Genomic DNA, 57,671 nt, shown 5'->3' with positions numbered 1-57,671 from the left:
GCTTCGGGCGGCCGGACGCCCGCGGCGCGGTTCCGGTTCACCCGGCCGGTGCAATGGTCATTTGCCTTTCCGTCGACGGTGCGGGGGGTTTTCCGCGATACGGCGCCGGAAAGGAGGGGCGTCGTGATGATCATGAAATGGAGAGCGAGCGGGCGGCGGCCGGCCGCCGCCGCCCTGGCGGCCGGCGTCCCGCTGGCCGCGCTGGTGGCGTCCGTCCCCGCCGTCGTCGGACCCCAGCCCGCGGCGGCGTCGACCTCGGCGCAGGACGCGGCGCCGCGCAAGGCGGACTTCGGCCTGCGGCGCGGCGCGAACCTCGACCGTCCGCTGCGCGCGCTCGGGCAGAGACTGACCAAGAGCGGCGTCCAGGCGCTGATCAACGGCTCGGGGCAGCGCCGCCTCACAGGCGGCTGCGCCGCGGCGGCCAAGGTGCCCGCCGGGGCGCGCGCCTACTGCTTCGACAAGCAGGACTCGGCGACCCGCAAGTGGTACCCGCAGGGCGTCACGACCGTCTCGGACGCGGCGGTCGACGGCCGGTGGGGGGCCGGCCGTCCGATCCTGGTGTCCTGGCACAACGACGGCGCCGTCCGGCTCACGTTCGTGAACCCGGACCGGCGCACCTACCGGCACGTCCTGCTCGTCTACCCGGCGATGCGGGACGGGAGGGTCTCCTACGGCGACATCGACCTGCACGCTGGCGGCATCGCCTGGTTCGGCGACAAGCTGTACGTCGCCGACACCCGCGCGGGCCTGCGCGAGTTCGACATGCGGCAGATCTACGACCTCGGCCGCAGCCGGAACGGGTCCACGGACCACGCGGAATGGGTCGGCCTGCGCGGCGGCAAGTACTACGGGCACGGGTACCGGTACGTCATGCCGCAGACGGGCAACTGGCAGTACGCCCACGGCTGGGCCGGCGCCAGGTGCGCGGGCCACGGCGCGCCGCGCGTCTCGTGGATGTCGGTCGACCGCACCACCGGCGGCCCGTCGCTCGTCGCGGGCGAGTACTGCAAGGAGCGGGAGCCGCGCGGGCGCGTCGCGACGTGGCCGCTGCGGAACGGCACCGGCCTGGTCGCCGGGTCCGGCGGCGTCGCCTACCCGAACTGGGTCGCGAGCCTTCCCGGCGACCGCGTGCAGGGCGGCGTCCGCGCCCACGGCCACTGGTGGTTCACGCAGAGCCACGGCTCCGAGCGCGGCACGATGCTCCAGGCCGACCAGCGCGGGCACGGCTGGAGGCACTTGTCCAAGCGGACCATCTCCTATGGTCCCGAGGACCTGAGTTGCTACCGCGCCGAGCACCGCGTCTGGACGCTCGCCGAGTATCCGGACAAGCGCGCTCTCTGGGGCCTGCACGCCCCGCAGTGCCGCTGGTAGCCGACGTATGCGGGACGGGACGGCGCGGACGCCCGCGCCGTCCCGTCCCGTCCGGCTCACGCGTTGACGGCGATCTTCCGCTCCTCCTGCCGGACCGTCCGCCGGCGCGCCCGGCCCAGCGCCACCGTCGCGAGCGCCACGACGCCAAGCCCGGCGCCGATCCACGCGGTCGACGCGTAGCCGGCCCCCGCGTCCAGCGCCAGCCCGCCCAGCCACGGCCCCGCGGTGATGCCGACGTTGAACGCCGAGGTGTTCGTCGCCGCGACGAGCGTCGGCGACCCGTCCGTCAGGGCGAACACCCGAGAGTTCAGCGCCGGGTTGGTCGCGAACCCGAACGCGCCGAGCAGGAACACCAGGGCGACCGCCGGCGCCGCCGAGCCGAGCGTCAGCGCCAGCGCGGCCGACACCGCGACGAGCCCCGCGATCCCCGCGTACAGCAGCGGGACGGTCCGCGCGTCCGCCAGCCGCCCGCCCAGCGTGATCCCGATCAGCGAGCCCGCCCCGTAGAGCGCCAGCACGCCCGGCACCCACCGCTCCGGGATGCCCGTCGCGTCCTCCAGCATCGCCCCGAGGTAGCTGAACACGACCAGCAGCGCGCCCGTGGCCAGCGCCGTCGTCGCGTAGGCCAGCCACAGCCGCGGCCGCGCCATCGCCCGCAGCTCGTCCCGGACGCGCGGCGCCGTCCCGGTCCGGGCGCCGCCCTTCACCGTCGCCGCGACCGCGGCCATCGCCGCCGCCGACATCGCCGCGACCGCCCAGAACGCCGACCGCCAGCCGAGGTGCTGCCCGAGCACCGTCCCGGCGGGCAGCCCGACGATCGTGGCGAGCGTGAGCCCGCCTGCGACGATCCCCATCGCGCGTCCCCGCGCGTCCGCCGGCACCAGCCCGATCGCCGTCGCCGCCGCGACCGCCCAGAACCCCGCGTACACGAACGCGCCCGCGACGCGCGTCGCGAACAGCACCCCGTACCCGGGCGTCAGCGCGCCCGCCGCGTGCATGACCGCGAAGACCGCGAGGAACGCCAGCAGCGCCCGCCGGTGCGGCCACCGCAGCGTGAGGACGGCCAGCACGGGCGCCCCCACCAGCATCCCGGCCGCGAACGCCGAGATCAGCAGCCCCGCGTCGGGCACGGACACGCCGAGGTCCGCCGCCATCTGCGGCAGCAGCCCCGCCAGCATCATCTCCGAGGTGCCCTGGGCGAAGATCGCCAAGCCCAGGACATAGACCGCCAGTGGCATCGCACGCCCCTCTTTTGGATTGATCAGTTCAAAACTCGGCCGAGAAAAAAGGCGGCACCGCCGCCGCCTCCGTCAGATCGCCGCCATGGCCGTGTCGGCGATCGCCCGCAGCGTCCGCCCGTCCGCGCCGCCGCGCGCCGCGACCCGCATCCCGGCGATCGCCGCCACCACGAAGTGCGCCAGAGCGCCCGCGTCCTTGCCCGCGTCGATCTCCCCGGACCGCTGCCCGGCCTCGATCGCGCCCCGCAGCGCCGCGAGCCGCTTCTCCTGGTCCCTGCGCAGGTGCCCGGCGACGTCCTCGTCCCGCGGCGCCATCTCGATCATGGTGTTCACCACGAGGCAGCCGACCGGATCCTCCGCCGGCGCCTCCACGGCCCAGCCCAGCACCGTCCGCAGCCGTTCCCGGACGGGCCGCCCCGCGTCCTCCAGCACCTCCACGGCGTTCGCCGTCCGGACGTCCATGTACCGCGTCAGCGCCCGCGTGAACAGGTCGTGCTTGCTGCTGAAGGTGTTGTAGATGCTGCTGCGCCCGAGCCCGGTCGCCTCGCACAGCTCCTGCGTCGACGTCGCCTCGTACCCGCGCTCCCAGAACGCCCGCATGGCGGCCTCCACCGCCCGCTCCTCCTCGAACTGCCTCGGTCTCGCCATGCGCCGACCCTAACACGTTATGGACAGCTCGATCCAATATCCTTTACGGCGCCTCCGCGACCTGCACGATCACATGGTCGGCGCCCTGGCCCAGCACCCCGCGCCCCGGGACCGTCCGCCCGGCGGAGTCGGTCACTCCCATCCGCAGGGTCGCGAATCCCGGCTGACCCAGCATGAGCAGCGGGTCCGGCTCCTCTCCGGTGCGCACGTCCGTACGGGCGAGCACGAGATGCAGCCGCGGCCTCCGCCGGTCGAGATGGGGGTGGAGCGCGACGAACATCTCCGCGGACAGCAGGTCCTGGTCGTCGACGACCAGGTACGCCTCCTGCCCCCGCTCCTCCTCGTCCAGCAGTCGCGCGACGCCCAGCACCAGGTTCCTGCCCTGCGAGGACGTGGTGGCATACGTCTCCGGCAAGGGCCGTCCGGCGCTCCGCTGGGACAGCACGGTCTCGCGCAGCCCGCCGGCCGGGTCGATCACGAAGCACGGTGTCCGCCGCTCTCGCCCGAGCGCCTCCAGGATGAGGCGCAGAACGTTCGTCTTCCCCGTACCGGCGCTTCCGTAGACGGCCAGGTGCGGCCGAACGTCAAAGTCCAGCGCGACCGTTTCCCGTCCGTCGCCCTGCACGCCGATCGGAATGCGCCCTCCGGACACCATCCCCAGTTCGTCCCGCCCGAGACGCTCCGGCAGCCCACCGCCTGCGGAAGGCGGGGCCGCCGGTCGGGCCCACTCGGCCGCCTGCTCGGCGAAGGCGGCGATGGCGCGTTCGGGCGGGAGGGGGGCCGGGGTGAACCGGCGCGGTGCGTCGCCGGTCGCCACGAAGTAGGCGTCGCCGTCGGGGAAGGGAAGGCTCGCCCGGCCGAGGACGGTCCGGAGTTCGGCGGGCGGCAGGCGGTTCGCGGCTATCCGCCAGTCGAGCAGCGGCAGGAACCGGTTCCAGATCGTGGTGTTCTCGACGGTGGACGACGCCAGGATCAGCTTCACGCCGAGCGTTCTGCCGCGCTGCGCGAGCTGGAGGAGCGTTTCCCCTAGCTCGCGCTTGCCGGACGGGAACGTCAACGACAGGTCCGCCATCACCACCAGGTGCGGCAGCTCTTCGGGTGACGCATGGCCCCTGCGCGTGTCGAGCTCGGCCGACAGGAAGTCGATGAACTCCTGCAGCTCGCGCGGCCTGCCCAGCAGCTCCTCTTCGGAGTGAAGGACGTGCGGGAGGGGGAGCGCGTCGCCCAGCGGATGCTCGCCCAGCCCGGCGAAGGCGAACGTCATCTGGGAGGGCGGGTATTTGGCGGCGAGCGCGAGTGCGATCACTCGCAGGACATGCCGCCGGGCGTGGACGTCGCCTACGACCAAGCCCGAGCCGCCTGCCGCGAGATCGAGAGAAGGGGCAGCGAACTCGTTCCCCTCGGGGTCATGCCCGATGCGCGGCGGCCTGGAGACCGAGACGGGCAGTCTCCATGCGTTGGTGAACGCCGCCCCCAGGCCGGCCCCGTTCAAGGCGAGGACGTCGTCCGCTGCGGAGGGCGGAGGCGGCGAGGACGGTCCGGCGCCGGAAGGCGGCTCCGCGGGTGCGGCGGGTGCGGGGGGTGCGGGGGGTGCGGGGGGTGCGGGGGGTGCGGCGGGTTCGTCGGGCCAGGGGAGGCGCGGGGGGCGGGGACCGCGTCGGCGCATGCGCTCGACGATCGGGTCGCTGTCGGAGAGCGGGATGTGCGCGGGCCGGAAGGTCACCGGCGTGATCCCGTCGTGCGTCAGGGACGCCGTGCCGCCGCCTTCCGGGCCGGGGACGGTGATCCGCCATCGCGGCGGGAAGGGGAGATCGGTTTCGTCCGGCGAGCAGAACACGAACCGGATTCCTTGGGACGGCCCCTCCTCGCACAGGCGGAACAGGGGGTCCTGCAGCTCGGGGCGTGCGCCGAGGAGGGGCCCGGCGTTGTCGATGACCACGACGAGGACGGGGAGCGCGGCGGGGGCCTCGTCTCCCCGCGTTCGCGACCGCAGGGCCTCGCGGCGGGACCGCTCGGTTTCCAGGGCGGTGAGCAGGCGGGGGAAGAGCGGGGAGTCGATCGACATGCTGTGGACGGCGGTGACGACGTGCGGGAGGCTCCCCAGCCCGACGAAGGACGCGCCGCCGGAGAAGTCGGCGAACGCGAGGGCGGCCGTGGCGGGGGAGTGGCCGAGGGCGAGGCTGAACAGCAGCGTCCGGAGGACGCGGTCGCGTTCGGCGCGGGGGCCGACGATCGTCCCGTGCGGCGTGCCCCGGCCGTCGCGCAGGAGGTCGACCCAGACCGTCCTGCCGGTGCCGTCGACGCCTACGGCGGTGGGGTGCCGGGGGCGGTCCCAGTCGTCGCCGATCAGGTCGTCCACCGGTGTTCCGAGGACGTCCAGGAGGTGCGGAGCGGGCGAGGCCGGCGCCGGCGGGGCCGCCGGCGCGGGGGTGGTGACCAGCGCGAAGTGGGGGGTGTCGGCGGTGAGGGCGAGCGGGCCGTCGGCGGTGGCGAGGAGGGCGCGGAAGGTCTCGGCGGTGCCGCCGGCGCGCCGCTCGATCTCGGCGGAGACGGCTTCGAGGACGCGGCGGGTGTGCTGGGCCTCGGGGCGCGGGAGGGTGTCGAGGAGGGCCTCGCGGGCGCCGGGGACGAACTCGTAGCGGACGTCGTCCAGCGGCCGGAGCAGCCCGCTGAGCAGGACCTCGGCGAGGCGGCCGGGGTCGGAGCCGCCGAGGACGCCGTGCTGGATGAGCCGCATCACCGGCAGGGACGGCACGGAGACGGCGACGTGGGCGGCGAGCTCGGCGGCGTCGGCGGAGGCGGTGCGCAGGAAGCGGCGGACGCGTTCGGCGACGGGGACGTCGCGGTCGGAGGGGGCGGGGCCGGACGGCCCGGACGGCAGGGCCGCGATCGCGGCGGGCTGCGGGCCAGCGCCGGAGACGAGCCGGGCCCAGGCGCCGAACCAGCGGGGCGCGACCTCCAGGACGGGGACGGGCACGCCGGGCGGCGGGGCGCCGTCGAGGGGCGTGAAGCGCAGGCCGGTGTTGGGGCCGCCGGGGCGGGGCAGGACGGCGACGCCGGGGGTGGTGGGGGCGGCGGTGCGGCGCCAGAGGCTCTCGGCGAGGGGCTGGAGGATCGCGGTGGGGCCGGCCTGGGCCCAGCGGCGGACGGCGGGGGCGGCGCGCCCGTTCCACCAGTGCGGTCCGGAGCAGTCGCTGAGGAGGAGGACGGCGTGCCGTCCGGACGCGTCCTGGAGGGTGCCGGGGGCGCGCGGGGACGACCCGGGGGCGGAGGAGACGCGGCCGGTGGCGGTGAGATAGGCGACGCCGACGTTCTGGAACGCGCCCTGCCTCAGCAGCGCCTCGGTGAGCTCGCGGGCGAGGGGGCGCCACAGCCGCATGGTGGGGCCGGTGTCGACGACGAGGGTGAGCGTCAGCCAGCGTTCGGACTCGGGGACGAGGACCGGCGTCCACAGGCGGGTGTCGGCGATGCGCTCGGCGGTGGCGTCCTCGTCGAGTTCGCGGCGGTGCCGGGACGGGACGCGCCGCTTGACGGGGCGGAGCGCGCGCTGCACGCCGAGGGGGTCGGACAGCATCGGCGCGGTCGGGACGAGGACTTCGGCGGCCGTCCCGGCGGGCGGCGCGGTGCCGGTGGCGGGACGGTGGTGCAGCGCGGTGCGGGGTTCTTCCGGTGCGGGTCCGGGCGGCTCCGCGAGGCCGTCGGGCCCGGCCGGCGGCGGATCGGGCACCGCGGGCGGGACCGGATCCGGGGCGGGCGCGGCGGGCTCGTCCGGCGCGGGCGCGATGTGGGCGGCGAGCCACAGCAGCTCGCTCAGCTCGCGCGCGTCGGGCGCGCCGTGCGGGGAGACGGCGCCGAGGACCTCGCGGAGCCGGTCAATCATCGTCGAGGGGACCGCCGAGCCGCCGCATGATCCGGTCGGCGAGGGCGGCGCGGTCGGCGGCGCCGGCGTGCCGGCACAGGTAGACGGCGTTGAGGAGCTGGTCGGTGGCGAGGGTGCCGGACGCGGAGCGCTCGAAGAACCGGCGGACGAGGTCGTCGCTGCGGTCGGCGAGGTCGCCGAGGTGCTCGCGGACGATGGCGGACAGCTCGGCCTCGTCGGCGGGCTGACGGAGCTCGACGGTGACGCAGCGGCGCAGGAACGCGGGCGGGAACTCGCGCTCGCCGTTGCTGGTCATCACCACGAGCGGGAACGCGTTGCAGCGGACCGTCCCGGCGGTGACGGCGACCCGGGAGCCGGGGCCGTCGGCGGTCATGACGTCGGCGGACGGGTCCGCGCGCCGGGTCAGCTCGGGGATCTCGTACTCGCCCTTCTCGAAGATGGTGAGCAGGTCGTTGGGCAGGTCGATGTCACTCTTGTCGATCTCGTCGACGAGCAGGACGCGCGGCCGGGCGTAGGGGAGCAGCGCGGTGCCGAGCGGGCCGAGCCGGATGTAGCGGCCGATGTCCTCGTCGGTGGCGGGGGCGTCGCCGTCGCGGGCGGCGTACAGGCGGGTGAGGGGGTCGTACTGGTAGAGACCGTCGCGGAGGGTCGTCCGGCTGGTGATGGGCCAGTGCAGGACGGGTCCGAGGCCGAGTTCGTGCGCGACCGCGTACGCGAGCGTCGACTTGCCGGTGCCGGGCGGGCCGGTGACGAGCAGCGGGCGCCGCAGGTACAGGGCGGCGTTGACCTGCTGGACGGCGTCGTCCGAGGGCCGGTAGGTCGTGGCCTGGTGGGCGTTGCCGGAGCCGCCGGACGGCGCGGGCAGCAGCGGGCCGCCGTCGAAGGCCCGCCAGGGCGGGGGCGGCGGCAGCCTGTCGATGCCGTCGTGCCGGCTTCGGCTACCGGTGTAGAGCAGCCAGTCGGGCATCTATTCCTCCATGGCGAGCCGGGGGTCGGCGGGCAGCCGGGACGGGTCGTCCCACAGCAGGGTGAGGTCGCGCCCGCAGTGCGGGGCGTCCTTCGGGGCGCCGAGGGCCTTGCGGCGCAGGTCGAGCGCGATGTGGGGGAGCTCTTCGGGGCGGGCGTCGCGGACGGCGGCGGCGAGCGCCTCGCCGAGGCGGTGGCCCTGGCAGTCGTCATGCGCGGGACCGCCGCAGGTGGTCCGCGTCCACAGCATCACGGGGACGCCGTTGCCGAGCGCGGCGGCGAGCCGGGCCTTGGACGGGGACGTCGTGTAGACGAGGGCGCAGTGGTCGGGGTTGGCCTCGAGCCAGTCCTGGAAGGCGGCGGCGCCGCGGTGGTCGTCGCACCCGATGACCCGCGGGTCGGTGCGGCCGCGCTCCTTCAGGACCCGCCAGCGCTGGTGGGCCTGGTCGCGCCGGATCGAGCCGGGCCGCAGCCGTTTCACGTCCCGGACGACCAGCGGGTACCGCCGCATGGGCGTCCTGTCCTCGACGTCGATGTACCACCGTTCGAACGGCTTGCCGAGCCAGCCCTCCGGGACCGCGAACTCGATCATCCAGCGTCCGCCGACGAGGGCGCGGCTCGCGAGGGCCACCGCGTCCTGGACGGTGCCGCGGACCTCGCTCTCCGGGACGCGGACGGTGGCCTGCGCGGTCTGGTCGGCGTCGTTGAACCACGTGTGGACGGTGAGGTCGTACTCCTTGGGGAAGGTGGCGTGCTCGAGCCGGACGATGACCGAGGCGGGCGCGGGCGCCTCCCGCGCGGGCTCGACGCCGGGGAGGTGCCACCGGGCCCAGGCGGCGAACCGCCGCCGGTGCGGTTCGGGGAGCCGCCCGCCGAGGGCGCCGAGGTAGCCGGCGAGCCGCTGCTCCGGGAAGCCCTCGGCGACGTAGCGGACGGACGCCCACGCGGAGCCGAACCGTTCGCGGGGGCGGCGGCCGACGGCGCGTTCGAGGTCGGCGGCGAGCGCCTCGGTGAACGGCACGTCCTTCAGCAGCGCCCGCAGGTCGCTCCGGGCCGTCCCGGTGAGCCAGCGCAGCGGCAGCAGGTCGTCGAGCGGCTCCCAGTGGGCGCGGAGGCGGGAGAGGGGGAGCATCCAGCCGATCCCGGCGCGGCCGCCGCGCAGCTCGGCGTCGGTGACCATGCCGATGACCTCGCCGGTCGCGATGTCGTACACGGCGGACCCGCTGTACCCCTTCTCCAGCGGGACGCCGTGGACGGTCCGGATCTCCCACCACTCGTTGCGGGTCAGCAGGTGCGGGCCGGTCGTGACGGTGGCGTGCCGCTCGTTGTCGTCCTTGCGCGCGGGGAATCCGTACACGCCGAACTCGCGGCCGCCCGCGGCGAGCCCGCCGGCGTCGTCGGGGTCGGCCAGCGCCGCCGGCTCGAACGGGACGGGCTCCTCCAGCTCCAGCACCGCGACGTCGCCGACGTCGCCGGGGCCCCGCCAGCCGCCGGACGCGACGACCCGGGCGGGCAGGTCCTCGGCGAGGCCGGGGAACCCGACGCGCGGGTCGTCCAGGCCGGTGACGGTGTGCGCGCAGGTCAGCAGCCGGGTCGGGGTGACCAGGAACGCCGCGCCGAGCTTGCCCGCGCCGGGCGTCCCGACCCAGGCGCGCCACTGCCAGTCGCCCACCTACTCCTCCCCGGCGGCGGCCTTCGGCTCGCCCCAGGTCATCTTGACCTTCAGGTGGCCCTCCACGGTCGTCTTCGCGATGACGGCGCCGGCGGCGGCGTTCAGCTTGACCCCGAACTCCAGCTCGACCGCGTCGGGCTTGAGGTCGCCGCCGCGCAGCGCGGCGAGCGCCGCCTCCGCCGCGTCCCGGACCTGCTGGAACGAGTCCTCGAGCTTGGCGGTGGCGGTGCCGATCAGGTCGCCGCCGCGGGAGACGGCGTCCATGCCGGGGTCGTCGTCGTCGCTCTCGACGACGATGCTGCCGTGCTCGGTCTGCCAGCGCACCAGTTCGCTCACGTTCCCCGTCCCCTCGCCGTCGGGCGTCGCGCCGCCCCGCCAATGTAACAAGATCATCAAGTGCGGGGCGGGGGTCGGTGATACTTTTCCGGCGATGGCCACGGGAGGTCAACGTGATCACGGTCGGGCAGGTGCGGGCGCTGGCGGTGACGCTGCCCCGCACGTCGGAGCACCTCATCAGGGACCGGGTGAAGTTCCGCGTCGGCTCGATCGTCTACGTGGCGTTCTCGCGGGACGAGACGGTGATGGGGTTCGCGTTCCCGAAGGAGGAGCGGGCGGCGCTGGTCGCGTCCGAGCCGGGCAAGTTCCGGCTGCCCGGCGAGTCTGACCTGCGGTTCAACTGGGTCGAGGCGTGGACGGCGGCGCTGGACGAGCCCGAGATGCGCGAGCTGGTCATGGAGGCGTGGCGGATGGTCGTCCCGAAGAAGGTCGCCGCCGCCCGCCTCGGTTCATGACGTGACCGAAGCGCCGAGCGGCGTGTCGAGCGGCGTGTCGAGCGGGGCCGCGAGCGCGGTGCGGAGCGCCGCGAGCCAGTGCCGGGTGGTGCGCCGCGCCAGGGCGGTGCCCGGTGCGGACGCCTCGAACAGGTGCCACGCGCCCGGCACGTCCTTCACCTCGACCGGGACGCCCGCCTCCATCAGCCGCCGCGCGTAGTCCAGGCCCTCGTCGCGCAGCGGGTCGAGCCCGCAGGTCAGGACGTAGGCGGGCGGCAGGCCGGACAGGTCGCCGGCCCGCGCCGGTGCGGCGTAGGGGGAGACGGCTCCGGGCGGGAGGTAGGCGTCCCACATCGCGCGCAGCTTGGCGCGGTTGGTGAGGCGCGGGTCGGTGATCCGGTGGGCGGACGGGGTGTCGAGCCGGTCGTCCAGGCAGGGGATCAGCAGGGTCTGGAACGCGAGGGCGGGGCCACCCCGGTCGCGGGCCGCGAGGGACAGCGCGGCGGACAGGCAGCCGCCCGCCGACGCGCCCGCCACGGCGATCCGCGCCGGGTCGGCGCCCAGGCGGGCGGCGTTCGCGGCCAGCCAGCACAGGACGGCGTAGCAGTCCTCGAACCCGGCGGGGAACGGGTGCTCCGGCACCAGCCGGTAGTGGACGTTCACGACGAGCGAGCCCGTCTCGGTGCAGGCGTCGCGGGCCATCGGGCTGGGGCCGTCCAGCTCGCCGTAGCTGAACCCGCCGCCGTGGATGTAGAGGACGGCGGGCAGCGGACCGGGCGCGGCGCCGGCGGGCCGCAGGATCTGCACGGGGACCGCGTTGCCGTCCGGTCCCGGGACGGTCGTCTCCTCGATGAGGACGGTGCCGTCGGCGGGCCGCGCCAGCGGGGCCATCAGCGCCTTGAACCCGGCGCGCGTCGCCGCGATGTCGGCGAGCGGGTCGTCCGGCCTCGACGCCATCCCGGCGAGGATCCCGGCGAGTTCGGGGTGGACGTCCATGCGGTCTCCCATGGTCTCAGTGATACCGTCTCAACGGTATGGACGATATGGTCTCAGTGAGACGGTGTCAAGGCGCCGGCGATCGAGGGGAGGGCGCATGGAGGAACCCGGCGTGCAGGCGTGCGCGGTGCTCGGGCTGATCGCCCGGCACGGCCCGATGACGCCCTACGAGCTGAAGGCGCGCGTCGAGGAGAGCGTCGAGCCGTTCTGGCCCATCCCGCACGCGCAGCTCTACCGCATCCCCGCCCGCCTCGCCGAGGACGGGCTGCTCCGCGAGGAGACCGAGGAGGGCGGGCGCCGCCGCCGCGTCTTCCACCTCACCGACGCCGGCCGCGCCGCGCTGCGCCGCTGGCTCGCCGACCCCGGCGGCCCCCGGATCGAGACCCGCGACCCCGCGCAGCTGAAACTGTTCTTCGCCGACCTCGGCGACCCCGCGGACGTCGTCGCGCTGGCCCGCGAGCAGGCCGCGCTGCACCGCCGCTGGCTCGCGGACTACCGCGAGCGCCGCGCCGCCCTCGACCCGTCCGACGAGGTCAGGCTGACCTCACGGGCCCGCATCCTCAAGCTCGGCATCATGCACGAGCGGGCCTACGTCGAGTTCTGGGAGCACCTCGCCGAGCACCCCGACGACCTCGACCTCTAGTGCGGCGGCGGCTGCGGGTGGATCGCGCTCCCCGCGTCGCAGCCGCCCTCGCCCGGCATCCGCTGCGCCCGGCTCGGCGTCCACGTGCTGGTCCGGCCCGGCGCGACGCGGGCGAGCGTGCAGGCCGGCGCGTCGTCCAGGTAGGGGTGGGGGCGGGCGGTCAGCGCCACGCCGACCACGTTCCCCTCCTTGCGGACGTCGACGCCGATCTTCGGGTCCAGGCGCAGGGACGCGACGGCCGCGCGGACCTCCGCCTCGTCCACCGTGCCGCCGGACGGGACGCGCGGCAGCGCCCTCGCCAGCCGTTCGTCCGGGATGCGCGGGGTCTTCGGCCAGGGCTCGAACGTCATCGGCGCGCCCGGCGGGCAGGCCACCTCGCGCGTCCCGTAGCGGTGCCATTCGGTCGTCGTGGAGAACGACAGCTCGAAGCAGCGCGTCACCGTCACCGGCTCGCTCTCTCCCCAGGCCGAGCCGGTGCCCGAGGTGCGCAAGACCAGCCGCATGCCCTTGCCCGCGGTCGACGTGCCGGTCACCTTCATGACCTCGACGCCGTCGAGGCCGGCGGCCCGGTGCGCCACGTCCCGGGCCGGCCAGACCCGCGAGCTGTAGAGCCTGTCGCCCGCCTTGTCGGCGGCGTCGCGCGCGCCGTCCACCGCCTTGTCCTCGGCACTGGCGCCGGACGCGGGGAACGGCGCCCCGCCGCAGCCCGCCAAGGCGAGGGCGGCGGCGGACAGGACGATCACGAGTCGGCGCATGCGCTCATGCTCGCGGCCCGGCGGACGCGGCGGCATCCGCTCAGGTACTCATTTCACGTCGAGGGTGACCGCGATCGGGCGGTGGTCGGAGTAGGCCACCGGCTCGTCGGCCTGGTCGCGCCCGGTCAGCCCCGGCGTGACGAGCACCTGGTCGATCTGCTGGACGGGACGCGGCGCGGCGGGGAACGTCGCGAACGGCCGCGCCGCGGCGAGCGCGTCGGTCAGCCCCGCCCCGAGCAGGACCCGCCACGGCGCGCTGCCGGGCTCCAGGTTCATGTCGCCCGCCATCACGACCTGCCGGCCGCCGCGCGCCGCCTCCCGGGCCAGCCGGGCGAGCTGCTCGGCCTGCCCGAGGTCCGTCCAGCCGTCCGGCGGCTGCGTGTGCGTCGCGATCACCGTGAGGTCGCGGCCCTTCCACCGCACCCCCACGCGCAGCGCCTCCGCGCCGGTCGGGCCGCCCTTCACCAGCGGCGTGCTCCGGACGGACGTGACCGGCAGGTCGGTGAGCACCGCGTCGCCCCACACCTCGTCGCCGGCGGGCGCCCAGACCGCGCGGAGCCCGAGCCGCGCGGCGATCAGGCGGAGCGAGTCGCGGCCGCCGTTCAGCATCCACGCCCGGTCCACCTCGCTGAGCACCACGATGTGCGGGCGCAGCCCGCGAAGCGCATCCGCCTGGTCGGTGACGGTCATCGTGCCGTCCAGGCCGTAGCCCATCCGCAGGTTGTACGCGGCGAGCCGCAGCCCGCCGTCGTCCACCGGCCGCCACTTCGGCCCCGTGTCCCGCCACTGCGGGACCGCCGCGACCGCGACAACGGCGATCACCGCCATGCCCGCCGCCCACACGCCGACCCCGCGCGGTTCCGCCGCGCGGGGCGCCCGGACGGCCAGCGCCGCCGTCCCGAGCGCGGTCACGACCGGCACCCAGCGGTTCGGCGTGCCCAGGTCGTAGGCGGAGTAGTAGGCGAACATCAGCACGACGAACAGCAGCCAGCCGCCCGCCATCGCCGCCCCGCGCCGGCCGGGACGGTCCGGGCCGGGGATGCGCGCCGCCCAGCCGAGGCAGCCCGCAAGCGCGAGCTGCCCGAGGACCTGCGCGCCGACCGTCCAGCCCGGCGAGACGCCGTGCACGCCGTCGACCGTCGCCCGTCCCGCCGCGAACCCCAGCGCCGACAGCACGAGCCCGGCCGCCGGGACGAGCGGGTGCCGCGTCCAGAACCGCGGGCGCGCCGCCACCGCCACCGACAGCACCGCCACCGCGGCGATCAGCGCCGCCGCGACCCCGCCGGACCAGCCCGCGCTCGCCTGCGCGTGCCCCGGGTTGCCCGCGTAGACGCCCCAGAGCAGCACGGACAGCCCGGCGCCCAGCCACACCCGGGGCGCCGCCGGCTCCCCGTCCGCCTCCCGGTGCCGCGCCAGCGCGACGGCGAACAGCGCGAGGTAGACCAGCAGCGGGATCCACGGCACGACGCCCGCCCGCCACACGAGGTCGATGCCCTCGATCGCCGCCTGCAGCGCCGTCGCCACCGCCAGGCCCGCCACGAAACCCGTCATCGCGGGCGCCGTGTCCCGCGCGGTCATCGCGGTGGCGACCAGCCAGACCAGCCCGGCGAGCAGCCCGATGCTCGCGGTGTAGAGCTGCGGGTCGCCGCCGTCGGTGGCCTGCAGCGCGATCCGCGCGACGATCAGCGCCGCGCCGCCGCCGAGCGCCAGCCGCCGCGCCGGGACCAGCCGCGCCAGCGGCACCGTGAGGAACGCGGCGACGAACCACGACAGCGCGTACGCGCCCATCACCTCGGCCGGCGTCTCGCCCGCGCTGCCGACCAGCGTGATCAGCGACGGCAGGAAGACCCGCAGCACGTCGGCCAGGACCAGGACGCCGAACAGCACGTCGAACCGGATGCGCGCCACGGGGCCTCCCTCAGCAAGAATGTGAAGGAGTCTCACGTATAGCCCGGTGCGGGCGCAATACCCGCGACGATCTTCGTGCGGCCGTCAGGCCTTGGCCGGCTGGACCTCCGCCTCCTCCGGCTCCGCCCGCGTCGCCCCCGGCCCGTCCGCGGCCTTCCGCCGCCCCCACGCCAGCGCCGCCGCGAAGCACGCGAACGGCACCGCGGGCAGCATGTACCGGTAGTCGAAGTCCACCGTGACCGGCGGGATCGCCAGCAGCGTCACCGACGTCACCCACAGCAGCGCGATCTCCCGCCGCCGCCCGCGCCGCCGCAGCAGCAGCCCCGCGAGCCCCGCCAGCAGCACCGCGCCGAGCATCGTCCCGCGCACGAACACCTGCTTCTGGTACGCGCGCAGCCAGCCCGCGAACGGATCGACGATATGCGTCCGCCCCGACCCGTGCCCGTACTCCCGGACCACCGAGACCCGGTCACCGCCGCCGATCAACGGCAGCGGCTTCTCCCCCTGCGCCCAGGGCCGCGTCGGGAAGTGATACCGCGCCTCCGTCCCGACGGTCGGATAACGGTGCCGCTTCCACGAGAACGTTCGCACGAAGAAGTCGTAGGAAACGGCCTTCGCATAATCGAGCGGCTGCGTCCGGATCGCCCACAGCGCGAATTCCTGCGCCTGCTCGTTGGTCCTCTCGTCGAACGGCTTCCCGTTCGTCCAGCCCGTCGGCGAGTTCTCCACCCAGATCTGGTGCGACGCCGCGGGGCGCTCGTCCGGCGACCCGTACGGGCACAGATGCGCCAGGTCCGCCGGCGGCCTGTGCCTGTCGCAGTCCGCGAACGTCGACGTCCGCCCCCACAGGAAGATCCCGTCCACCCCGGTCATCCCGAACCGGCCGTAGTCGGAGTGGAACCACACCGCGTACCCGCCCAGCGGCAGCACGAACGCCGCCGCCAGCGCCGCGAACGACGTCCACCGCGCCCGCCTCAGCAGCAGGTACAGGAGCGCGATCACGAACAGCGGAACCCCCACCGTCCGGGTGACCGCCGCCACTCCCAGCAGCGCCCCCACCAGCCCGGCCCGCCGCCGCCCGGCCCCACCCGGCCGCGCCAGCAGCAGCATCGCCCCGAGGATCAGCACGGTGAACACCGTGTCCGACAGGACCAGATGCTCCAGCTCCGCCTGGTAGGCGTCCAGCAGCAGCGGCGCCACCGCCAGCGCCGCGACCCACCGCCGGACCCCGAAGTTCCGGACCAGCGCCGCGTACCCGACGACCGCGATCCCCACGATCGCCGCATGCTGGACCGCCGTCACCAGCGCCAGGCTGTGGAACGGCTTCAGCCCCCACAGGAACAGCCCGTAACCGGACGGCCGCAGCGGATGCGGGAACGGGCCGTCCGCGATCCGCAGGAAGTCGAAACTGTCGTTGAACCACAGCGCCGGCGGGAACCCCAGCACCACGAACACGCGCAGCACGATCCCCGCCAGCAGCAGCACCGAGAACGACCGGTTGCCCGCCACCGCGGCGCGCACCGGCCCGAACCTGAGGCGGCCGAGAACAGGGGAGAGCAACACCGGGACCCTAACTGTGGACGTCCGCGCCACGATAGCGCCTGTCCCGCGAGCCACCACAACGATCACCGACCCGCGTCCCCGCCCCGAAGCCCGCCCCCTGAAGCCGGGCCCGCCCGATCACCCGTCCAGCACTTGGATCAGGGGTGCGGACCCTTCGTTGACCGTCCCCATCGCCTCCTGCGACACCCCGGCCCTCGTACCGGTGATCCGCATCGGGCCGATCGGCGTGACCAGGTACTTCCCAGGCGCGAGGACGTCCTTCCTCGGCACCTTGAGCGTGAAGGTCTGGGTCCAGCTGCTCATGAAAGCGCACTCGGAGGGGACGTACGGCTCAGATCTATTAGTGATCTTGCTCTTTGCGGATAGAGGGACGGCGCCTGTTCCGGTTGGAAGCTCGTGCCGCTCCGCTGGCGGAATCCTGTAGAAGAAGAGGTCCTTGCCATATGCAGGCCCCCCTTCGTTATGCCATCCGAAACTGTAATTGCCTTCGACGTCAGTGCGTTTGGTCTTCTCGCCGAAGCACTGGCGGCGTCCTCCGGGCAGGTATTTGCCGCCGGACGGCGTGCGTGCGTGGAAGTGCTCGACCAGCCGGAGAGTCGTCCCCGGCTTCACTCTCGCCGGTGTGACCTCGAGCTTCAGGTCCATATAAGGGGTTTCCGACGCGGGCATGTCGGGCTGGCCGACCAGGACGCCCGGGTGAGTCCAGTAGGCATGGATGCCGCCGTGGCTCTCCCCTCCGACGCCTGGCCCCGCAGGCCACAACACCCAGGCCGCGATGGCTCCGCCCACGCCGACGCCCGCGATCGCCGTCGCGCCCTTCGTTCCGCCGAGCTTGGCGAGTACGCCCTTGGACGTCGAAGCGCCGGCCGACGCCGCCGCATTCGCCGACGCCGCCGCATGCATGACGCCCGCTGCGGCATGGCCGGCGGCACCCGAGGCCACCGCGCCGATCCCTGTCGACGACGCGCCATGGGCGAGCACCGCGCCGCCTAGCACGGCCAGGGGCACGGCCGCCGCGACGCTCGCCGCAAGGGCGCCGAGCGCGATCGCGCCTCTCCGCTCCCAGTCCGGGCCGTACTCGCGCACGGCGAGCGCTTCGAGTTCGCTCACGAACTCCAGTGCGTTCCAGGTTCGCTCCGAAGGGCTCTTGGCCAGCCCATGTTGGACGAGCGGATGCAGCGGCTCGGGCAGTTGCTCCAGGGGTAGTGGCGCATGCGCGTGCTGTGTCCGGAGCTCTTCCAGGGTGGTGCCCGGGAAAGGCTTCCGTCCGGTGACGCATTCCACGAACACGCAGGTCGCCGCATAGAGGTCCGTCGCCGGAGTTGCGGGCTCCCCTTCCCACTGCTCGGGTGCCATGTACGCGGGTGTTCCGGCGTGGCCCCCTTGGCCGGTCAGGACGGCGATGCCGAAGTCGATCAGCTTGCTCTGGCCGTCGTCCTGGACGAGGACGTTCGCCGGCTTGTAATCGCGATGGACGACGCCCACCGCATGTGCCGCCGCCAAACCGAGCAGTGAGCCCTTCAACATCGTCAGTGCGGCTTCCGGGACGAGCGGCTCGCCGTGTTCATCCAGCACTCGCCGGAGCGACCGTCCGGGAATCGCTTCGAGGACGATCGCGGCTCCCTGTGGATACTCCACGTAGTAGAACAAGCGGGCCACATGAGGATCGACGACCCGCCGGAGGAGTTCCGCCTCGCTCCGGAAAGTGTCCCGAGCGGTGGTGCTCGCCAGAAGATCCCCGGCCAGGTACTTGATCGCGACCGCCGGCCCGCCCGTCTCGTGCCGTGCGAGAACGACCGCCCCTTGCGCCCCTGAGCCGAGTTCCTCGATCTCGACGTAGCCGGGAACCTTCCAGCCTTGCGGTTGGTGCGTCACCGGCCGGTGGTGGTCTGGATCTCGTCGACGACGAGCGGCGTGGGCACCGAGGTCTGCTGCTGCGGAGCGAGGACGCCGCCGGCACCCTGGCAATCGTCACCTGTGCACGTCCAATGGACGGTCCATGTGACGGTCGCGGTGATCTTGTACGAGCCGCCGGGCTGTGCCGCCGACGACCGCTGATAGGTGTAGCTGCAGGCCTTGTCCTCTTTGCCGTCGCCGGCGCCGCAGGTCAGTTGCTTCTCGCCGAGATTCCAGACGACGGACTCGGGCGTCGCTTCGGCTTGGACGGTCTGTGCTCCGACCGTGATCGGTGCCGTGTGCACCGGATCGAATCCGGTCACCCACAGTGAGGTGCGGACGCGGACGTACGTCTTGTCGGCCGGGGCGGTGTGCACCGTCGGGGCGCGGAAGACCGCGGTGTCCATGGCGTGCTGCACGAGCAGGAAGGTGTTGGGCGGCGCCGGTGCGAGCGGAGCCGCGCCGCCGGGTACCGGGGCGACGCCGATGCCCTGGTTGGGGTTCAGGTCGATGGGGGGCGGAGCCGCGTCGGAGCCGCCTCCTCCGCCTCCCGAGCCGCCCGATCCGCCTCCTCCGCCGGACCCGCCGCCGATCACACCGGTCAGGTTGCAGTCGATATGTCCCGCAGGCCCCGTGCAGCCCGCGGCCATGGCGGCCGAGGACACGAAGACGGAGGGGACCAGAGCCGTCGACGCTGCGATCGCGCAGTGAACGGCTCTGCGTCTGATCGGGTTTCGAGGAGACATCACGTGTCCTTCGCTGAACGAGGCGTCAGCATGCGCCGTCGCGGGCCGTGGCGGCGACCTTCCAGGTGCCTGAGTCGTACTGGAGCGTCGTCCGATAGACGTAGGCGCCGCCGCTCCCGCCGCCCGTGCGTTTGCCGGTCGTCGCGGAGTACCGGTAGCCGCCGAGGGTGCGCACGCAATCGACGACGTAGATCTTGGTGCCGTCGGTCGACCGTGCGTATACGCGCGGATTCAGGGTCTTTGTGAACCGCCAGATCTCGCCCTTGGCCTTGGTGGACTCGATGTCCTTGGTGAGCTGGGCGAGGAGGGGGTCCATGGCGACGGCGGGGAGGCCGCTGGGGTCGTTGGTGGCGTAGGCCTGCTTGTAGGCGGCCTGGTAGGCGCGGTAGCGCTCGATGACCGTCTTGTAGAGCTGCGCGGTCGGCACGGCGGACGGGGCGGGCGCGGTGGTGGCGGGGGCGGTGCCGCCGGTGTCGAAGGTGCCTTCGGGGCTGAGGGCGCCGGACGACGGGTGGGACGCGCCGCAGCCGGTGAGGAGCGCGAGCGGGACGGCGGCGGCGAGCGGAATCGCGGCGCGCTGGAGCCGCGGCGGGGAGGAACGGACCAACCGGGCGCGCATCGCCATCCCTGAGCGGCAGCCGACAACGGGGCGGAATACGCGCGAAAGCTTACAGAGATGGGTGTGGCGAGAAAAGGGATTCGTTGCGGGGCGTTGACCTCGATCTTGGTTGAGGTTGCATGCTGGAGGGACGAATCGTGAACGGAGGGGCGCTGTGCGTGCGGTGTGGCTGAGGGAGTTCGGTGGTCCGGAGGTGCTGGTGCCGGGGGAAGCGCCGGATCCGGTGCCCGGCGACAGGCAGGTGCTTGTCGCGGTTGAGTACGCGAATGTCACCTTCGTGGAGACGCAGATGCGGGCCGGGAACGGGCCGCAGCCGTTCGCGCCGCAGCTCCCGATGGTCCCGGGCAACGGTGTCGGCGGGACGGTGGCGGCGGTGGGTCCGGGGGCCGATCCGGGGCTGGTCGGGCGGCGGGTCGTGAGCAGCCTGAAGGGCAGCGGCGGGTACGCGGAGCTGGCGGTGGCGGACGCGGAGGGCCTGTTCGAGGTGCCGGACGGGCTGCCGCTGGACGAGGCGGTCGCGCTGCTGGCCGATGGGCGGACGGCGACGCTGATGATGCGGGCGGCGCGTCCGGCGAAGGGGGAGCGGGTGCTGGTGGAGGCGGCGGCGGGCGGGGTCGGGACGCTGCTCGTCCAGCTCGCGAAGGCGGAGGGCGCGGTGGTGGTCGCGGCGGCCGGGGGGCCGCACAAGACGGAGACGGCGCTGCGGCTCGGCGCGGACGAGGCGGTCGACTACCGGGAGCCGGGCTGGAGCGAGGGTGTGGGCCCGGTGGACGTGGTGTTCGACGGGGTCGGCGGGGACATGGGGCGGGAGGCGTTCACGCTGCTCCGCGCGGGCGGCCGGATGGTCAGCTTCGGGCTGGCGAGCGGCGAGTGGGCCGGCGTCCCGGAGGAGGCGGCGCAGGCGCGGCAGGTCGCGCTCGTCCAGCCGAAGCCGTCGCCGCAGGAGATCCGCGACGCGGCGCGGAGCGCGTTGCGGGAGGCGGCGGCCGGACGGCTGCGCCCGGTGATCGGGCAGCGGTTCCCGCTCCAGAACGCGGCGGACGCGCACGCCGCGATCCAGTCCCGCGCGACCACGGGGAAGACGCTGCTGGTGGTCAGCGGACCTTCGTGAGGAAGAGGCGCAGGGCGGTCTCGTAGGCGGACGGGTCGACGTTCCACGCCTCGGTGTGGTCGCCCTGCGCCGCGATGTGGGTGACCATGCCGGGCGGCGCCGTGCGGGCGAAGGTGAACGCGGGGCCGTTGGCGACGGTGGCGTCGTCGGCGGTGGTGAACAGCAGGGTCGGCGTGCGCAGCTTGGGGGCGTAGCGGCGCTGGTCGTAGTCCTTCAGGTCGATGCCGATGCGCCGTTCGAGGACGGTCTTGGCGACGCTGGTGACGAACGCCGGCAGGTGGCGGGCGTCGCCCTGCTTGTCGAGGGTCGCGTTCCAGTCCATGACGGGGGAGTCGAGGACGACGCCGCGGACGAACGACGGGTCGTGCCGCAGCGCCGTCATCACCATCGCGCCGCCCATCGACCATCCGTACAGGACGACGCCGGTGGCGCCGTTCGCGCGCGCGTACGAGACGGCGGACTCGACGTCCTTCCATTCGGTGTCGCCCAGGTGGTTCTTGTGGTCGCGCGACTTCGGCGCGCCGACGTCGTTGCGGTACGCGATCGACAGCATGGGCAGGCCGAGGCCCTGGACGGTCCGCATGGCGCGGAACGTCTCGGCCTTGTCGGCGTTGCGGCCGTGCACGGCGATGACCCAGGTGTTCTTGGGGGACGATCCGGGCAGCAGCCACGCGGGCATGGCGCCGAGCTCGGTCGGGTAGGTGACGTCCTTGAAGTCGAGCCCGAGCGCCGATCGCGGGTCGCCGGAGTACACCCAGTGGTCGATGCCGGCCGCGGCGCCCTTGACGGGCGTCCCGTGGGAGACCGACAGCACCTTCCGGACGACGTGGTCCTCGCCGCCGCCCACGACGGGGCCGAGCAGGGCGCGGCCGCCGTGCTTCCAGACGAGCGCCCACGTGCCGGGGCGCTCCGTCTCGGGCTCGCGGGGGAGCGTGACGGTGCCGTCCGAGACGTCCTCGATGGTGAACGGGTACTCGGCGGAGTGGTCGACCTCGGTGGCGACGCCCGCGAAGTACCAGCCGACGCCGCCGACCGCCGCGCACAGCAGTACGGCGACCGCGGTGATCGTCGCCATCAGGACGCGGGCGCGGCGGCGGCGCCGCGCGGCGGCCGGCCGGCCGGGCGGCGCGGGGGCCGCCGATTCGGGGGCATCGGTGGACACGACATAGGACGTTAGCCCACGTCCCAGGGGACTCCGGGCGCCTCGACGGCCATGCACCCGAGCGTCCGTGACGCCGGGTCCCGCCGCAATGGACCGATCCGTGCGGTTAACCTGCCGCTCAGGTTCCATCGGGATCACATGAGGGGACGCGCGGGTGACGGGGCAGAGCGAGCGGATCGCGGAGATCGAGGAGCGGATCGTCCGGTTCGCGCGGCAGACCGCGCCGCCGCGCTGGCGCCGCATCGACCTGCGGTGCGCGGCGACCGTGGTGGCGAGCGACGTGACCCTGACGATGCTGACCGGCGAGAACGCGGTGGTGCCCGCCGAGGTCGTCCCGGACGAGCTGTCGGCCCTGCTGGTGGAGCTGCGGCGCGCGCACTACCTGTCGGAGCAGGGCACCTGGTTCTCGATGCTGGCGATCGTCGAGCCCGCCGCGTCGCTGTTCCTCTACAACGACGCGTTCGACCCGGGGTGGGACCCGCCCGCGCCCGTGGAGGCGTGGCGGCGCGACCAGATCGTGATGCCGCGCGACGGCGCGAACGTCCCGGGCTGGCTGCGCGACCGGCTGGAGGGCCGGGAACCGGCCGAGCCCGCCGAGCGGCCCGTCCCGGCGCCGCTGGACCCGGTCGAGCAGACGGAGCTGCTGGCGGGCCCGTTCACGGTGCTGGTCGCCGACCACGCGCCGCCGTTCTGGGAGCGGATCTCCGGCCACTACCAGGCGGTCGGCGGGCATGTGGAGTTCCCGCCGATGACGGTGCGGAAGGCGGACGGGACGACCGCGTCCTGGGCGCCGCCCGGCGCCGCGGCCGGGCTGCTCGACCGGCTGCGCGCCGGGACGCACGCGTTCCAGGGCGCCACGTGGTCCCGGATCGACGTCGAGGTCGTGTACGGGGACGGCGACGTGCGGTGCCGCGCGAGCTTCACCTATGACGAGGAGCCCCGCTGGGCTTCCGAGCCGTCCGCGGACGACGTCCGGCGCGAGCTGGAGCGGCTCCCGCGCCGGGACGTCCCGGAGTGGATGACGCGGCGCCTGGGCCCCGCGCCGGTCGCGCCCCCGCAGCCGACGCGGTTCGAGAGCCCGGTGCGGAAGGCCCGCGTGTTCGACCGGGCCGGGAAGGACGGCGGCCCGCCCGAGGTGTCGCGCCCGCCCGTCCCGCCGGAGGAGGCCGAGCGCGTCGTCCGGTACCTGGAGGACGCGCCGACCGTCATGGCGGCCCGGTCGAGCGCCCCCGACCTGCTCGATCCGTCGCGCGGCGAGCGCGTCCCGCTCACCTTCCACACCGACGGCGCGTGGGTGTGGTCGGGGGCGGTCGGCTACTACCTGCGCGAGCACGGCGTCCCGCCGGAGCCGGACCTGGTCGCGCACATCCGCGCGCGCCGGTTCGCGGTCCCGGCCGTCGGCGACGACGCGATGGACGCGGCGAGCGCCGCCGCGATGGGGCGCACCGCGCCGCGCGGCATCCGGACGGAGCCCGAGCCGGAGCAGTGGCTCGCCCTCCTCCAGAACCGTCTGGACGCCCTGCAGGTCGATCGTGCGCGCTACCGGCTCCGCGGCGAGGAGGACGGGGCGTGGTGCCTCGTCCAGGAGAAGGCGGGCTGGACGGTCTTCCACCTCGACCATGGTGAAAGGACCCGGCAGGCCGCTTTCGACGACGGGGAACAGGCCGCCGCGTATCTCCTCGGCAGCCTGCTCATGGTGGTGCCGCAGCAGCAGACCATCGAGATCCCGAAGATCCAGCCGTTGAAGGGGGAGCCGCCGCTCTCTCTCCTGCGCGACCGTCAGATCACCGAGCTTCCCGCAGGAACCGAGGTGGACCGCTACGGAGGCCACGGCGGGAACACCGCCTACGCCGCGCGCACACCGTTTCCCCAACGCTCGCTGCCCGCAGACTGGCAGGAACGCGAGTACCACGTGTACCGGCTACTGCGCCCCTTGCAGGCCCTCACCGGAACCGCGGTGCCGTGGTTCGAGCAGCCCGGTGGCGGGACGGCGTACGTGTTCGAACGCTCGATCGCCTACCTCCTCGCCGACGGCACCCTCCTGGAGGTGCACGACTGAGGGCGGTGCGGGTGTGCGGCGGTGCCGGTGTACGGCTCGGCTAAGCGGCGCCGATGGCGGAGACCAGGCCCAGGGCCAGCGTCAGGTCGAGGTGGATGAACGTCTCCAGCTTCGCGCCCGGCGGGACGTCCGGGTCCGCGGCGATCTCGTCGAGGACGGCCAGTGCGGCCGGGCTGTCCAGGTCGTTGCCGAGCGCGCGCTCCGCCTTGCGGGCGTAGTCGCGGTCCATCGGGCGCCCCGGGCTGCGCGCCCACCCCGCGACGAGGTTCCGCCACGCGTCCAGCCGCGCGGCGGCGGTCATGAACCGGGTCGCCGTCAGTACGAGCGGGTCGCGGTACGGCGCCTCCAGCATCGCCAGCCGCGCCGCGAGGGGGTCCATGGACGCGTTCGCCATGACCGAGTACCAGTCGCCGGTCTCGTGCGGGACGAGCACCCAGTGCCCGGCGACGTCGACGTTCGTCGAGGAGGCGATGTAGAGGTCGGCCTCCGGCGGCGGCGCGTCCCAGCTGAGGAGCTCGAACGGCGCGATGTTGTAGTCCGTCCAGTCGCGGTCGTGGACGGACAGGTCCGGCGAGCACGCCACCGGGACCCCGCGCCCGGCGCGTTCGGCGACCCGCCGCAGCAGGTCGGCGACCACGAGGGCACGGTGCCCGGCCCCTTCGAGGACCTGGACGCGCAGGACCCGCCCCGGCGGGACCTCTTCGGCCTGCCCGGTGCGATGGTCGTAGAGGCGCATGCCCCCAACCCTAAGCAACCCGCCCGAACCGCCCGCCTTCCGGCCCCCGGTCGGCCGGGCCGCCGGTCAGCGGGCGGACCCGTCCGGCGCCCCCGCAGGGGCGGGCGCGGCCCCCGGCACCGGCCCTGCCGCGGACCCCGGCACCGGCCCTGGCGCAGGCCCGGGAGCGGGCGGCGCGGGCTCGGGCGCGGAGGCGGCCGACGGGTTCGGCGGGACGGGCGGAGGCTCGGGCATCGGCGGGGCGTCCGGCTTGCGGACGGCCGCGAACCGCAGCCGCACGTAGTCGGCGACCCAGCCCGACTCGCGGCGCAGCGCCGGCGCGGCCAGGTCGTTCACCCGGCTGAGCAGCGGCTCGACCAGCTCCGGCGGGACGTCGGCGAGGGCCCCGGCGGCGTAGGCGCGGACCCAGTCGGCGGCGCCGTTCGGCCCCTCGGTCATCTGGCTCGGCCGCTCGGCGTGCTCCAGCAGCCGCAGCGTGAAGCCGGCCTCCTCCAGCTTCGTCGCGTACTCGGCCGGGCTCGGGAAGTACCAGGGCAGCTCGGGCTCGCCGAGGCCGAAGACGCGCCAGGCGGTCTGCATGGCGGCGACCAGCTCGGCGCAGTTGCCCTCGCCGCCGAGCTCGCCGACGAACCGGCCGCCGGGCCGCAGCGCCGCGTGCACCTGCGCGATCACCGCGTCGGGGTCGCGGGTCATCCAGTGCAGCGCGGCGTTGGAGGCGACGGCGTCGCAGGCGTCGGTGATGGTGAAGGTGTGCGCGTCGCCCAGCATGAAGGAGATGCCCGGGTTCAGCGCGCTGGCCTGGGCGACCATGTCGGGGTTCCCGTCGATGCCCAGCACCTCGGCCCCCCGGGCGGCGATCTCCGCGCTGAACGCGCCGGTGCCGCAGCCGAGGTCGATGATCCGTTCGCCTGGCTGCGGGTCGAGCAGGTCGACCAGGGGCGCGCCGTGCGCGGAGACGTACCCGAAGGCGGAGTCGTACGTCACGGCCCAATTCACTGTCGTAATTTATCGGACATGTGATCGGCGGGTGCGCGGTTCCCCCCGCTCAGGCCCTCCGGGTGACCCGCGTCACGAGCGCCCGTCCCGTATCGTCCGGGCCATGGAGAAGCCCGATGTCGTGCGGATCGTCGGCGCCGAGCGGCCGGACGGCCTCGCCCTGCGCACCGCCGGGCTCGGCGAGCGCGGGCTGCCGGAGCTGCGCGCGGACGGCCTGCCGCCCTACCTCGGGCAGGGCTGGGCGCGCGTCCTCGGCGAGGCGGCGCGCGTGCTCGCCGCCTCCGGCGGCCGTCCGGCGGAGCTGGTGCTCGCGCCGGACGTGACGGTCCGGCTGCGGCCGGAGGAGGACGGCGCGGTCACGCTGCTGCCGCCCGCCGGTCATGAGGGCGGCCTGGACGAGTGGCGCCGCGACGTGGTCCTGCGCATGTTCCCGGCCGCCCGGGTCTGACGCGCCCCCGCCGGACTTCCTAGAATCGCATTCGGAAATCCGCCGGCGCGAGAAGGGGACGCACGTGGCCTACGCCGAGATCGAGTACGAGGTTCAGGACGGGATCGCCACGGTCACCCTGAACCGCCCCGACAAGATGAACGCCTACACCTTCACGATGCGCAACGAGATGCTCGACGTCTTCGACCGCATCGACGCCGACGACGACGTCCGCGCCGTCGTGGTGACGGGCGCGGGCCGGGCGTTCTGCGCGGGCGCCGACCTCACCGGCGGCGGTGGCACCTTCGACAAGGAGAAGTCGAAGGACATGTTCGCCGGCGAGGACGACGTGCTGGAGGACGGCACCCCGCGCGACGGCGGCGGCACGGTCGCGCTGCGCATCGCCCGCTGCCTCAAGCCGGTCATCGGCGCGTTCAACGGCGCCGCGGTCGGCGTCGGCGTCACGATGACGCTGCCGATGGACGTCCGGCTGGCCAGCGAAAGGGCCAAGTTCGGGTTCGTGTTCGCGCGGCGGGGCATCGTCACCGAGGCCGCGTCGAGCTGGTTCCTGCCGCGCCTGGTCGGCATCGCGCAGGCGATGGAGTGGGCCGCGACCGGCCGCGTGTTCGACGCGCGGGAGGCCCTGGACGGCCGCCTCGTGTCCCGCGTGTACGCGCCGGACGAGCTGCTCCCGGCCGCATACGCGCTCGCCCGCGAGATCGCCGACAACACCTCGGCGGTGTCCGTGGCGACGATCCGGCGCCTCATGTGGTCGGGCCTGTCGGCGCCGTCCCCCTGGGACGCGCACGCCGCCGACTCCCGCCTGATGGCCGAGCTGGGCGGGGGCGCCGACGCCGTCGAGGGCGTCACCTCGTTCCTGGAGAAGCGTCCCGCCGCGTTCCCCATGCGCGTCAGCAAGGACCTGCCGGCGAACGTCCCCGACTGGCCCGTCCGCTAGCACCGCCCTGCGCGCCGCCCCCGCCTGCCGTCCGCGGTCCGCGAGGGCGGCGCGCCGCGCGTCAGGGCCGCCGCCCCGCGCCGTCGACGATCGCGGACACCTCGACCGCCTGCTCGTTCATGACGGTTCCGGCACGGATGATCTCGGGGCCGCCCCGCTTTCCGGGGAGCTTCGGAAGGCGCTGCTCCTCGGCCTGGACGATCCGCCGCCCGAGGTAGTCGTACGTCCCGAGGGCCAGCACGAACTCCAGCCGCTCCCCATCCCGGCCGGTACGGGAGACGGTGGTGCCGGGACGTCCGAGCGCGTCCCTCGTCCCCTCCTTCACCTGCACGCCTGGGATGCGGGCCAGCGCACGGAAGACGGCGGCGCGCCGCGAGTCCGGCGTGGACGGCCCCTGCCCGAGGAAGTCCGCGAGCCGGCCGAACACCCACTGGTCCCGGCCGTCCTCGCCGGTGTAGAGCCGCCCGCCGTTCTCGGCGTTGTAGGACGCAGCGCGCTGGTCGATTTTCGCCAGCAGCGCGGCCGGGTCGTCCGGCAGCGCGCGCAGGTAGTCGTACCACTGCGCGGGCGAGCGCTCCTCGGCGTCGCCGTCCCGGACCGTCCGCGAGACGACCAGCCGCGGCTTCCTGCCCGGCCCGGCGTCGTACCGGGCGGTCTCGCGGCCGTCGAAGCGGACCCAGCTCTCCAGGTGCCGCATGGCGGACGGAGCGCCCTCCATGCCCGCCTGATACGTCCTGGTGTAGACCCACTGGTGCGGCGCCGGGCGCCGGTCGGGGCGGCCCGCGACGGTCTCCGCGGCGCGTTCCAGGATCCGCGTCGCGCTCACCGGACGCGCGGCGACCGGCGGCGACGCGGAGTCCGTGCCGTCCAGGGCGACCGCCGCGACGGCCGCCGCCGCGGCCGCGGCGACCCCGGCCGCCAGCCCCGCCCGCCATGCCGGGACGAGCACGCGGCGCCGGCTGCGGGCCTCACGGACGAGCCGGTCGCGGCCGGGCGCCAGCCGCTCGGGCCCCGGCTCGGGCACCTGCGCGCGGAACGCGCCCAGTTCTTCGAGGTCGTTCATTCGCCCGTCCCTTCCCGCACGTTCGTCGGATCGGTCCCTCCGAGCGCCTCCCGCACCTTCCGCCGCGCCCGGTGCAGCCGGGACCGCACCGTCCCGACGGGGATCGACAGCGCCTCGGCGACCTGGTCGTAGGACAGGTCCGCCCACGCGACGAGCAGCAGCACGTCCCGGTCGCCCCGCGGCAGGCCGGCCAGCGCGCCGGCGAGCGGCCGGGAGGCGGCCGCCGCGCTCACCCGCGCGTCCACTCGGTCCATGGCGTCGGTCACCGGGTCGGCGCCGGTGCGGGCCAGCGCCCGCAGCATCCGCGTCTCCGCCCTGCGGTGCTTGCCGATGAGGTTCGCCGCGATCCCGTACAGCCACGGCCGCGCGTCGGGGCGCCCCGGGTCGTAGCGGTCGCGGCGGCGGAACGCGGCCAGGAACGTCTCGGCCACGACGTCGTCGGCGGCCTGCTCGCCGAGCCTGCGCGCGACGTACCGGTGGATGGAGGGCGCGTGCCGGTCGTACAGGGCCGCGAACGCCTCGGGGTGCCGCCCGGACCGCTCGATGAGGCGCGCGTCGTCCTCCGGCGGCGTGAAGCCGGCCAGCGGCGTGGTGGTGTCCGGTGGCGTGGTGCCGTCCGGCGGCGCCGGTGCGCGTGGACTGACGGTCATACGGCTCCGTCCTCTGCGGTGGGTCCGTGCGGGACGCCGCACGGTCACCCGTCATCACCCGCAGGGGCGGCGGGAGTTCACGGCCGCCGGGGAGGGCGGTGGAACCGGAGGGCGACACTTCTCTCACCGGGGGTGGCGCGGGGGGCCGGTACCGGCTGCATCATGGGGCTGCGTCCCCCCGTCGCGCCCCAAGGACGATCTTGGTAATCCGGACCTTGGTGACGTGTGTTGCGAGTGAGGCGCAGGGTAAGAAGCGGCCCGAGGCAACACGTTACGGGGGTGCGTGGTGCGGATCAGGACATTCGCCATCATCGCGGCCGGTCTCCTGCTCGTCTCGGGATGCGGCCACGCGGAGAAGCGGCAGGCGCGGACGGCCGGCCACCAGGTCGCGGCCGGGAAGAAGGCGCGGACGGCGCCGCACCTGCAGCAGCCGCCGGCCCAGCGGAAGATCGACTGCGACCGGACCAAGTGCGTCGCGCTGACGTTCGACGACGGTCCGGGCCCGTACACGAACGGGCTGCTCGACGTGCTGAAGAAGGAGGGCGTGCGCGCCACGTTCTTCCTCATCGGGCAGAACGTCGCCGCGTTCCCGGCCGCCGTGCGCCGCGAGGTGATGGAGGGGCACGAGATCGGCGACCACAGCTGGAACCATCCGCAGCTCACCGCGATGTCGCTGCCCGCCGTCAAGACGCAGATCCAGCGCACCCAGGACGCGATCACCAAGGCGTCCGGCGGGATCAAGCCGACCATCATGCGCCCGCCGTACGGCGCGACGAACAAGCGCGTCGGGCAGACCATCGGGATGCCGCTGATCCTGTGGAGCGTCGACACCGAGGACTGGCGCTACCTGAACACCGCCCGCGACACCCGGGTCGGGATCAAGGAGCCGCAGGCCGGCGGCATCATCCTGTTCCACGACATCCACAAGCCGAGCGTGAAGGCGATCCCGGCGGTCATCGCGGGGCTGAAGAAGCGCGGCTTCACGTTCGTCACGGTGTCGGAGCTGTTCCAGAACCGGCAGCTGAAGCCCGGCCAGACCTACTCCGAGCTGCTGCCGCCCAAGACCGCGTCCCCGGCGCCCGTCACGGCCAGCCCGCCGCCTCCCGGCTCGCCCGCCGGCCCCGCACCGTCGAAGTCCGGGCCCGCGCCGTCCAAGTCCGGCCCCGGGCAGCAGCAGGCCGAAGGCCACTGACGCTCCCGAGGGGCGCTCCGACCCGGTCGCGCCGGCCTCCGCGCGAACGCCGTCAGACTCCGCGGCGCTTCGGCGGGGGCATGGGCGGGACGACCTTGCCCGCGACCACGATCTCCTCGGGCACCTCGACCAGCTCGCCGTTGCGACGGCGCACCTGGAGCGTCTTGTCGGACCAGGATTCGAGTACGCCGACCACGTCGCTGTACTCTCCCGTTGGCAGACGACGGCGCAGCGAGACCCGCTGACCCACGTCCGCGCTACTGATGGACACCACCAGGCGCGCGGCAAAGCGGCCAGACATGTGAGGACCCCCATGTCGAATCGACTGCGCGGTGGTGGCCATACTATTCACAGCGAGCTTGCGGTGAGCCGTGACGTGCGGCGGGGCCGGAAACCCGAGAGGAGTCACTGACGTGACCTACGTCATTGCGCAGCCCTGCGTGGACCTGCTCGACAAGGCATGCATCGAGGAGTGCCCGGTCGACTGCATCTACGAAGGGAAGCGTCAGCTCTACATCCACCCGGACGAGTGCGTCGACTGCGGTGCGTGCGAGCCGGTTTGCCCGGTTGAGGCCATCTACTACGAGGACGACGTCCCCGACCAGTGGAAGGACTTCTACAAGGTGAACGTGGAGTTCTTCGACGACCTGGGCTCGCCCGGCGGCGCCTCCAAGGTGGGCAAGATCGACAAGGACCACCCGATCGTCGCGGCGCTGCCCCCGCAGAGCCAGGACGACTGATAACGGGCTGAAACCGGCCGGTGCGGCGGGTCGCGACCTTTGGGGAGCGTCCCGGCGACGGTCATTGCGGTTCAACGCATCCGGGCCGTGGTCTACCGCGCATTCCGCGGGAGGCCACGGCCCTGCTGATTCGGGGCGCCCGCGCGTCCCGGCGAGGAGGGCTGGGTCTTGTTCACGCTGCCGGACTTTCCGTGGGACCGGCTGGAGCCGTACAAGAAGCGCGCGGCCGAGCATCCGGACGGCATCGTCGACCTGTCCGTGGGCACGCCCGTGGACCCGACGCCCGACGCCGTCCGCAAGGCGCTCGCCGAGGCGTCCGACGCGCCCGGCTACCCCGCCACCTACGGCACCCCCGAGCTGCGCGAATCGGTCGCGGGCTGGCTGCGGCGCCGCGCGGGCGTGACCGGCGCCGACCCGGCCGCGGTGCTGCCCGTCATCGGCACCAAGGAGCTGGTGGCGTGGCTGCCGACGCTGCTCGGCGCCGGCCCCGGCGACAAGGTCGTCTTCCCCGAACTGGCGTACCCGACCTACGACGTGGGCGCCCGGCTGGCGGGCGCGGAGCCCGTCGCGACGGACGGCCTGCTGAAGCTCGGCCCGGTCCGGCCGAAGATCGTGTGGGTGAACTCGCCGTCCAACCCGACGGGGAAGGTGCTGCCCGCCGAGCACCTGCGCAAGGTCGTCGCATGGGCGCGCGAGCGCGGCGCGATCGTGGTCAGCGACGAGTGCTACCTGGAGTTCGGCTGGGACGAGGAGCGCCCGCCCGTCTCGGTCCTGCACCCGGACGTGTGCGGCGGCTCCCACGAGGGCCTGCTCGCGGTGAACTCGCTGTCCAAGCGGTCGAACATGGCGGGCTACCGCGCCGGGTTCGTCACCGGCGACCTCGCGATCGTGAAGCGGCTGCTGGAGGTCCGCAAGCACGCGGGGATGATCGTCCCGGCGCCGGTGCAGGCGGCGATGGTCGCGGCGTTCGACGACGACGGGCACGCCGACGAGCAGCGGGCCCGGTACGCGCGGCGCCGCGCCGGCCTGCGCGCCGCGTTCGAGCGGCACGGGTTCCGCATCGACCACTCCGAGGCGTCGCTGTACCTGTGGGCGACGCGCGACGAGCCGTGCTGGGAGACCGTCGGGCACCTGGCGTCGCTCGGCATCCTCGTCGGCCCCGGCGAGTTCTACGGGACGGCCGGCGCCCGGCACGTCCGCATCGCGTTCACCGCCACGGACGAGCGCGTCGCCGCGGCCGCCGCCCGCCTCTGACCCCGCCTCTGACCCCGCCTCCGCAAGCCCGGAGACCACGTACGACCGGAACCCGGATCCGCCCTCGCGGATCCGGGTTTTCCACATGAAACCGGATCTTTCTCCTTTGCGTCTGATCGCGGTATGGGCGTGGACCGCCACAATCGGTAGGATCCGCAGGTCTCCGCCCGCTTTTCCGGGCGCGTCGATGGAGGGATGTCCGTGGGTGGTCCCGAGCTGGTGCTCGCGATAGCGCTGATCGTCGCCGCGGTGGCGGTGGTGGTCGCGGTGGTCGTGCTCGTCGTGGTGCTGAGCCGGCGCCGGTCGTCCCCGCCGCCCGCTCCGGCGGTGCCGCACGACCCGTTCGCGCCCGAGCAGAGCGTCGCCGGCGACCCCCGCACGCTGAAGGCCGGCGACATGGTCGAGTACCTCGGCACCCGCTACTTCGTGCGCGGCTCGCTGCGGCTGCGCGAGGGCGGCTTCACCTGGTCGGAGCACCTCCTGGACGCCGACACCATCGAGGGCCAGAAGGTGTGGCTGTCGGTGGAGGAGGACCCGGACCTCGAGGTCGTCTTCTGGACCGAGTACGAGATCGGCGACCTGCGCCCCGGCGACCGGACGGTCACCGTCGAGGGCGTCGAGTACCGCCGCGACGAGCACGGCACCGCCGACTACACCAGCGAGGGGACGACCGGGGTCGGCGTCCGCGGCCGCGTCGAGTACGTCGACTACGAGGGGCCGGGCGGCCGCTACCTGTCGTTCGAGCAGTACGGCGGCGGCCAGTGGGAGGCCGGGCTCGGCGAGCGCGTGCCCGCCGGCACCATGACCATCTACCCGGGCAGCGGCTGAATGCTGACCGTCCTCGACACCCCCTACCAGGACGCGCGCGCCGACGGGCTGTCGTACGCGCTCGGCCTGCCGCCGCTGGATGCGCTCGCCGTCCTGCCGGTGGAGCGCGGGGGGCTGACCGTCCAGCTGCGCCTGCTCGGCGCGTCCCACCAGGTGATCGCCGGGCCGCTCAGCGAGACCGTGGCGTGCCTGCCGGGGACCAATGCCGAGCCGCTGCCGGGCAGCGCCGCGACGACGTTGCCGGGCTGGTCCTACGCGTTCACCGCGACGACGGCCGTGCACCCCGACGACGCGGCGTTCGGCCGGGCCGTCGAAGGGATCTGCGCGCGGCTCGCCGACCGCGGCGACGCCCTGACCGGCGCCTTCCCCGGTTCGCGGTACGCCGTCACCGCCCTCGCCCTGGACGGCGCGGCCCTGGACGGCGCGGACTTGGAGGGCGCGGGCCTGGACGCCCTGGACATGCGCCCGGACGGCGCGGCCGCCGGCGGCGGGACGGGCGCGGAGAACACCGAACAGCGGGCCGGGATCGGCTGGCGCACCTGGCACGCCTACCCCCAGACCCGGGAGATCGTGATGACGCGGAGCCGGTTGGTGAGACCTACATGAACAGCACGCACCGGGCCGCGGCCGGCGGGGCGGCCGCCGTCCTGCTGGCCGTGGCGCTCGGCGGCTGCGGCGACTCGCAGTCGTCGTGGCTGGCCAAGAAGTACCGCAAGATCGGCTACAACACCTTCCAGTCGTCGCAGCCCCCGCGGACGGTCGCGTCGGCGATCAACCGCAAGTTCAAGGCGATCGACCGCGTCGACGACCTCGCGACGTACGGCAACGGCGGCGGGGTGTTCCTGCGCTACCCGAAGCTCGTCGTCGGGGTGACGCCGTACGGCGGCGGCAGCCACATCACCCTCGACAAGCCGTCCGGCGGCTACAACCGCTACTACTCCCATGTCGGCCACCGCTGGAGCGCGCCCGGCAGTGGCGGCTGGAACAAGCACGGCATCGCGTCCTTCCGCGGCGGCGGTCCAGGGTCGGGCAAATGAGGAGCAACGGATGAACGACATGGCTCATGACATCGGCGCGACCTTCGCCTACGGCGCGGTCGGCATCGCGCTGATGGCGATCGGCTACCTGGTGGTGGAGGTGACGACGCCCGGCCGCCTCGGCCACCAGATCTGGACCGAGGGCAACCGGGGCGCCGCCCTGCTGCTCGGCGAGAAGCTCCTCGGCATCGGCGCGATCGTCACCACCGCGATCGTCACCAGCGACAACGACCTGAGCAACGGCCTGGTCGACACCGCCGTGTACGGCGCGATCGGCATCGTGCTGATGGTGGTGGCGTTCTACTTCCTCGACATGATCACGCCGGGCAGGCTGGGCGCGACGCTGGTCGACGGCGAGGCCATCCACCCGGCGGGCTGGGTGGTCGCCGCCGCCGACATCGCCGTCGCCGCGATCGTGGCCGGGGCGGTCTCCTGACCTCCCGCGACCTCGACCGGACGGCCCCGCCGCCGGCCGCCGCCCCGGACGCGCCGGCCGCCGGCGCCGCCGGCGCGCCCGCCCCCGAGACCCCGGACGCGCCCGCCGCCGGACCCGGCCCCGAGACGGCCGCCGAGCCCGGTCCCGACTCGGGCTCCGGCTCCGGCTCGGAGGGTGGTGGCGCGGAGGGCGGCGGCTCGGAGGGCGGCGGCGCGGCGGGCCGGCTCGGCGCGCCGGCGCGGGTGGCGCGCGCTCTGGTCCTCGCGGCCGTGTTCACCTGCGCGGCCTGCGGCCTGGTGTACGAGCTGGCGCTCGTCGCGCTCGGCAGCTACCTGGTCGGCGACTCCGTCACCCAGGCGTCGATCGTGCTGTCCGTCATGGTCTTCGCCATGGGCATCGGGTCGCTGCTGGCCAAGCCGCTGCAGAAGCACGCCGCCGCCGCGTTCGCCATCGTCGAGGGCGCGCTCGCGCTGGTCGGCGGCCTGTCGGTGCTCGCGCTGTACGCCGCGTTCTCCTGGCTCGACATCTACGTCCCGGCGCTGGTGGCGGTGTCGTTCGCGGTGGGCGCGCTGATCGGCGCGGAGATCCCGCTGCTGATGACGCTGCTGCAGCGGATCCGCAAGCAGGACGCGGGCAGCGCCGTCGCCGACCTGTTCGCCGCCGACTACGTGGGCGCGCTGATCGGCGGGCTCGCCTTCCCGTTCGTGCTGCTCCCGACGTTCGGGCACATCAAGGGCGCGCTGCTGGTCGGCGCGGTGAACGCGGTCGCCGGCGTCGCGGTGGTGCTGTGGCTGTTCCGCCGCCGGCTCGGACGCGTCGCGCGGGTCGGGATCGGCCTCGGCATGGTGGCGGTGCTCGCCGTCCTCGGCACGACGTACGCGCTCTCCGACCGGATCGAGGTGACCGCGCGGCAGGCGCTGTTCGAGGACCCCATCGCGCTGGCGAAGGACACCCCGTACCAGGAGATCGTGATCACCCGGAAGATCACCCTGGCGGGCACCACCGACCTGCGCCTGTTCCTGAACGGCGACCTGCAGTTCTCCTCGGCGGACGAGTACCGGTACCACGAGTCGCTCGTCCACCCGCTGATGTCCGGCCCGCACGGGAACGTGCTGATCCTCGGCGGCGGCGACGGGCTGGCGATGCGCGAGGTGCTGCGCTACCGCGACGTCCGCAGCGCGACGCTGGTCGAGCTCGACCCGGAGATGCTGCACCTCGCCCGGACCTACGGGCCGCTGGTCGCGCTCAACCACCGTTCCTTCGAGGACCCGCGCGCGCACACTGTCAACGCCGACGCGTTCACGTGGCTGCGCGGCCAGACCCGCCGGTACGACGCCGTGATCGTCGACATGCCCGACCCCGACGACGTGCCCACCGCGAAGCTGTACTCCGTCGAGTTCTACGGCCTGGTCAAGCGGGTCCTCGCGCCCGGCGGCCGGATGGTCGTGCAGTCCGGGTCGCCGTACTTCGCGCCGAAGTCCTTCTGGAGCATCGAGAAGTCGATCGCCGCCGCCGGCCTCGCCACCACCCCGTACCACGTGGACGTGCCGAGCTTCGGCGACTGGGGCTTCACCCTCGCCTCGCCGACCGCAGCGCCGCCCGCGCTCGCGCTGTCCCCGGACGCCCCGCCGCTGCGCTTCCTCGACGGGTCCGTCCTGCAGGCCGCGTCCGTCTTCCCCAAGGACCGCCGCTCCCGCGACGTCGGCGTCAACACGCTCGTCCACCCCCGCCTCGTCCAGTACGAGGGCCAGGAGTGGAAGGACTCCTGACCCCGGCCCGCGCGGTCAGCGGTCGGTGGAGGTGCGGATGGCCTTGTCGACGGCGTGCTGGAACGACGAGACGAGCGACTGGATCATCAGCGGTTTGAGCTTGCCGGCCAGCTCCATCAGCCGGTCGCGCTCCTCGGGGGAGCGGCCGCTCTCCCGGTAGGAGCGGACGACGGTGTCCTGGAAGACCTGCTGGAGCTCGGCCGCGAGCGCGGTGGTGTGCCGTTCGACGGCCTCGTGCGAGGCGATCAGGGTGTCCAGCGGCATCGGGAGTTCGGCGAGCTCGGCGCTGATGCCGAGCAGGGCGGGCATGACGACCCGGACGGTGTCCGGCGCGATGCTCTCCACGACGCCGAGCGCTTCGAGGCGCTTGAGCGTGTCGTCGTCGAGGTGGCGTCCGGCGCGGCGGTCCAGCTCGTGCCGGCTCACGTCCTCGGGACGCTCCGGCGCCCACGGCGACAGCAGCGCGCGTTGCAGCGCGAGGTCCTCGGCGGGCGCGTCCAGCGGGATCTTCCGCAGGTGCTTCTCGATGGCGGCGAGGGTCAGGCCGAGCGACTGGAGCTCCCGGACGAGTTCGAGCCGCGCGAGGTGGTCGGCGTCGTAGAGGCCCGTCCGGCCGCGCAGCCGGGGCGGTGGCAGCAGGCCGCGCCCGGCGTAGAAGCGCACGGTGCGGACGGTGACCCCCGCGCGCGCGGCCAGCTCGTCCACGGTGAGATCCATACCCGGCTCCTTTGACGTGACAGTGCCAGTGTTACATTAATGCTGTATCAGCACGCACTTACCGAGGGAGACCGCCGGATGGCACGGGAGATCTTCACCGCGGAGCACGAGGCGTTCCGCGACATGGTCCGCGCCTTCATCGAGAAGGAGATCGCGCCGTACCACGAGCAGTGGGAGAAGGACGGCGTCGTCTCCCGCGACGTGTGGCTGGCCGCGGGGCGGCAGGGGCTGCTCGGCATCGACATGCCGGAGGAGTTCGGCGGCGGCGGCAACCCCGACTACCGCTACTACGTGATCCTCAACGAGGAGTTCGCGAAGGCGGGCGTGCACGGCCCCGGGTTCTCGGTGCACAACGACATCAACGGCGGCTACCTGCGTCAGCTTTGCACTCCGGAGCAGCAGGCGCGCTGGTTCCCCGGCTACTGCTCCGGCGAGATCATCACCGGCATCGCGATGACCGAGCCCGCCGCCGGCTCCGACCTGCAGGGCATCAAGAGCACCGCGATCAGGGACGGCGACCACTACGTCCTGAACGGCTCCAAGACGTTCATCTCCAACGGCATCCTGTCCGACCTGGTGATCGTCGTGGCGAAGACCGACCCGTCCGCCGGGGCGAAGGGCGTCAGCCTCCTCGTCGTCGAGCGCGGCATGGAGGGCTTCGAGCGCGGCCGCAACCTCGAGAAGGTCGGCATGCACGCGCAGGACACCGCCGAGCTGTTCTTCGACAACGTCCGCGTCCCCAAGGAGAACCTCCTCGGCGAGGAGGGCATGGGCTTCATCTACCTGATGACGAACCTGGCCCGCGAGCGGCTGTCCATCGGCGCCACCGCGATGGCCGCCGCCGAGTCGGCGTTCGAGCAGACGCTGGAGTACTGCAAGACCCGCGAGGCGTTCGGCCGCCCGATCGGCAAGTTCCAGCACAACCGGTTCACGCTCGCCGAGATGAAGACCGAGCTGACCATCAGCCGCTCCTTCACCGACGAGTGCATCGTCAAGGAGGGCAAGGGCGAGCTGAGCGTCGACGAGGCCGCGATGCTCAAGTACTGGAACACCGAGCTGCTGAAGCGGGTCGTGGACCGCTGCCTCCAGCTGCACGGCGGCTACGGCTACATGATGGAGTACCCGATCGCGAAGGCCTACCAGGACGTCCGCATCCAGACCATCTTCGGCGGCACGACCGAGATCATGAAGGAGATCATCGGCCGCGGCCTCGGCGTCTAGCCCGATCGGTCCTCGCGGTGCAGCCAGGCGAGGCAGTCGGGCGGCGCCAGTTGCGCCGCGCGCGCGTGGTAGTAGGCGAGCTCGGCACTGGAGAGCAGGCTGCGTCCCGATCCGGAGGTCCCCTTGCGGAAGAACTTCTCCGGCGCCCCGCCCAGGCCGTCCTCCGGTTGCAGCCGCCCGGCGGCGGAGCGCATCTCGCTGAACGTGGCGGCCTTCACCAGGGCCGGCCAGGCGTGCTCGGGCACGCTGATCCCGAGCCGGGCGGCGAGGTTCCGCATCTCGCCCTCGAGGTCGGCGGACAGGTCCTCGTAGTGCAGGAGCACCACGCCTGGGTCCGCGCGCCGGGCCCAGGCTTCGCTCAGATGGCCGAGCATGTCGGGCAGCAGATGGCCGCGGTTCGCGTGCAGGTCGGTATCCGTGGCGATCCACTGCAGGAGCCAGTTGCGCGGTGACGACGATCCGCGCCGGTTCCCCGAGGCGGGCCGCTCGTGATGCTCCGCGGCGTTGATCCGGTGGTGGTAGTACGAGATGGCCGCGTCCAGGAGATGCCTGCCGACGACGACATAGGTGACCCGGTCATCGGCCGGAAGCTCGCTCAGCGGCAGATGGGTCTTGATGAACCTGCGGTGCGTCTGAGCCGCGAGAGCGGCCGCCGTCTCGCGCCGGGCCACGGGCTCGGCGTCGAGCCACGGTGACAGATCGGGCAGGGAGCCCGGGAGGTCCGGGGTCTGGAAGACGAGAAGCGCGCAGATCATCTGCGTCCAGGTCGTGCCGCACTTGACCGGGGTGCTGACGATGATGTCGCCCTCGCGGAGCGGGAAGTCCGCCCACGAGGCCGCCCTGAGGGCGTACTCGGACAGGTTCACGACGGTCATGCCGCGCTTGGTGAGCACGGCGGCCGGGCGGGACCGGCCCGGAGCCGCCGCGCGCGTCCTCAGGTAGCCGCGCCGGCCGAGACCGTCGGTCAGCGCGACGACATCCCGCTCGGCGAAGCCGAGACCGTCGAGAAGGCGGAGCGCGCCGGCCCTGTCGTGCCGGGCCAATATGCCGAGCAGAAATGACTCACCGGCCGAAATGTCGTCCAGACCGGCCGCCGAATAGCGGCTCTCGATGTACTCCGCCGAGTCGACGACGGCCCGATACATCGCCGTCATCGTTTTCACGTGCTCGTCGGACATGGGTGGAACGGGAGCAGGCATGGCCCCTTCCCCTGTTACGGCAGAAAGGCCGGGAGGCGCGCGGAGCCGAGGCGGTCCGCCGGCGCCGGGCTCCGGCGCTCCCCGGCCCTGCGAAACTCAGCCATCGATCCACTGGTGCTTTTCCGCACAGCCGAGCACGACCCTGCGGACGTCGACCACCTGCTGCCCGCTCAGCGCCGGGACGCCGCTCAGCAGCAGTTCCGTCAGCTCCTGCATGAATTCGTCCGGCGAGAGCACGTCGCACGTCGGTTCGTCGTCGTCCAGCGTGCCGCCGGCCTGGGCGGACGCGGCCGGTGGGGCCGCCGGCACCGGTGCCGGCGCCTGCCGGGGCGGTGCCGGGACCGGCTTTTCCGCCGCGCCGGGCTCGTCCGGAATGAGATGCGCCGCGAAGGCCTTCCGGCCCCGGTCGCCCGCCATCACCTTGAACTCCAGCCGCGCCCCCGGTGCGAGCTCGTAGGCATCGCTGTCGACCACCGATGTGTGCAGGAAGACGTCCTCGCCGCCGTCGTCCGCCGCGATAAAGCCGTAACCGCGTTCGTGGTCGAACTGCAGTATCCTGCCGGTCGCCATTTCTCCGCCACCTCCATCGCTTTCCGCCAACCTGGGAAAATCGTAAGACAGGGCCATGTGAGTGGCAATGACTAATCGACGGGAACGGTCGATGCGCACACCTCGGCGATCTTTTTGACGAGATCGCGGTCGGTGCGAACGGCGTCCCGGGCGAGCCGCAGTTTCGGATCGGCGGGCACCAGCGTGTGCCGGAGGGCGAGCCGGGCCCTTCCGCCGCCCGTCACGTTGAGCAGCACGACCGACGCGCGGTCGACCTTCCCGGTCCGCACCGCGTCCCGCAGGCAGGCGAGCGCCACCCCGGCCGCGGGCTCGATGTCGATTCCCTCCAGCTCCTCGAACATCGCCTGTGCCGCCCGGGTGGCACCGCTGTCAGCGGTCAGGACGTCCCCCCGGCTTTCGACCAGCGCGTCGTAGACCCCGCCGCGGACGGAGTAGGGCGGCGTCGAATTCGTCAGCTCGTCGGCATGCACGCCCTTGGCGACGGCCCGGAACCGGTCCGCGGACGCGTCGTCCAGCGACGGCGACCGCGCCTCCCACGCGTGGTGGATGGGCGTGAACGGACGGTTCTGGCAGAGCATGAGCCGGGGGAGCGCGGTCATCTCGGCGCCCGCGGCGCGCAGCCGCTTGGCCGCCTCGTGGACGGCGATCGCCCCGGTCCCGCTTCCCACGGCCTGGAAGTAGTGACTCGGCAGGGACCGCATCTCCTCATGCGCGGTCAGCATGACCGTCCCCAGCCCGTCCCGGCGACCCACGTTCTTCACCCCGCCCTCCGCCTGGAACGGGGCCGTCCGGCACACGGACGCGGCGAGGTCCATGGCGTCCGAGTAATCGCTGTCGCCGATGGCGACCACGCTGACGCACGGGTCGAGGGGCGCACGGAACCGCAACCGGTGCAGCGCCGTTTCCGGGACGATCAGCAGGCACGGCACCCCCTCCTGCGAGCAGGCCCAGGCGAAAGCGGCGGCGGTGTTGCCCGAGGACGGGACGGTCAGGATGCTCTGCCGCTTCGGCATCCTGCCGAGCACCGTGTACGCCTCGAACTCCTTGAACGTCCCGGTGCCCAGCATCGCGCCGCGCTCGGGCCAGTAGCCGTTGAAAGCGATCCAGAGGTTCGGGAGCCCGAGGGCGGTCGAGAGCGCCTCGCTGCGGTACACCACGCCCCGGTGGGCGTTGTCCGCCAGCCCGGTGACGGGCAGCCACTCGTGATAGCGGGACAGGCCCTGGCCGTCCTGGGCCGGCTTGAAGCCGCGCTGGCGGTACTCGGTGCGCAGCAGCGCCGGTGCGTGCCCTGCGGGGCACTGCAGGATCAGCCCGTCGTCCTCATGCGTCCGCTCGCAGCCGGAGCAGGCGAGCCTATAGTGGCGTGCCACGGCTTGCGTCAGTACTTGTCGAGGAAGTCGATGATGGCACGGTTGGTCTCCTCCGGTCGCTCCAGATAGCCGAGGTGGCCGCATGCCGCTATCTCGGTGAAATCGCAGTCCGGGATGGCCTCGCTCGCCTCGGCGCACAGGTGCGGCGGGCAGATGAGGTCATCGGTGAAGGCGATGACCCGGCAGGGCGCCTTGATCGTGCGCAGCACCGCATGCCGGTCCGCGGTGAAATCGATGTCGGCCTGCCCGCTCGACACCTTCCGCCCGCTCGAGTACATGAAGATGTCCAGCCACCCGGCGGCCGCCGTGTCGTCGTTGAGCGTCGCGGGCGAGAGCATCTGCAGCGCCGCTGCGACGGCCTCGTACTCGCGCGGCAGCTCGACCGACGCGGCGGTCATCGCGCGGTCAGCGGCCGAGAGCGCCCGCCGGGTGGCGTCCGAGCGCCCGCGCATCGCCATCAGCACGCAGCAGGTCACCAGCTCCGGCCTGGTGGCGGCGACCTCCGAGGCGACCATCGCGCCCAGCGACGTCCCGACCAGGGAGCACGGCCCCACGCCGAGCGCCTCGATCAGCCCGGTCACGTCGCCGGCGAGATCGGCGAGCGCGTACTTGCCCGCCGGCACGTCCGACGGCGGGATCCCCCTGGTGTCGAACGTGATGGCCTCGTACCCGGCGCGGTTCAGCGCGGGCACCTGGTGCACCGTCCACGCGCTGCCGCCCCCGCCGGTGCCCATGATCAGGACGACCGGCTTCCCGGCGCCCGAGCGCTCGTAGGCCAGCCGGATCCCGTTGACCTTTGCGAACGGCATCGGAGCGCCCTCCCCGGTGGTTCACCATTTCCACTCGTGCTGCCCGTAGAGGTGGTCCGCCTTGACGCCGTGCTCGGAGCACCAGGTCATGAACTCCTCGACCTGCTTCAGCTGATAGGAGTCCTCGTTGTAGCTGGTCGCCATCACATGCCCGACCAGCCAGTCCTCCTCGCCCATGGCGTAGACGTAGGCCTCGGCCGCGCCGAGTTCGGTCAGGATCGCGCTCGCCTGGGCCGCGTTCGAGCCGGAGAGCGTGCGCGAATCGCTCATCTTCTTCGTCACCGGCGCGGTCAGCAGCGCTCCGTAGAGCCAGGTGAGCGGCGCGCCCGCGCATTCCATGCCGAGGAACGCCATGTCCACCGCGCCGGCCTGCCTGCGCATGTAGCGGTAGAGGCCCGGCTCGATCCCCGAGGAGTCGGCCCCGATGTAGACGGTCTTGCCGGCGAACTTCGCGATGTAGGTCGACTTGGCGCGGATGTCGAGGTCGGCGTGCTCGCCGAGGAAGGGCGCGGCGATGACCGTCCCGCCGGGGAACGGGACCTCGGAGAAGTCGTCGACCTCGGTCACCGGCAGCCCGAGACGCGAGAGGTAGAGCGCCAGGGAGGGGTCCGCCAGGCTGCCCCGCGACGACCTCGGGACCACCACCGTCCCCACCCTGCCGCGCAGCTGCAGCAGGGTCTCGAGCACGATGTGGTCCTGGTGGCCATGCGTGATCAGCACCAGGTCGATGAAGTCGGGCAGGTCGCGGTAGGTGTACCGGCCGGTCGCCGCGGCGTCCGAGCTGACCCACGGGTCGGTGATGACCGCGCCCTCCGGGGTCTGCAGGACCAGGCACGCATGCCCGAAGTACCTGATGCGCCCGCCGTCGCCGATGTGCCGGTCGCCCGCCAGGTCCGGCTTGTCGGTGAGCAGGCGGGGCAGCTGCGCGGCCTGGGCGTCGTCGAGTTCCAGCGCCTCCCGGAGGCGGCCGAGCGTCGTGGGCTCCAGCCGGGCCCGGCACAGCTCCTCCAGCCCCGGATGCCGGAACGGGATCGGGAGTTCGAGGACGTCCGGGCCGGGCAACCGCGGCGTGCTCAGGATGAACGGCCGCTCGACACCGGTGTCCAGCGACAGCTGCACGCACTGCCGGTCCTCGGTGTAGACCGGGCTCTCGTACACCAGCGGCTCCATATAGCGGATGGACGGCTGGTTGTTGGTGTCGTACGCCATCTCGACCAGTCCCGAGAGGGCGGCCGGGAGCTTGGGGTAAAGCGGCGTCATCGCGAATCCGGTCGCGCTCTGCCGGACGAGCTCCTCCCCGTCGGAGATCGCCGCCGCGAAGTCCAGCATGGGCGCCCGGTCCCGCTTGATGGCGGTGAGCAGGTCGCGGACCTCCGCGACCCGCGACGGGTCGATATTGACGAAGAAGCCGCCCCTGAGTTCCGGGTTGCGGCTGGCGTTGATATGCACCTGCGGGGATTGCAGATACGACTCGAGCAGCGGCACCTGCGCGTATGCGAGATTCATCGCGGCCTGCACCGGCGCCACGGTGTGCAGCCATGCGTAGAACCTGTCGACCAGGGGTTCGATTATCAGGTCGGGCCGCACGAACACGGGCTCGTCGATCACCTTCGCGCCTCCATCCAGGAAAGCATCTGACCCGAGCGCAACGGAATCACTGCGCGCCGGCGGTTACCACGGACTTGTCGACGAGCATGAGGCGGCCGGTCCCCTTGAGCGTGGCCAGGTCGAGGTCGGCGACGCAGCGGACCGGGTCGTCGTTGAGGATCAGGAAGCCCTCGATATGCACCGAGCCGGTGCCGTTGTCGAAGTCGGCGGCGCTGGTGTCCGTCGCGTCGCGGTCCAGCCGGACGCCCAGTTCGGTGCCGCCCCGGGTCTCGGTGAACTTGATCAGGCAGTACCCGAGGTCGCCCACCCGCTCGTGCAGTTCTTCGACGGTGGGTTGTGCCCCGCCCATGACCACGGGCTGTTCGGTGGTGAGGCGCTCGGTCAATTCATCCATGAAAACCCGCTCCTGTTTTCCGGCCACGTTGGGTGGCAGCAATCTACACAGCCGATGTTCAGGCGTCGAGATGAAAGGGAACCCCCTGGACGGCGTTCAACCGGGATCGTCACCTCAGTTGAACAAGGGCGCGCGTGACCGCCGAAAAGGGCCGCGCCGTGATGCGGTACGCCGAGGGTTTCTGTAATGGATTCAGCCGGGCAGCGGGCCGGTACCGGCCGTCTCGCCCCGGCCGTTGCTCCCCTGGGACGCGAACTGCGTGCGGTAAAGGCTCGCATAGAGCCCTTCCTCCATCAGCAGCTCCTCGTGCGTCCCGCGCTGCCTGATCCGCCCCGCGTCGATGACGACGATCTGGTCCGCGGCGCGGATCGTGGTCAGCCGGTGCGCGATGACCAGTGACGTCCGTCCCGAGAGCGCGGTCCGGAGCGCGCGCTGCACGGCGGCCTCGGACTCGACGTCCAGGTGCGCCGTCGCCTCGTCGAGCACCACGATCGGCGGTGCCTTGAGCAGCAGCCTGGCCAGGGCGATGCGCTGCTTCTCGCCCCCCGACAGCCGGAAGCCGCGGTCGCCGGCGACCGTGTCGAGCCCGTCCGGCAGTGAGGCGATCAGCGGCCAGATCTGCGCCGCCTCGCAGGCCTCCACCAGGTCGCTCTCGCTGGCGTCCGGGCGCGCGTACAGCAGGTTCTGCCGGATCGTGTCGTGGAAGAGGTGCGCGTCCTGCGTCACCATCCCGACGGTGTCCTGGACGGACCGGAGCGTCAGGTCGCGGATGTCGCGGCCGCTGATCCGCACCTCCCCGGAGTCGGGGTCGTAGAACCTCGGCACCATCTGCGTGATGGTGGTCTTCCCGGCTCCCGACGGCCCTACCAGCGCGGTCAGCCGGCCCGCCGGGACGCGAAAGCTCACGTCGGACAGCACCAGCGCCTCGCCGGAGGACTCGTGGACCGGCCGCCGGACCGACTCCAGCGAGACGAGCGAGACCGCGTCGGCGGAGGGATAGCTGAACGACACGTGGTCGAACTCGATCTCGGGCGCGCGACCGCCGCCCGTGTCGCGCCCGCCCGTGTCGCGCCCGCCGGTGTCACCGCCGCGCGCGTCGCCGACCGGCAGCGCGATGGCGGTGGGACGCTGCGTCACCAGCGGCTTGAGGTCCAGGACCTCGAACAGGCGGTCGAAACTGACCAGCGACGTCAGGATGTTGGCCTGGATGCCGGAGAGCTGGTTGATCGGGCCGTAGATCCGGCCGATCAGGGTGATCAGGGCGACCAGCGTCCCGATCTTGAACGAATGGTTGATGACGAGGTAGCCGCCGATCCCGAACGTCAGCGCGAGGATCAGCGAGGACGACAGCGACATCGCGATGCCGAGCACCTGGCCCATCACGTTCGCCCGCGCGCCGACGTCGCGGACCCGGCCGGCCTTGTCCGCGAACAGCCTGGCCTCCTCGTCGGGCCGCCCGAACAGCCGGACCAGGATCGAGCCGGCCACGTTGAAGCGCTCGTTCATCACCGAGGCGAGTTCCGCGTTGAGCTGCATCTGCTCTCTGGTCAGCCGCTGCAGCCTGCGGCCGACGGCCTTCCCCGGCAGGACGAGAACGGGGACGATGACAATGGCGAAGAGGCTGATCTGCCAGGACAGGTAGAACATCGCGACCAGCACGAAGACCAGCGTCAGCAACGTGTCCACGGTCCGCGACAACAATGTCGTGACCGCCTGCTGCGCCCCGACGACGTCGGAGTTCAGCCTGCTGACGAGTGACCCGGTCTGCGAACGCGTGAAGAAGACCGGGGTCTGTTTCTGTACGTGCTCGAATACCTCGGTGCGCAGATCGTAGACGAGTCCCTGGCCGATTCTGGCGGAGGTCCTGGTCTGGATGTAGACCGCGCAGGCATCGGCGATCGCGAGCCCCGCCAGAAGTGCCGTCAGTTCAATCACGACCGACAGCCTGCGCGGAACTATTCCGGAATCGATGATGACGCCGAAGAGCAGCGGATTGGCCGTCGTCACGCCCGCGTCGATGACGGTGAGGGTGATCAGCAGAACGAGCGACCAGCGGTATTTCTTGATATATGGAATTACTCGCCGCACGGTTCCCGGCCTGATCCGCCGGCGGCCGGGTGAATCGCGCTCCGTCGCCGCCGTCCCGAATTCGTGGGCGGGTGCTCGGGTGGCTGGCATCCGGTTCCTCCTGAGGACGGCATCGCCGATTGTCCGCTGCGAGTCTTTCTAGAATAGTTCGGCGAAGAGGCGGGGCCGGTGGCGTTCAACTGGCGCGCCGGTTCAGTTGAACGGAAATGTTGTGCTCAGTCTATGACTGGTTATGATCGGCGTTAATGCTGTTGGTGAATATCTCTTAAGCGGGCGGATCTGGAACCGTTGCCGGACGGGTGCCGCCAGAGGTCCGCGACCCGTACTCGCCCGACATGAGCGCTCGGTCCCGCGCGACCGGCTTCGGCTCGCCGCGGCGTGCCTAGGAGGGGATGTTGCTCGTGGTAGCCGAGGATCCGGGCAACGGCGATGATGGGACACGCTCCGACGGCCGGCCGCGTCGCCGGACCGCCGGACCGCCGGTGCTGGAGCTGCCGGGCGGCCGGTCCTCGGCCGCCCCGCCCGTCACGGCACTGGCCCGCTTCGCCGTCCCTGCCGAGGTGACGGACGGCCTGCGGGCCGCCGCCCGCGCCGCGGGGACGGACATGTCCCGCATGTCGCTGGCTGCGTTCCTGGTCCTGCTCGCGCGCTACACCGGCCGGGACGCCTTCCTGGTCGGTGCCGCGCTCGCGGAGCGGGACGGACCGGAGGCCGCGGGCGGCCGCGGGCCGGCCGGGAGCACTCGGGTGCTGCGGGCCGATCTGTCCGGCGACCCGCTGGTCTCCGAGCTGCCGGACCGGATCGTCGCGGCCGGTGAGCGGGACTCCGAGGAGGGACGGTCGCAGCCGCCGCTCGTCCAGGTCGGATTCAGGTACGCGGTCCCGGACGGCGGGGCCGGCGCGGTCGCGCCGCAGCAGCCGGACCTGGAGTTGCGGCTGGCCGAAGAGCCCGCCGGTGGACTGGCCGGAACGCTCGCGTACTCCACGGCCGTCTGCGACGCGGCGACCGCCGGCCGGCTGGCGGAACACCTGGGCGTGCTCCTGGCGGCGGTGGCGGCGGACCCGGATCGGCGGGCCGCCGACCTGCCCCTGCTCCTGGAGGACGAGCGGGAGCAGCTGCTCGTCACCTGGAACGACACCGCCGTGCCGGTGCCCGCGTGCGGGGCGGACGAGCTGATCGCCGCCCAGGCCCTGGAGTGCCCGGACGCGGTCGCCGTCGCGGCGGACGGCGTCTCGCTGACGTACGCCGGGCTGGAGGCCCGGGCCTCCCGGCTGGCCCGCCACCTGCGGGACGCGGGTGTGGGCCCCGAGACGGTGGTCGGGCTGTGCTTGGGCCGCACCACGGACCTGCTGGTGTCGGTGCTGGCGGTATGGAAGGCCGGCGCCGCGTACGTGCCGCTCGAGCCGGGCCATCCGGCCGCGCGCCTGGCGTTCGTCCTCGCCGACAGCGGGGCCCGCGTGGTGATCGGGACCGAGGCGACGGCCGGACACCTGCCCGCCGGCCGGGCACGGGTGATCAAGATGGACGCGCCGGAGGTCCGGGAGGTGCTCTCGGCGGGGCCGGCGCTCCCGCGTCCGGCGGCCGCCCCGGCCGAGCGGCTCGCATACGTGATCTACACGTCCGGGTCGACGGGCGAGCCCAAGGGCGTGGCGGTCACCCACCGGGCGCTGGCCAACTACCTGGCCTATTCGCGGGACGCCTATCCGGGGCTGCGCACGGGGTCGGTGGCGCACTCGCCGATCTCGTTCGACCTGACGGTGACCGCGCTGTTCGGGCCGCTCGTGTCCGGTGGCTGCGTCTTCCTCGCCGGGCTGGACGAGGCGTGGCAGGCGGGCGGGAAGGCGCCCGCCGGGTTCCTGAAGATCACCCCGAGCCATCTGCCGCTCCTGGACGCGATGGGCGAGCGGGGCCACCGCGGCGACCTGGTCGTGGGCGGCGAGCAGCTGACCGCCGAGTCGCTCGCGGGGTGGCGGGACCGGAACCCGGGCGTCGCGGTCACCAACGAGTACGGCCCGACCGAGACGACGGTCGGGTGCGTCGGCCACCGGTCGGCTCCCGGCGAGCCGCTGGCGCCGGGACCGCAGCCGGTCGGGCGCCCGGTCTGGAACACCCGGGTGTACGTGCTGGACGGGCGGCTGGATCCGGTGCCGCCGGGCGTGCGGGGTGAGATCTTCGTCGGCGGGGCGGGGGTCGCCCGGGGGTACCACGGGCGTCCGGCGCTGACCGCGGAGAGGTTCGTCGCGGACCCGTTCGCGGCCGACGGGTCGCGCCTCTACCGGACCGGTGACCTGGGGCGGTGGGATGCGGACGGCATCCTCGAATTCCACGGCCGGGCCGACGACCAGGTGAAGGTCAGGGGATTCCGGATCGAGCCGGCCGAGGTCGAGTCGGTGCTGGCCGGGCATCCGCGGGTGGCAGCGGCGGCCGTGGCCGCCGTCGGCCACGGCGCGGGGACCCGGCTGGCCGCCTGGCTGGTCCCGGCCGACGCCGCCGCCGGTGCCCCGGCGGTGGGCGAGTTGCGCGCGTACCTGGCCGAGCGGTTGCCGGAGTTCATGGTGCCGTCGGTGTTCACCGAGGTGGCGGCGCTGCCGCTGTCGCCGAACGGGAAGCTGGACCGGTCGGCGCTGCCGGAACCGGACATGTCACGGCCCGACCTCGGTGCCTTCACCGCTCCCGCCACCCCTACCCAGGAACGGCTGGCGCGGATCTGGGCGCTCGTGCTGGGAGTGGAGCGGGTCGGCGCCGACGACGACTTCTTCGCGCTGGGCGGCCATTCGCTGCTGGCGACGCAGGTCGTCTCGCGGGTGCGGGAGGAGTTCGGGGCGGAAGTGGCGATGGCGGCGCTCTTCGACCACCCGACCGTGGCCGGGCTGGCGGAGGTCGTCGAGAACGCCGAGGGCGTCGCCGTCCCCCCGGTGGTCCCCGTCCCGCGGGACGGGCGGCTGCCGCTGTCGTTCGCGCAGCAACGGCTGTGGTTCGTCAGCCAGCTCGAACCGGAATCGGCCGAGTACACCGTGTCCGCCCCGTCGCGACTGGCCGGACCCCTGGACGTGGCGGCGCTCGGTGCGGCTTTGACCGCCGTCGTCCACCGGCATGAGGTGCTGCGGACCCGGCTGGTGGCGGGCGACGACGGGGTGCCGTTCCAGGTGATCGACCCGCCGTCGCCGTTCCGGCTGCCGGTCGCCGACGTGTCCGACGCGGCGGACCCGCTCGCGGCGGCCGCCGCCCTGGTCGCCGCGGACGCCGCCGCGCCGTTCGACCTGGCCGCCGGGCCGGTGATCCGCGCCTGCCTGGCCAGGCTGGCTCCCCGCGATCACGTGCTGGTCCTGTCGGTGCACCACGTCGCCTCCGACGAGTGGTCGGAGGAGATCCTGCGGCGCGAGCTGGTCGCGCTGTACCAGGCGTTCCGCAGCGGCGAGGCGGATCCCTTGCCGGCTTTGCCGGTGCAGTACGCGGACTACGTGTCGTGGCAGCGCCACTGGCTGACCGGTGACGTGCTGGAATCCCAGCTGGCCTACTGGCGCGAGCAGCTGGCCGGAGTGCCGGTGCTGGACCTGCCGACCGACCGGCCCCGCCCGCTGGTCCGGCCGACCGCCGGGGCCGCGGTGGAGTTCACCGTCCCGCCCGAGCTCACCGACGGCCTGCGCGCCGTCGCCCGTCAAGGCGGCGCGACGATGTTCATGACGCTCCTGGCGGCGTTCATGGCCCTGCTGGGCCGCTACGCCGGCCGGGACGACTTCGCGGTGGGCACCCCCGTCGCCAACCGCGACCGCGCCGAGACCGAGAACCTCATCGGGTGCTTCATCAACTCCCTGGTGATGCGGGCCGACCTCTCGGGCGACCCGACGTTCGGCGAGTTCCTGGCCCGGGTGCGGCAGGTGGCGCTGGCGGCGTACGCGAACCAGGATCTGCCGTTCGAGCAGCTGGTGGACGACCTGATCACCGAACGGGACCAGTCCCGCACCCCGCTCTTCCAGGTCCTGTTCAACTACAACATCCCCACCGCGGAGGAGCAGGGCGGCGGCGACATCGCGTGGACGCGGGCGGATCTCGGCGGCGACGTGGTGGCGCGGACGGACGTGCGGTTGGTGCTCGTCGAGCGGGATGGCGCATTGGCGGGCGCGGTGGAGTACAGCACGGGGCTGTTCGACCGCGATTCCGTGACGCGGTTGGTGGGCCATTTCGCGGTGCTGCTGAATGGGATTGCCAGAGGCGATGGGGACCTGCGTTTGTCCGCCCTGCCGATGGTCTCCGAGGCAGAGCGGGAGGAGCTGCTGAGCTGGGGTGTGGGCGTGGACGCCGATGCCCAGGCCGGTGATGACGGTGGTGTCGTGGCCTTGGTTCTGGGCCAGGCGGCGGTGCGGGCGGATGCGGTGGCGGTGGTGGTGGGGGACGTAAGCGTGACTTATGGGTGGTTGGTGGGGCGTGCGGGGCGGTTGGCGGGTTATCTGCAGGGTTTGGGGGTTGGTCCGGGGTCGGTGGTGGGTTTGTGTGTGCCGCGTGATGTGGAGATGGTGGCGGCGGTGTTGGGGGTGTGGTTGGCGGGTGCGGCGTATGTGCCGTTGGACCCGGGTTATCCGGCGGATCGGCTGGGTTTCATGCTCGCTGACAGTGGTGCCGGTGTTGTGGTGGGCGTTGGGTCGGTGGTGGGGGATGTCCCGGTGGGACGGGGCGTCCGGGTAGTAGAGCTGGACGACCCGGTGACGGCGGCGGTGATAGCCGGATCCCCGGTGACGCGTGATGCTGCGGCTGGTGAGGGCCTGGCGTATGTGATGTACACGTCGGGGTCGACGGGTCGGCCGAAGGGTGTGCTGGTCGGCCACGGCGGTGTCGCGAATCTGGTGGCGGGCCAAGGCCCGGTGTTCGGGATTGACCCGGGTGCGGTGGTGGCGGGGTTCGCCTCGTTCAGTTTCGACGCGGCGGTGTCGGAGGTGTGGGTGACGCTCGGGCACGGTGGGCGTCTGGTGATCGTGGATGAATCCGAGCGGGTGGACACCGCGCGGCTGGCGCAGGTGTTGGCTGCGGCGGGGGTCGGAGTGGTGACGTTGCCGCCGTCGGTGGCGCGTGTGGTCGACCCGACTCAGTTCGCGGGTTTGGCGACGTTGGTGTTGGCGGGCGAGCGGGCTGACGGGCATTTGGTGGCCCGATGGGCGGACCGCTGCGTGGTGGTGAACGCCTATGGGCCGACCGAAGCATCGGTATGTGCGACTGCAGGCAGCGTGAACAAGGTCGCGGCTCCGAGCGGAGTGGTGCCGATCGGGACACCGCTGCCGGGTGTGCGGGTGCACGTACTGGATGAGCGACTGAACCCAGCGCCGATGGGTGTGGCAGGTGAGTTGTTCATCGGTGGTCTGGGCTTGGCGTGGGGTTATGCGGGGCGTGCGGCGTTGACCGCCGAGCGGTTCGTCGCCGATCCGCTGGCGGGTGATGGTTCGCGGTTGTATCGCTCGGGCGACCGGGCGCGGTGGCGTCCGGGCGGCGTGCTTGAGTTCCTCGGCCGGATCGACGAGCAGGTCAAGGTACGAGGGTTCCGGATCGAGCCCGGCGAGGTCGAGGCCGTACTGACCGCTCACCCCCAGATCACCGCCGCCGCAGTCGCTGTAACCACAGACATGGCGGAGGCCGGTGAGCAGGATCCGCAGTTGGTCGCGTGGTTGGTGCCTGCCGATCCGGATTCCGGTGTGCCTTCTGTCGCTGAGTTGCGTGAGTTTGCTGGTAGGCGGTTGCCGGAGTTCATGATTCCGGCCTACTTCTCCGAGGTCGCCGAGTTCCCGTTGAGTCGTAATGGGAAGTTGGATCGGGCTGCGTTGCCGGCGCCGGATGCGGGGCGGTTGGTGGGGCGCGTTTTTGTGGAGCCGCGGTCGGAGACCGAGCGTGCGCTGGCGGGGATTTGGGCGGAGTTGTTGAAGGTGGAGCGGGTGGGGGTGGAGGACAATTTCTTTGAGTTGGGGGCGCATTCGCTGTTGGCGACTCGGGTGGTGTCGCGGGTCCGGTCGATGTTCGGGGTGGAGATCGCGGTCTCGGCCTTGTTCGACGCCCCGACGCTGGGTCAGTTGGCCGAGGTGGTGGACGCGGCGGCCGGAACGGTCGTGCCGCCGGTGGTCCGGGTATCGCGAGATCAGCGGCTTCCGCTGTCGTTCGGGCAGCAGCGGCTCTGGTTCGCCGACCAGATGGAGCCCGGGTCCGCGGAGTACAACGTCCCGATGCCGCTGGCGATGAGTGACGTCGACGTCGAGGTTCTGGCTTCGGCGTTGTCGGCGCTGGTGCGGCGGCATGAGGTGCTGCGGACGCGGCTGGTGGCGGGTGAGGACGGGGTGCCGTTCCAGGCGGTCGATCCGCCGTCGCCGTTCTGGCTGCCGGTGGTGGACGTGTCCGCCGCGCGTGATCCTCATGCAGCCGCGGGCGTGCTGGTCGGGGCGAGCACGGCAGAGCCGTTCGACCTGGCCGCAGGACCACTGATCCGCGGATGTCTCGCGCGGCTGGCGAGTCATGACCACGTGCTCGTTTTGTCGGCCCATCACATCGTCTTCGATGAATGGTCGGCGGAGATTTTCCGGCAAGAGCTGGCCGCGCTGTACGAGGCGTTCCGGCGGGGCGACTCGGATCCGTTGCCGGCGTTGCCGGTGCAGTACGCGGATTTCGCGGTGTGGCAGCGGCGGTGGCTGACCGGTGAGGTGCTGGAAGAGCAGTTGGCCTACTGGCGGGAGCAGTTGGCGGATGTTCCGGTGCTGGACCTGCCGACCGACCGGCCCCGCCCCCCGGTGCGGTCCACCACAGGCTCGTTCGCGGCCTTCGCCTTCCCCGCTCCAGTGGCCGAGGGCCTGCGGGAGGTAGCGCGGGCTGCCGGGGCGAGCATGTTCATGACGGTGCTGTCGGCGTTCATGGTCCTGCTCGGGCGGTACACCGGTCAGGACGACGTGGTGGTGGGGACGCCGGTGGCGAACCGGGATCGGGCCGAGACCGAGGGTCTGATCGGGTTCTTCGTGAACACGCTGGTGATGCGGGCCGATCTGTCCGGAGACCCGACGTTCGCTGAGCTGCTGGAGCAGGTCAGGGGCACCGCGCTGGACGCCTATGCCCACCAGGATCTGCCGTTCGAGCAGCTCGTCGACGAGCTGGTCACCGAACGCGACCGGTCCCGCACCCCCCTCTTCCAGGTCCTGTTCAATCACCGCGGAGACGACACCGAAAGCTGGCTCACGGTCAGCGATTTCCAGCCGGAGCGAACGATCGTCAAGTTCGACCTGCAGGTCACCTTGGGCGAAACCGCTCAGGGCTTGACGGGCGAGGTCAGGTACAGCACCGGCCTGTTCGACGTCAGCACCGTGGCGCGGTTGGTGACCCATCTGGGCGTGTTGTTGGAAGGCGTCGCTGAGAGCGGCGAGGAGCGGCGGTTGTCCGAGCTGCCCATGGTCTCGATGCCGGAGCGGGAGGAACTGCTCGGCTGGGGCGCCGGTGCTGAAGTCGGCGTCGAGTCCGGCGTGGTGGGTTCGGTTCTGGGGCAGGCGGCGATCCGGCCGGACGCGGTGGCGGTGGTGGTCGGGGACGCCTACCTGACCTATGGGCGGCTGGTGAGCACGGCCGAGCGGCTGGCGGGTTATCTGCGGGGGGCGGGGGTCGGCGCGGGATCGGTCGTGGGGCTTTGTCTTCCGCGTGATGTGGAAATGGTGGTCGGCATTTTGGGGGTGTGGTTGGCGGGTGCGGCGTATGTGCCGTTGGACCCGGGATATCCGGCGGACCGTTTGGAGTTCATGCTCGCCGACAGCGGCGCCGACGTCGTGGTGGGGATGACGGAGTCGGCGGAAACACTGGGCACAGTGCCGTCCGAAGTGACGCGGGTGGTTTTGGACGATCCGGCGACGGCGGCGGCCATTGCGGCGTCCCCGGCGGTGCGTGATGGGGCGGTTGCCGCGGCTGGTGGGGGTTTGGCGTATGTGATTTATACGTCGGGGTCGACGGGCCGGCCCAAGGGTGTGTTGGTGGGGCATGGTGGGGTGGCGAATCTGGTGGCGGGTGTGGGGCCGGTTTTGGGTGCTGGTCCTGGGGTGCGGGTGTTGCAGTTCGCCTCGTTCAGTTTCGACGCGGCGGTACTGGACGTCGCGGCGGTGCTGGCCGGTGGCGGGACGTTGGTGGTGGCCCAGGCGGCGCAACGTGCCGAACCCGCCCGCCTGACGGCACTGGTGCAGGCATCGGGAGTACAGGCGACGAGCGTCGCGCCGTCGCTGCTGGCGTTGCTGGATCCCCGCGAGTTCGCCCCGGTGCGGTCGATGATCGTGGGCTCTGAGCCGGTCAGCGGCCAGATCGCGCGGGAGTGGGGTGCCGGGCGGCGGATGTCGATCGGTTACGGGCCGACCGAGACGACCGTCATCTGCTGCACGGGCCTGGTGGACCCGTCCGCGGAGGGAGCGCCGCCGATCGGACTGCCCGTGGCCAACACGCTGGTACGGGTGCTGGACGAGAACTTGAACCTGGTCCCGGTCGGGATCAGCGGTGAGGTGTTCATCGGCGGTGCCGGGCTGGCCTTCGGCTATCACGCGCGTCCGGTACTGACCGCCGAGCGGTTCATCGCCGATCCGTTCGCCGGTGACGGGTCGCGCCTGTACCGGTCGGGCGACCGGGCGCGGTGGCGGGCCGACGGGTTGCTGGAGTTCACCGGCCGGGCCGACGAGCAGGTCAAGGTCCGCGGGTTCCGCATCGAGCCCGGCGAGATCGAAGCCGTCCTGACCGCCCATCCGGACGTCGCGGACGTCGCGGCCGGGGTCCTGGGAGAGGGCGCGGACGCGCGCCTCGTGGCGTGGCTGGTCCCCGCAGGCCCCGAGGCCGGAATCCCCGAAGCGGGCGAGTTGCGGGAGTTCGCGGCCAGGCGGCTGCCCGAATTCATGATCCCTGCCGTGTTCACGGAGGTGGCGGCGTTTCCGCTCACCCCGAGCGGCAAGCTCGACCGTGCGGCGCTGCCCGACCCGGGCACCGAGCGGCCCGAGGTCTCCGCCGGCTACCAGCCGCCCAGAACCGAAACTGAGCAGGTTCTCGCCGGAATCTGGACACAGATCCTCGGCATCGAACGCGTCGGTCGCAACGACGACTTCTTCGAACTCGGCGCGCACTCGCTGCTGGCGACCAGGATGATCTCGAGGATCCGGCGGGTGTTCGGTGTGGACGTCCCGCTCACCGCGGTGTTCGACGAGCCCACCGTGGCCGGGCTCGCCTCGGTGATAGAGGAGGCCGCGGCCGGGGCCGCGGCGCCGCCGATCGTGCCGGTGCCGCGGGAGCAGCGGTTGCCATTGTCGTTCAGCCAGCAGCGGCTCTGGTTCCTGGACGTCCTGGAGCCGGGGTCGGTGGAGTACAACGTCCCGATGCCGCTGCGGTTGCCGGCGGCGGTGGACGTGGGGGCTTTGACGGCGGCGTTGTCGGCGGTCGTGGGTCGCCATGAGGTGCTGCGGACGCGCCTGGTCGCTGGTGACGACGGGGTGCCGCACCAGGTGATCGATCCGCCGTCGCCGTTCTCGCTTCCGGTGGTGGATGTCTCGGCTTCGGTGAATCCGCACCATGCGGTTCAGGCGCTGGTGGTGGCGGACGCGCTCACCCCGTTCGATCTCGCTGCCGGGCCGCTCATCCGGGCGTGCCTGGTGCGGGTGTCGGATGACGAACATGTGCTGGTGATGTCGCTGCACCATGTCGTGAGCGACGAATGGTCAGGGCAGATCCTGCGCGACGAGTTGGCGACGCTGTACGAGGCGTTCCGGCGGGGCGAGCCGGATCCGTTGCCGGCGTTGCCGGTGCAGTACGCGGACTTCGCGGTGTGGCAGCGGCGGTGGCTGACCGGCGAGGTGCTGGAAGAGCAGTTGGCGTACTGGCGGGAGCGGCTGGCCGGGGTGCCGGTGCTGGACCTGCCGACCGATCGGCCCCGCCCCCCGGTGCGCTCGACCTCGGGCGCGGTGATCCGTTTCGCCGTTCCCGGCCTGGTGGCGGAGGGCTTGCGGGAGGCGGCGCGTGCTGCCGGGGCGAGCATGTTCATGACGGTGCTGTCGGCGTTCATGGTGCTGCTGGGGCGGTATGCCGGTCAGGACGATGTGGTGGTGGGGACGCCGGTGGCGAACCGGGATCGGGCCGAGACCGAGGGTCTGATCGGGTTCTTCGTGAACACGCTGGTGATGCGGGCGGACCTGTCGGGCGACCCGTCGTTCACCGAGGTGGTGCGGCGGGTGCGGACGATGGTCCTGGCCGCGCACGCCCACCAGGACCTGCCGTTCGAGCAGCTGGTGGACGACCTGGTCACCGAACGGGACCGGTCGCGGACGCCCCTGTTCCAAGTGCTCTTCGGGTACGACACCCTCGGCAGCGGCAGCGAGGGCGGCTCCGGACCCGCGAGAGAGCTGAACTGGGATGGCGACATCGGCTGGGCGGCGCGGGGCGGGCTGGACGACGCGCTGGCGGTGAAGGCCGATCTCGAACTCACCATGACCGACCGGGACGGCGAGCTGGCGGGTGCGGTGGAGTACAGCACTGCTTTGTTCGATGCGGGCAGTGTGGCGCGGTTGGTGGGTCATTTGGGGGTGTTGCTGGAGGGGATTGCCGGGGGTGGTGGGGAGCGGCGTTTGTCGGAGTTGCGGGTGGTGTCGGAGGGGCAGCGGGCGGAGTTGCTGGGTTGGGGTGCTGGTGGTGAGGCTGCGGTTGAGTCGGGTGTGGTGGGTTCGGTTCTGGGTCATGCCCGGGTGCGGGCGGACGCGGTGGCGGTGGTCGTCGGAGACGTGAGCGTGACTTATGGGTGGCTGGTGCGGCGTGCGGAACGGCTCGCCGGCCATCTGCGGGGATTGGGTGTCGGCCCCGGATCAATGGTGGCTCTGTGTGTGCCACGTGATGTGGAAATGGTGCTCGGCATATTGGCGGCGTGGCTGGCCGGAGCGGCGTACGTCCCATTGGACCCGAAATACCCGGCAGACAGGCTCGGCTACATGCTCGCCGACAGCGGCGCGGACGTCGTGGTGGGAACGGCCGAATCGGTAGAAGTGCTGGGCGCAGTGCCGTCCGAAGTGACGCGGGTGGTTTTGGACGATCCGGCGACAGCGGCGGGCATTACGGCTTCTCCGGTGGTGCGTGATGGCGGGGCTGGTGGGGGTTTGGCGTATGTGATTTATACGTCGGGGTCGACGGGGCGGCCGAAGGGTGTGTTGGTGGGGCATGGTGGGGTGGCGAATTTGGTGGCGGGTGTGGGGCCGGTGTTGGGTGCTGGTCCTGGGGTGCGGGTGTTGCAGTTCGCGTCGTTCAGTTTCGACGCGGCGGTACTGGACGTCGCCGCCGTGCTGGCCGGTGGTGGGACGTTGGTGGTGGCCCAAGCGGCGCAACGTGCCGAGCCCGCCCGTCTGACGGCGTTGGTGCGGGCGGCGGGTGTGCGGGCGATGAGTGTGACTCCGTCGTTGTTGGCGGTGGTGGATCCGGGGGCGATGCCGGGTCTGGTGACCGTGTTGACGGGTGCGGAGCTGCTGACCGAGCCGTTGTCGCGGGCGTGGTTGGGGCATGTGCGGTTGGTGAACACCTATGGTCCGACCGAGGCGACGGTGATGACCACCACCGTGGCGTTGGATCCGGGCGGGTCTGGTGTGCCGCCG

Annotated in this window: 44 protein-coding genes; 17 read left to right on the top strand and 27 right to left on the bottom strand. The window is 72.7% G+C overall.

Annotated features, from left to right (window positions below; all coding sequences use genetic code 11):
• The first annotated feature begins 123 nt into the window (after positions 1-123).
• A complete protein-coding gene (locus ABT299_RS32035; RefSeq protein WP_500253025.1) occupies positions 124-1,371 on the top strand; it encodes a hypothetical protein in 1,248 nt (415 codons plus the stop codon).
• 56 nt (positions 1,372-1,427) lie between these two features.
• Here ABT299_RS32035 and ABT299_RS32030 read toward each other — a convergent pair whose 3' ends face one another.
• From ABT299_RS32030 to ABT299_RS32005, 6 genes are all read right to left on the bottom strand, one after another.
• Positions 1,428-2,609: a Cmx/CmrA family chloramphenicol efflux MFS transporter gene (locus tag ABT299_RS32030; RefSeq protein WP_500253024.1), complete on the bottom strand. Its 1,182-nt coding sequence runs from the start codon at positions 2,607-2,609 to the stop codon at positions 1,428-1,430.
• A 72-nt stretch (positions 2,610-2,681) separates the two neighbouring features.
• A complete protein-coding gene (locus tag ABT299_RS32025) occupies positions 2,682-3,257 on the bottom strand; it encodes a TetR/AcrR family transcriptional regulator (RefSeq protein ID WP_190860999.1) in 576 nt (191 codons plus the stop codon).
• A 43-nt stretch (positions 3,258-3,300) separates the two neighbouring features.
• Positions 3,301-7,137 carry an SAV_2336 N-terminal domain-related protein gene (locus ABT299_RS32020; protein ID WP_500253023.1) on the bottom strand — a complete coding sequence of 1,279 codons (3,837 nt, stop codon included), beginning with the start codon at positions 7,135-7,137 and terminating at the stop codon, positions 3,301-3,303.
• Positions 7,130-8,104: an AAA family ATPase gene (locus ABT299_RS32015; protein WP_387022372.1), complete on the bottom strand. Its 975-nt coding sequence runs from the start codon at positions 8,102-8,104 to the stop codon at positions 7,130-7,132. The genes ABT299_RS32020 and ABT299_RS32015 overlap by 8 nt, the downstream gene beginning before the upstream one ends.
• Positions 8,105-9,775 carry a VMAP-C domain-containing protein gene (locus tag ABT299_RS32010; protein WP_500253022.1) on the bottom strand — a complete coding sequence of 557 codons (1,671 nt, stop codon included), beginning with the start codon at positions 9,773-9,775 and terminating at the stop codon, positions 8,105-8,107.
• Positions 9,776-10,111 carry a CU044_2847 family protein gene (locus ABT299_RS32005; RefSeq protein ID WP_387022366.1) on the bottom strand — a complete coding sequence of 112 codons (336 nt, stop codon included), beginning with the start codon at positions 10,109-10,111 and terminating at the stop codon, positions 9,776-9,778.
• Positions 10,112-10,224: 113 nt separating this feature from the next.
• Between ABT299_RS32005 and ABT299_RS32000 the strand changes: the two genes are divergently transcribed.
• Entirely contained in the window at positions 10,225-10,566 is a 342-nt protein-coding gene (locus tag ABT299_RS32000; protein ID WP_433246359.1) for an MmcQ/YjbR family DNA-binding protein, read from the top strand.
• Here ABT299_RS32000 and ABT299_RS31995 read toward each other — a convergent pair.
• Complete coding sequence (locus tag ABT299_RS31995; protein ID WP_500253021.1) at positions 10,561-11,553, bottom strand: alpha/beta hydrolase; 993 nt, start codon at positions 11,551-11,553, stop codon at positions 10,561-10,563. The genes ABT299_RS32000 and ABT299_RS31995 overlap by 6 nt on opposite strands.
• Positions 11,554-11,638: 85 nt before the next feature.
• Between ABT299_RS31995 and ABT299_RS31990 the strand changes: the two genes are divergently transcribed.
• Entirely contained in the window at positions 11,639-12,184 is a 546-nt protein-coding gene (locus tag ABT299_RS31990; protein ID WP_190860986.1) for a PadR family transcriptional regulator, read from the top strand.
• Here ABT299_RS31990 and ABT299_RS31985 read toward each other — a convergent pair.
• The 6 genes from ABT299_RS31985 to ABT299_RS31960 form a co-directional block, all read right to left on the bottom strand.
• Positions 12,181-12,939, bottom strand: a complete 759-nt coding sequence (locus ABT299_RS31985; RefSeq protein WP_500253020.1) for a hypothetical protein — start codon at positions 12,937-12,939, stop codon at positions 12,181-12,183. The two genes, ABT299_RS31990 and ABT299_RS31985, sit on opposite strands and share 4 nt — an antisense overlap.
• A 48-nt stretch (positions 12,940-12,987) precedes the next feature.
• The gene (locus tag ABT299_RS31980; protein WP_500253019.1) at positions 12,988-14,847 is read right to left on the bottom strand and encodes an endonuclease/exonuclease/phosphatase family protein; all 1,860 of its coding nucleotides are present in this window, start codon (positions 14,845-14,847) and stop codon (positions 12,988-12,990) included.
• Positions 14,848-14,931: 84 nt separating this feature from the next.
• The gene (locus tag ABT299_RS31975) at positions 14,932-16,407 is read right to left on the bottom strand and encodes a hypothetical protein (RefSeq protein ID WP_500253018.1); all 1,476 of its coding nucleotides are present in this window, start codon (positions 16,405-16,407) and stop codon (positions 14,932-14,934) included.
• 120 nt (positions 16,408-16,527) lie between these two features.
• A complete protein-coding gene (locus tag ABT299_RS31970) occupies positions 16,528-18,285 on the bottom strand; it encodes a serine/threonine-protein kinase (RefSeq protein WP_500253017.1) in 1,758 nt (585 codons plus the stop codon).
• The gene (locus ABT299_RS31965) at positions 18,282-18,956 is read right to left on the bottom strand and encodes a hypothetical protein (protein WP_500253016.1); all 675 of its coding nucleotides are present in this window, start codon (positions 18,954-18,956) and stop codon (positions 18,282-18,284) included. Before ABT299_RS31965 ends, ABT299_RS31970 begins: the two co-directional genes overlap by 4 nt.
• A gap of 121 nt (positions 18,957-19,077) precedes the next feature.
• Positions 19,078-19,671: a hypothetical protein gene (locus ABT299_RS31960; RefSeq protein ID WP_500253015.1), complete on the bottom strand. Its 594-nt coding sequence runs from the start codon at positions 19,669-19,671 to the stop codon at positions 19,078-19,080.
• A gap of 154 nt (positions 19,672-19,825) precedes the next feature.
• Here ABT299_RS31960 and ABT299_RS31955 point away from each other — a divergent pair, with 154 nt between their 5' ends.
• A complete protein-coding gene (locus ABT299_RS31955) occupies positions 19,826-20,782 on the top strand; it encodes a zinc-binding dehydrogenase (protein ID WP_500253014.1) in 957 nt (318 codons plus the stop codon).
• Here the strand turns inward: ABT299_RS31955 and ABT299_RS31950 are convergent.
• A complete protein-coding gene (locus ABT299_RS31950; RefSeq protein ID WP_500193221.1) occupies positions 20,766-21,944 on the bottom strand; it encodes an alpha/beta hydrolase family protein in 1,179 nt (392 codons plus the stop codon). The two genes, ABT299_RS31955 and ABT299_RS31950, sit on opposite strands and share 17 nt — an antisense overlap.
• 154 nt (positions 21,945-22,098) lie before the next feature.
• Between ABT299_RS31950 and ABT299_RS31945 the strand changes: the two genes are divergently transcribed.
• Complete coding sequence (locus tag ABT299_RS31945; protein WP_500253013.1) at positions 22,099-24,003, top strand: glycohydrolase toxin TNT-related protein; 1,905 nt, start codon at positions 22,099-22,101, stop codon at positions 24,001-24,003.
• Between the two features lie 40 nt (positions 24,004-24,043).
• Here ABT299_RS31945 and ABT299_RS31940 read toward each other — a convergent pair whose 3' ends face one another.
• Together ABT299_RS31940 and ABT299_RS31935 are read right to left on the bottom strand one after the other, a co-directional pair.
• The gene (locus ABT299_RS31940; protein ID WP_190860968.1) at positions 24,044-24,739 is read right to left on the bottom strand and encodes a hypothetical protein; all 696 of its coding nucleotides are present in this window, start codon (positions 24,737-24,739) and stop codon (positions 24,044-24,046) included.
• A 66-nt stretch (positions 24,740-24,805) separates the two neighbouring features.
• On the bottom strand, positions 24,806-25,735 hold the full coding sequence (locus tag ABT299_RS31935; protein WP_500253012.1) for a class I SAM-dependent methyltransferase: 930 nt from the start codon (positions 25,733-25,735) through the stop codon (positions 24,806-24,808).
• Positions 25,736-25,838: 103 nt separating this feature from the next.
• Between ABT299_RS31935 and ABT299_RS31930 the strand changes: the two genes are divergently transcribed.
• Positions 25,839-26,183 carry a hypothetical protein gene (locus ABT299_RS31930; RefSeq protein ID WP_500253011.1) on the top strand — a complete coding sequence of 115 codons (345 nt, stop codon included), beginning with the start codon at positions 25,839-25,841 and terminating at the stop codon, positions 26,181-26,183.
• Positions 26,184-26,247: 64 nt separating this feature from the next.
• Positions 26,248-27,120: a crotonase/enoyl-CoA hydratase family protein gene (locus tag ABT299_RS31925; RefSeq protein WP_500253010.1), complete on the top strand. Its 873-nt coding sequence runs from the start codon at positions 26,248-26,250 to the stop codon at positions 27,118-27,120.
• Between the two features lie 61 nt (positions 27,121-27,181).
• On the opposite strand, the gene ABT299_RS31920 is transcribed toward ABT299_RS31925, so the two are convergent.
• Positions 27,182-28,183: a CU044_5270 family protein gene (locus tag ABT299_RS31920; protein WP_500253009.1), complete on the bottom strand. Its 1,002-nt coding sequence runs from the start codon at positions 28,181-28,183 to the stop codon at positions 27,182-27,184.
• Positions 28,180-28,833: an RNA polymerase sigma factor gene (locus tag ABT299_RS31915; protein ID WP_500253008.1), complete on the bottom strand. Its 654-nt coding sequence runs from the start codon at positions 28,831-28,833 to the stop codon at positions 28,180-28,182. Before ABT299_RS31915 ends, ABT299_RS31920 begins: the two co-directional genes overlap by 4 nt.
• A 286-nt stretch (positions 28,834-29,119) precedes the next feature.
• Between ABT299_RS31915 and ABT299_RS31910 the strand changes: the two genes are divergently transcribed.
• On the top strand, positions 29,120-30,025 hold the full coding sequence (locus tag ABT299_RS31910; protein ID WP_500253007.1) for a polysaccharide deacetylase family protein: 906 nt from the start codon (positions 29,120-29,122) through the stop codon (positions 30,023-30,025).
• A 52-nt stretch (positions 30,026-30,077) separates the two neighbouring features.
• Here ABT299_RS31910 and ABT299_RS31905 read toward each other — a convergent pair whose 3' ends face one another.
• A complete protein-coding gene (locus ABT299_RS31905; RefSeq protein WP_190860955.1) occupies positions 30,078-30,326 on the bottom strand; it encodes a putative acetyltransferase in 249 nt (82 codons plus the stop codon).
• A 112-nt stretch (positions 30,327-30,438) separates the two neighbouring features.
• Between ABT299_RS31905 and fdxA the strand changes: the two genes are divergently transcribed.
• The 7 genes from fdxA to ABT299_RS31870 all read left to right on the top strand — a co-directional run bounded on the left by fdxA (position 30,439) and on the right by ABT299_RS31870 (position 36,089).
• On the top strand, positions 30,439-30,765 hold the full coding sequence (gene fdxA, locus ABT299_RS31900) for a ferredoxin (RefSeq protein ID WP_190860953.1): 327 nt from the start codon (positions 30,439-30,441) through the stop codon (positions 30,763-30,765).
• A 168-nt stretch (positions 30,766-30,933) separates the two neighbouring features.
• A complete protein-coding gene (dapC, locus tag ABT299_RS31895) occupies positions 30,934-32,019 on the top strand; it encodes a succinyldiaminopimelate transaminase (RefSeq protein WP_190860951.1) in 1,086 nt (361 codons plus the stop codon).
• 255 nt (positions 32,020-32,274) lie between these two features.
• Positions 32,275-32,847 carry a DUF4178 domain-containing protein gene (locus ABT299_RS31890; protein WP_387023231.1) on the top strand — a complete coding sequence of 191 codons (573 nt, stop codon included), beginning with the start codon at positions 32,275-32,277 and terminating at the stop codon, positions 32,845-32,847.
• Positions 32,848-33,453 (top strand): DUF2617 family protein, encoded by a 606-nt coding sequence (locus ABT299_RS31885; protein ID WP_500253006.1) that lies wholly within the window; start codon positions 32,848-32,850, stop codon positions 33,451-33,453. It abuts the gene before it with no gap.
• Positions 33,450-33,884 carry a DUF4247 domain-containing protein gene (locus ABT299_RS31880; RefSeq protein WP_500253005.1) on the top strand — a complete coding sequence of 145 codons (435 nt, stop codon included), beginning with the start codon at positions 33,450-33,452 and terminating at the stop codon, positions 33,882-33,884. The genes ABT299_RS31885 and ABT299_RS31880 overlap by 4 nt, the downstream gene beginning before the upstream one ends.
• Before the next feature lie 10 nt (positions 33,885-33,894).
• On the top strand, positions 33,895-34,320 hold the full coding sequence (locus ABT299_RS31875) for a DUF350 domain-containing protein (RefSeq protein WP_387022304.1): 426 nt from the start codon (positions 33,895-33,897) through the stop codon (positions 34,318-34,320).
• A 242-nt stretch (positions 34,321-34,562) separates the two neighbouring features.
• On the top strand, positions 34,563-36,089 hold the full coding sequence (locus ABT299_RS31870; protein WP_500253004.1) for a polyamine aminopropyltransferase: 1,527 nt from the start codon (positions 34,563-34,565) through the stop codon (positions 36,087-36,089).
• A gap of 15 nt (positions 36,090-36,104) precedes the next feature.
• Here ABT299_RS31870 and ABT299_RS31865 read toward each other — a convergent pair whose 3' ends face one another.
• Positions 36,105-36,806, bottom strand: a complete 702-nt coding sequence (locus ABT299_RS31865; protein ID WP_500253003.1) for a MerR family transcriptional regulator — start codon at positions 36,804-36,806, stop codon at positions 36,105-36,107.
• Positions 36,807-36,884: 78 nt separating this feature from the next.
• On the opposite strand from ABT299_RS31865, the gene ABT299_RS31860 reads away from it, so the two are divergent.
• Positions 36,885-38,027, top strand: coding sequence for an acyl-CoA dehydrogenase family protein (locus ABT299_RS31860; protein WP_190858192.1), 1,143 nt, complete (start codon positions 36,885-36,887; stop codon positions 38,025-38,027).
• Here the strand turns inward: ABT299_RS31860 and ABT299_RS31855 are convergent.
• The 7 genes from ABT299_RS31855 to ABT299_RS31825 form a co-directional block, all read right to left on the bottom strand.
• Positions 38,024-39,205, bottom strand: coding sequence for a sulfotransferase domain-containing protein (locus tag ABT299_RS31855; RefSeq protein WP_500253002.1), 1,182 nt, complete (start codon positions 39,203-39,205; stop codon positions 38,024-38,026). The two genes, ABT299_RS31860 and ABT299_RS31855, sit on opposite strands and share 4 nt — an antisense overlap.
• A gap of 117 nt (positions 39,206-39,322) precedes the next feature.
• Entirely contained in the window at positions 39,323-39,796 is a 474-nt protein-coding gene (locus ABT299_RS31850; protein WP_190858194.1) for a cold-shock protein, read from the bottom strand.
• 71 nt (positions 39,797-39,867) lie between these two features.
• A complete protein-coding gene (locus ABT299_RS31845; protein WP_500253001.1) occupies positions 39,868-41,166 on the bottom strand; it encodes a cysteate synthase in 1,299 nt (432 codons plus the stop codon).
• A gap of 8 nt (positions 41,167-41,174) precedes the next feature.
• Positions 41,175-41,975, bottom strand: coding sequence for an alpha/beta fold hydrolase (locus ABT299_RS31840; protein WP_500253000.1), 801 nt, complete (start codon positions 41,973-41,975; stop codon positions 41,175-41,177).
• A 21-nt stretch (positions 41,976-41,996) separates the two neighbouring features.
• Positions 41,997-43,583, bottom strand: coding sequence for an MBL fold metallo-hydrolase (locus ABT299_RS31835; RefSeq protein ID WP_190858200.1), 1,587 nt, complete (start codon positions 43,581-43,583; stop codon positions 41,997-41,999).
• Between the two features lie 46 nt (positions 43,584-43,629).
• On the bottom strand, positions 43,630-43,977 hold the full coding sequence (locus tag ABT299_RS31830; RefSeq protein ID WP_387022279.1) for a hypothetical protein: 348 nt from the start codon (positions 43,975-43,977) through the stop codon (positions 43,630-43,632).
• Between the two features lie 192 nt (positions 43,978-44,169).
• Complete coding sequence (locus ABT299_RS31825) at positions 44,170-46,155, bottom strand: ABC transporter ATP-binding protein (RefSeq protein WP_500252999.1); 1,986 nt, start codon at positions 46,153-46,155, stop codon at positions 44,170-44,172.
• Positions 46,156-46,457: 302 nt separating this feature from the next.
• Here ABT299_RS31825 and ABT299_RS31820 point away from each other — a divergent pair.
• A partial coding sequence (locus tag ABT299_RS31820; protein ID WP_500252998.1) for a non-ribosomal peptide synthetase occupies positions 46,458-57,671 on the top strand: 11,214 nt, incomplete at its 3' end.

Origin of the sequence: Spirillospora sp. NPDC000708 (assembly GCF_040299565.1) — a bacterium.
GTDB lineage: Bacteria > Actinomycetota > Actinomycetes > Streptosporangiales > Streptosporangiaceae > Spirillospora.
Note: the sequence above shows the minus strand (reverse complement) of the source record. Positions and strands in the feature narration are given on the sequence as shown.

Excerpts from the sequence above, each read along its gene's own strand:
- ABT299_RS31965 (WP_500253016.1), bottom strand. The coding sequence starts at position 18,956 with ATGGCCGCGGGCTGCACGGGGCCTGCGGGACATATCGACTGCAACCTG.
- ABT299_RS31990 (WP_190860986.1), top strand. The coding sequence starts at position 11,639 with ATGGAGGAACCCGGCGTGCAGGCGTGCGCGGTGCTCGGGCTGATCGCC.
- ABT299_RS31995 (WP_500253021.1), bottom strand. The coding sequence starts at position 11,553 with ATGGGAGACCGCATGGACGTCCACCCCGAACTCGCCGGGATCCTCGCC.
- ABT299_RS31905 (WP_190860955.1), bottom strand. The coding sequence starts at position 30,326 with ATGTCTGGCCGCTTTGCCGCGCGCCTGGTGGTGTCCATCAGTAGCGCG.
- ABT299_RS31860 (WP_190858192.1), top strand. The coding sequence starts at position 36,885 with ATGGCACGGGAGATCTTCACCGCGGAGCACGAGGCGTTCCGCGACATG.
- ABT299_RS31855 (WP_500253002.1), bottom strand. The coding sequence starts at position 39,205 with ATGTCCGACGAGCACGTGAAAACGATGACGGCGATGTATCGGGCCGTC.
- ABT299_RS31885 (WP_500253006.1), top strand. The coding sequence starts at position 32,848 with ATGCTGACCGTCCTCGACACCCCCTACCAGGACGCGCGCGCCGACGGG.
- ABT299_RS32015 (WP_387022372.1), bottom strand. The coding sequence starts at position 8,104 with ATGCCCGACTGGCTGCTCTACACCGGTAGCCGAAGCCGGCACGACGGC.
- ABT299_RS31850 (WP_190858194.1), bottom strand. The coding sequence starts at position 39,796 with ATGGCGACCGGCAGGATACTGCAGTTCGACCACGAACGCGGTTACGGC.
- ABT299_RS32025 (WP_190860999.1), bottom strand. The coding sequence starts at position 3,257 with ATGGCGAGACCGAGGCAGTTCGAGGAGGAGCGGGCGGTGGAGGCCGCC.
- ABT299_RS31840 (WP_500253000.1), bottom strand. The coding sequence starts at position 41,975 with ATGCCGTTCGCAAAGGTCAACGGGATCCGGCTGGCCTACGAGCGCTCG.
- ABT299_RS31940 (WP_190860968.1), bottom strand. The coding sequence starts at position 24,739 with ATGCGCCTCTACGACCATCGCACCGGGCAGGCCGAAGAGGTCCCGCCG.
- ABT299_RS31985 (WP_500253020.1), bottom strand. The coding sequence starts at position 12,939 with ATGCGCCGACTCGTGATCGTCCTGTCCGCCGCCGCCCTCGCCTTGGCG.
- ABT299_RS31880 (WP_500253005.1), top strand. The coding sequence starts at position 33,450 with ATGAACAGCACGCACCGGGCCGCGGCCGGCGGGGCGGCCGCCGTCCTG.
- ABT299_RS31930 (WP_500253011.1), top strand. The coding sequence starts at position 25,839 with ATGGAGAAGCCCGATGTCGTGCGGATCGTCGGCGCCGAGCGGCCGGAC.
- ABT299_RS32020 (WP_500253023.1), bottom strand. The coding sequence starts at position 7,137 with ATGATTGACCGGCTCCGCGAGGTCCTCGGCGCCGTCTCCCCGCACGGC.
- ABT299_RS31920 (WP_500253009.1), bottom strand. The coding sequence starts at position 28,183 with ATGAACGACCTCGAAGAACTGGGCGCGTTCCGCGCGCAGGTGCCCGAG.
- ABT299_RS31875 (WP_387022304.1), top strand. The coding sequence starts at position 33,895 with ATGAACGACATGGCTCATGACATCGGCGCGACCTTCGCCTACGGCGCG.
- ABT299_RS31915 (WP_500253008.1), bottom strand. The coding sequence starts at position 28,833 with ATGACCGTCAGTCCACGCGCACCGGCGCCGCCGGACGGCACCACGCCA.
- ABT299_RS31830 (WP_387022279.1), bottom strand. The coding sequence starts at position 43,977 with ATGGATGAATTGACCGAGCGCCTCACCACCGAACAGCCCGTGGTCATG.
- ABT299_RS32030 (WP_500253024.1), bottom strand. The coding sequence starts at position 2,609 with ATGCCACTGGCGGTCTATGTCCTGGGCTTGGCGATCTTCGCCCAGGGC.
- ABT299_RS31960 (WP_500253015.1), bottom strand. The coding sequence starts at position 19,671 with ATGCGCGCCCGGTTGGTCCGTTCCTCCCCGCCGCGGCTCCAGCGCGCC.
- ABT299_RS31865 (WP_500253003.1), bottom strand. The coding sequence starts at position 36,806 with ATGGATCTCACCGTGGACGAGCTGGCCGCGCGCGCGGGGGTCACCGTC.
- ABT299_RS31825 (WP_500252999.1), bottom strand. The coding sequence starts at position 46,155 with ATGCCAGCCACCCGAGCACCCGCCCACGAATTCGGGACGGCGGCGACG.